A 56099-nucleotide genomic window follows, 5' to 3' on the forward strand; every position below is an offset into this window, starting at 1 on the left:
TGCCGGGACTTTCTCCGATCATGTTCTACACACTGGTTGTAAATATTATCCAGGCATTTCAGTCCTTTGGACAGATCAAGATCCTGACCGAAGGAGGCCCGGACGAGGCGACAAATGTTATCGTGTATTCCATTTACCGTGACGCTTTCTTTAACTACCGTTTCGGAAGTGCCGCAGCTCAGTCCGTGATCCTGTTTATTATTATCATGATCATTACACTGATTATGTTCAGACTTGAAAAGAAAGGAGTAAGCTACTAATGAGTCAGTCTAGTAATGCAGCTACCATCAGCGGCCAGAAAACTATCAGCAGAGAGCAGCTTCTGGCTTTAAAAAAGGAAATGAATGCCAAGGCACTGACTAAGAGAAGAATCCGTACAGGGGGCCTTCTGGCAGGAAACATTATATTTGCACTTTTGATCCTGCTTCCTTTGCTTTATGCAGTCAGCATTGCATTTATGCCTTCAGGAGAACTGTTTACCACTGAGCTGAATCTTCTTCCGAAGCATCCTACTTTGCAGAACTTTCAAGATGCATTTGTAAATGTACCTTTGCTGAGATTTATTGTTAACTCCTTTGTTATGGCAGGTTCCATTACTATCGGGCAGATCATTACCTGTTCTCTTGCAGCTTTTGCTTTCTCCTTTTTGGAGTTTAAGGGAAGGAATGTACTGTTTATGATCGTTTTGGCGACTATGATGGTTCCCGGGGAAGCAACAATAGTATCAAACTATCTGACTGTAGGTAATCTGGGAATGCTGGATACTTATCCTGTATTGATCGTGCCTTACCTGACATCAGCAATGGGAATTTTCCTGTTCCGTCAGTTTTATATGTCCTTCCCGATTTCTCTGTATGAATCAGCGAAACTGGACGGATGCAGCAATTTGAAATTTATTGTGCGGATCCTGATCCCGCTGACAAAATCTGCTATCGGAGCAATGGCTGTATATACCTTTATCAATGCATGGAATATGTATATGTGGCCTTTGCTGGTAACCGGTTCTAATGAGATGAGAACAGTGCAGATCGGTATCAGTATGCTGAACAGTGTGGATTCCCAGTCACTGACTATGATGGTGGCAGGTGTGGTAATTGTTATTATTCCCTCAATTTCTATCTTTATTGTGGGACAGAAACAGCTGATCCGGGGTATGTTCTCCGGTGCGGTAAAAGGTTAATTGAAAAAAGGAGAGTAAGAATGAAGAAAAAAATCGTATCTTTATTATTGACAGGCGTTATGGCAGCAGGCGCACTGGCTGGCTGCGGCGGACAGAGCATTGCTGATCAGCAGGCGGCAGGTGATACCACTGCAGATTCTGCAGAGGGCGAAGCCGCTGAAGAAACAGTGACAATGGCGGCAGCCGATGAGGTAGACGGTACAGAGATCACCTTCTGGCATTCTATGGGCGGCGTAAACGGCCAGGCTATTGATGAGCTGGTAAACCGGTTCAATGAAGAGAATGAACTGGGAATCACCGTTGTATCTGAGTATCAGGGGGAATATGATGACGCCCTGAACAAGCTGAGAAGTGCCCAGATCGGAAACATGGGTGCAGATCTGGTACAGGTATATGAGATCGGTACAAGATTCATGATCGATTCCGGCTGGATCATTCCCATGCAGGAGATGATCGACCAGGATAATTATGATGTTTCCCAGATCGAGCCAAACCTGGCAGCTTACTATACTATTGACGATCAGCTTTATTCCATGCCTTTTAACTCCTCTACTCCTCTTATGTATTATAATGTAGATATGTTTGAGCAGGCAGGGATTACAGAGATTCCTACCAGCCTGGAAGGAATTCTGGAGATCGGTGATCAGCTGCTGAATGAAGGCGGCGCCGGAGAAGTTATGTCTCTGTCTATCTATGGATGGTTCTTTGAACAGTTCCTTGGAAAACAGGGCCTTGATTATGCAAACAACGGTAACGGAAGAGAAGAGGCTGCTACAGCAGTTGCTTTTGATGAGAACGGCGGAGCTGCAAATATCCTGAACGCATGGAAAGATCTTTCTGACGCAGGATATGCGCCTATCGTTGGTAAAGGTGGAGATGCAGGTCTTGCAGATTTCTCCGCAGGAAAATCTGCCATTACTCTGGCATCTACAGCTTCTCTGAAACAGATCCTTCAGGATGTAAACGGAAAATTTGAAGTAGGTACCGCTTACTTCCCATCTATTACAGATGAAGACCAGGGCGGCGTATCTATCGGCGGCGCTTCTCTGTGGGCACTGAACAACAACGATCCTAAGAAATTAAGAGCTACCTGGGAGTTTGTGAAATTTATGATCTCTCCGGAGTCTCAGGCTTACTGGAATGCACAGACCGGATATTTCCCTGTAACTGTTGCAGCTCAGGAAGAGCAGGTATTCAAAGATAACATTGCTCAGTATCCTCAGTTCCAGACAGCTATCGACCAGCTCCATGATTCTTCACCGGAGTATGTAGGAGCACTGTTAAGCGTCTTCTCTGAGGCAAGGGCAACTGTGGAGTCAGAGATTGAGAGTATGCTGAACGGTGAAGTGAATGTAGATGAAGCTGTATCCAATATGGCCGATACCATTAACAAGTCCATTGAGGAATACAATCTGGTAAATGGCTGAGACAGAGAAACCGCTGGGCAGTGACGGGGGATCTTTATAAAGAATTTCCCAACCTTGCACATTGGAAACATCATGTTATAATAGCCGTAGACAGGTAAATGAGGGCCGCCCCTTTACGGGCGGTCTTCTTTGTACCTCAGACTTGGAAGGATAAGCAGTCAGACAAAATATCGGAAAGAAGGAAAAGAAATTATGACAAAAGTATTTGCACACAGAGGCGCCAGCGGATATGCGCCGGAAAATACGCTTCAGGCTTTTCATCTGGCCCAGGAGCAGGGAGCAGACGGGATCGAACTGGATGTCCAGCTTACAAAAGACGGGGAAGTGGTGGTGATCCACGATGAGACCATTGACCGGACCAGCACGGGCAAAGGCTATGTAAGAGACTATACCCTGGCAGAACTGAAAAAATTTTCTTTCCATAATCATATGGAAAAATATAAAGGGGTAAAGATCCCTACTTTAAGGGAAGTGCTGGAACTGGTAAAGCCGGGAAAGATGGAAGTGAATATTGAACTGAAGACCGGAATCTTCTGGTATCCGGATATTGAAGAAAAGACTATGAAGATCGTAAAGGAAGCAGGCATGGAAGACCGGGTGATCTATTCTTCTTTTAACCACTACAGCGTGCAGAAGGTACGGAGCCTGGACGAGAAAGCGGAAACCGCTTATTTATACAGCGATGTGATGCTGGATGTGGAAAAGTATGCTCAGAATACAGGGGTATGTGGATTGCACCCGGCAGTTTTTCATCTGTATATGGCGGACTTTCTGGAAAAATATAAGGCAAGCGGCCTGAAAGTCCGGGTATGGACGGTAAACCGTGAAAAGGATATGAAAAAATTCATAGAGGAAGATCTGGAAGCCGTGATCACCAATTATCCGGATACTGCCCTTACTGTGAGAAGGCAGGTGGAAAATGCTGCAGGATAATGGATTTATAAAAGATAAGCGCCTCTTCCTCCTGGATATTGACGGCACGGTGTGCATTGGACAGCGGCTGATCGACGGCACCAGAGAATTTCTGAAGGCAGTGAAGAACAGCGGCGGACAGTTTGCCTTTATTACCAATAATTCTACAAGAAGTATAGAAGATTATATCCTGTCTTTCCAGAAACTGGGAGTGATGACAGACTATACCAATTTTGTCACCGCCTCTTTTGCCACGGTCCAGTATCTGAAAAAGCACTATGACGGAAAGCTGATCTATGTGATGGGAACCAAATCTTTGATCCGGGAGTTGAAAAAGAATAAGATCCATGTAACAACAGACTGTATGGATGAGGATATTGCCTGTGTCCTGGTTTCCTATGACAACCAGCTGACCTATGAAAAGATACAGGACACCTGTCAGGTCCTGAGCACCTGTAAGGTAGATTACCTGGCTACTAATCTGGACTATGTGTGCCCTATCGAATTCGGCTATGTGCCGGACTGCGGGGCCATCTGCCAGATGCTGGAACATGCGGTGAAGAGAAAACCAATCTATCTTGGAAAACCGGGCACTGCCATGGTAGATTATGCCCTGAAGCTGAACCATTTCTCCAGAGAGGAAACCCTGGTAGTGGGGGACCGGCTTTACACAGATATCCTCTGCGGCCATAACGCCGGTGTGGAAACCGCTCTGGTCCTTACAGGAGAGGCCACAAGAGAGGAAGGAGAAGCCTGTGAATACGGGCCGGATTATATATTCCGCTCCATTGAAGAATTGTATAAAGCGTGGCTGTAATGCGACATCCCCGTTTTTTTTTCACTGTTTCGAGAAAGAATTCAATTGAAGCCTTGCTGCTGGGATAGTATAATAAAAGAACATCAGGATATCAGGGCGAAAAAGCTGGAAAGCCGACCCAGGATCACCTGCAAAAGCAGATACGGCTCTGGGACCCGTTAAAATATGAAGAAAGCAGCGAGGTAATGAAAATGAGCGAGATATTGAAAAAATATCAGATTGACACAGAAGAAAACAAAAAATTTCAGGATGAGATCCGGGAAAACCTTTTGAACTTCGGACACAGATTTCCGTCTCCCAAGGGCAGTTCCTATTATCTGGGAGATGACGGAACCCCTTGGAAGGAAAGAAACCGTGAGACCTGGATCACTTCCAGGATGACCCATGTATATAGTATCGGCACTTTTCTGGGACACCCGGGCAGCGAGGAGCTGGCGGATGCAGGGCTGAAAGGTCTTCGTGAAGAACTTCACGATACCGAAAACGGAGGCTGGTATGCAGGCCTTACAGCAGAGGACCAGATCCTTCCAAATAAACAGTGTTACGCCCATGCCTTTGTGATCCTGGCAGCAACATCGGCACTTCTGGCAGGAAGACCGGGAGCAGAGGAACTTTTAAAGGATGCCCTGAAGCTCTATGATCTTCGGTTCTGGAATGAGGAAGAAGGACTTTCCTGTGATACTTGGAATACAGAATTCACGGTATTGGATGACTATCGGGGACTGAACGCCAATATGCATACAGTAGAGGCTTTTCTGGCGGTAGCTGATGCTGCCGGAAAGGAAGAATACAGAGTGAGATCGGGCAGGATCATTGACCATGTACTGGGATGGGCTTCAGATAACCAGTGGAGGATTCCGGAGCATTTCACCAAAGACTGGACACCGGATCTGGAATGTAATAAGGATCAGCCGGCAGATCAGTTTAAGCCATACGGGGCTACTCCGGGACACGGTATTGAATGGGCAAGATTGATCACACAGTGGGCTCTGTCTACATATAAGGAAGACACTCAGGGAGCTGCCAGGTACATAGAAGCAGCAGAAAATCTCTTTAACCGTGCAGTGAAAGACGCATGGAACGCAGATGGAGCTCCCGGTATTGTTTATACTACAGATTGGGAAGGCAAACCGGTAGTCCATGACCGTATGCACTGGACTCTGGCAGAGGCGATCAATACCTCCTCTGTGCTGTACCACGTTACAGGAAAAGCGGAGTATGGCCAGTATTACGCAGAGTTTATGAAGTATCTGGACGAGACGGTCATGGATCATTTCAATGGTTCCTGGTTCCATCAGCTGGACGAACACAACCAGGTGATCGGTACTGTATGGCCGGGAAAATCAGATTTGTATCATGCTTTTCAGTCTACGCTGATTCCATTTTATTCTCCAGCATTGTCCATTGCGGCAGCAGTGGCTTCCTTCCGCCGCCTTGGAGACTGAAAGATCCATCCAGCGTCATTAGTTTGAAAATGATCGTGTCAGTACACTAGTGTACCAGGACTCAGGAAAAATAAATTACAGATTACGGAGCTATTGCATTAATATTCCCGGTTTTCATTAATGCAATAGCTCCGTTTTATTCTATAGGAGCTGCTGCACACAAAGTCCTCAAGCTCCTTGAGATTGAGAAGAGGTAAAGATTGACATGGATTTAATTGAGACATACAATAGTTGTATATACAATAATTGGAGGTGCAACTATGCTTCGAAGGCTTTTTTCCTATATGCATCAGTATAAAAAATATGCGCTGCTGGCTCTTATCTGTATCAGTGCAGAGTCTGTTTTTGAGCTGATCGTTCCCCTTATTATGGCGGACCTGGTAGATATTGGAGTGGCTGCAGGGGACAAAGAGTATATTTTCAGAAAAGGTCTGGAGATGGTTATCTGCGGTATCATTGCCCTGATCCTGGGTGTGGGAAGCGCCAGGTTTGCGGCCCTGGCAGGACAGGGATTGGGTGCGGAGCTCCGCCGGGCAGAATATGAGAAGCTTCAGAAATATTCCTTTTCCAATATTGACCATTTTCGGGTATCTTCCCTTGTCACCAGGCTGACAAGCGATGTGACTAATATTCAGAATACCGTTTCCACAGGAATGCGGCCTTTCTGCAGAGGGCCGGTGATGTTGGTGGCGGCTACAGCCGTGGCCTTTTCCATCAACCGGGAACTGGCGGTGGTGTTTCTGGTAGCCCTTCCTGTTCTGGCCTGTCTGCTGTTTTGTATCACTATGAAGGTCCGCCCTCTTTATGGTGTCATGCAGGAGGCCATTGATAATGTGAACCGGATCATACAGGAAAACCTGGCGGCAGTTCGTGTGGTAAAGGCTTATGTAAGAGGAGATTACGAAAATGCCAAGTTTGAGGAAGGAAATGAGAACCTGAAGGAACAGTCGGAAAGGGCCTTCCGGCTGGCGGCTTTGAATATGCCTGCCATGCAGTTCGTCATGTACGGGACGATCCTGAGTATCCTCTGGTTTGGCGGAGGACTGATCAACACAGGAAAAATGGAAGTAGGGGAGCTGACAGGATTTCTCAGCTATGTACTCCAGATTTTGAATTCTCTGATGATGATTTCAAATGTATTTCTGATGATGACCCGCTCTATTGCTTCAGGAGTCCGGATTATGGAAGTGATTGATGAGAAAGTAGACATTACAGATGAAAAGGCCAGAGACATTCAGGTAGAACGGGGAGAAATCGACTTTGACCATGTATGGTTTAAATATAAAAAGGATGCTGAAGAGTATGTTCTTTCCGATATTTCCTTCCATATAGAGCCGGGACAGACTCTGGGGATCATCGGGCAGACAGGCTCTGCCAAGACAACTCTGGTCCAGCTGATCCCCAGGCTTTATGAGGCAGAGAGGGGAATTGTCCGGGTAGATGGAATACCGGTGGAGGAGTATCCTATGGAACATTTAAGAGATGCCATTGCCATGGTGCTCCAGAAAAATACCCTGTTTTCCGGAAGCCTTCTTTCAAATCTGAAATGGGGAAATGAAAATGCATCTCAGGAGGAAGTGGAACTGGCCTGCAGGATTGCCTGTGCAGATGAATTTATTTCCAGGCTGCCCCAGGGTTACGAAACAGAAATGGGGCAGGGCGGAGTAAATGTATCCGGAGGGCAGAAGCAGAGACTATGTATTGCCAGAGCTCTGCTGAAGCGTCCCAGAGTGCTGATACTGGACGACTCCACCAGTGCCGTTGACACGGCTACAGAGGGGAAGATCCGTGAGAGATTGAAAACATACCTGCCGGATATGACAAAGATCATCATTGCGCAGAGGATTTCTTCTGTACGCCATGCAGACCAGATCCTTATCCTGGATGATGGAAAGGTAAATGATATAGGAACCCATGAAGCCCTGCTGGAGAGAAATGAGATCTACCGGCAGATCTATGATTCACAGAAGGAAGGAGTGGAGCTGTAATGGCAAAATATGTAGGATATAAAAGACCGAAGAATACAAAGAAAACACTTCTCCACCTTATGAAATATCTGGGACTGCATAAGTGGATGTTCATGCTGGTGGCTCTTCTGGTGTTTGTCAGCGCGGGAGCGAATATTATGGGAACTTATCTTTTGAAGCCAGTGATCAACAAATTTATCCTCCCTGGTAACAGAGAGGGGCTTCTTCTGGCAGTGGCCGGAATGGCAGTGATGTATATCTGCGGAGCCCTTGCCACGCTGGGATACAATCAGCTGATGATACGCTCTGCTCAAAAGGTAGTAAAGGAAATACGGTCAGATCTTTTTGCTCATGTACAGAAACTTCCGCTGAAGTATTTTGACGCCCATACCCATGGGGAACTTATGAGCCGCTTTACCAACGATGTGGATACGGTACAGGAGGCAATGAACAATAGTTTTGCCATGATCATACAGAGCTTTATGATGCTGTTCGGTACAGTGGTCATGATGATGGTATTAAGCCTTCAGCTGTCCCTGATCGTAGTGGCGTTTCTCCTTATTATGTTTGCATTTATTAAGTTTAACGGCCAGAGAAGCAAGAAATACTTCCAAAGGCAGCAGGCAGAACTGGGGAAGATTAATGGATTTGTGGAAGAAATGACTGCAGGGCTGAAGGTAGAGAAAGTGTTCAACCATGAGAAAAAGGATTTTGAGGCCTTCTGCGAGATGAACGAGAACCTTAGAAAGGAGTCTACCAATGCCCTGACCTTTTCTGGCATGATGGTTCCTACCATTGTGAGCTTGTCTTATGTAGACTACGCGGTTTCTGCCTGTGTGGGCGGGCTCTTTACTCTTATGGGACTGCTGGACATCGGGAGTCTGGCCTCTTATCTGGTCTACGTGCGCCAGAGCGCCATGCCTCTGAACCAGTTTACCCAGCAGGTGAATTTCCTCCTGGCAGCTCTTTCCGGGGCAGAGCGGATTTTTGAGATGATGGAGGAAGAACCGGAAGAAGACATGGGAAAGGTAACTCTCTGCAGAGTCAGGGAGGAAGATGGAACTCTGAAAGAGACAGAGGAGTATACAGGCAGGTTTGCATGGAAACTGCCGGATACAAAACAACTGGTGCCGTTAAAGGGAGATGTGCGGTTTCATGATGTGGTTTTTGGTTATGTGCCGGAAAGGAAGATTTTAAATGGTATTTCTCTGTACGCAAAACCAGGGCAGAAAATAGCCTTCGTAGGTTCTACAGGAGCGGGAAAGACCACCATTATCAATCTCATTAACCGTTTTTATGAAATCCAGTCAGGAACTATCACCTATGACGGCATAGATATACGGGATATAAAAAAAGATGACCTTCGCCGCTCCCTGGCTATGGTCATCCAGGAGACCCACCTGTTCACCGGGACCATTGCAGACAATATCCGTTATGGAAGGCTGGACGCTTCACTGGAAGAAGTAAAAGAAGCAGCCAGGATTGCTAATGCGGATTCTTTTATCCGGCGGCTTCCAAAGGGATATGATACTATGCTGTACAGCGATGGGAGCAATCTTTCCCAGGGCCAGAGACAGCTGCTGGCTATTGCCAGGGCAGCAGTGGCAAAACCGCCGGTGCTGATCCTGGATGAAGCCACCAGCTCTGTTGACACCCGGACAGAAAGGCTCATAGAGAAAGGAATGGATGCCATTATGGAGGGAAGAACGGTGTTTGTGATTGCCCACAGGCTATCCACAGTACGTAATTCTAAAGCGATCATGGTCCTGGAAAAGGGGGAGATCATTGAGAGAGGCAGCCATGAAGAGCTTCTGGACCTGAAAGGACGTTATTATCAGTTATATACCGGACAATTTGAACTGGAGTGAGGAATATGGAAAAAAACAGTGTGAGAAAGATACTTCACAGATTAGATCTGGAAAGAAGACAGCTGATGCGGCCCAGATTTCTGGAACTGGGGCTGACTGTGGGAGAGGGGCAGCCCAGAATCCTGAACTGCCTTCTGGAGCAGGGAGAGATGAGCCAGAGAGAGCTGGCAGACGCCTGTATGTTTGATGTGACTACTATGTCCCGGACCCTGGATAAAATGGAGAAGGCAGGACTTATAGAGAGGAAGGTAAATCCATCCAGCAGAAGAGCTCACCTGATACATCTGACTTTGGAGGGAAAAGAAAAGGCAGCACAGGTGCAGAAACAATTTGCCTGGCTGGACCAGGTCCTCTGGGGAGAGCTTGAAGAGGAAGAGATGGAGAACTTGTATAAGACTTTGGAAAAAATAGAGAAAAATGTGAAAAATATGCTTTGAGAAAGAAGACAGATTTTCTGATATACTTCCGGCTTTTCCGTTGGCCTTTTTCCAGTAATAAATTGGTTTCCACCATATATTTCAGAAAACGTTTAGTTGTGGAATCTGCTAATCCCAAAATTTCCCGTGCCTCCTTGTTTGTAATGAAGCCGTTTTCTTCAATATAATCTAAGATAAGCCGCTGCCGAAGAAAGATTTTATCGGCTTTTTTACCGGTTTTTATTGGCTTTTTATCGGCTTTTTTATCGGCTTTTTTAAATAAATTTACTCGGAAGGTATCTCCGATTTCCATAAACTCAGGTTCAGGAAGGCCATATTCTTATGCGCGATGAAGAATCCTCCGGATTCCTGTCCCCCATTCCTCTATGATCTCCATACGGCTGAATATATCCGCAATAATCCGATTCCGTATTTTAGAACGGCCACTGACGGCCTCTTCCAGTGTAAGTCCGCCATAAAGCATACCGGGAGAGGTAACCTCTATCCGGTCATCGTAGACAGCGACCTGTATGCAGGAATTATCCATATAGTTACGATGACATACGGCATTGACGCTCATTTCCCGGATAGCAGTTACGGGAAGTTCATAGGTGTCTTTCCGGACCAGACCGTTGATTTCAGCCCCCAAATTAATATGACGGAGAACAAATTGATAGGCATTTTCTATCTGTTCATACAGACAGCCATCATATTCTTTCTTATCTATAAAGAAATCCCTTTCTGTTCCTTTAAATAAAGCACATTGAATTTTGGCAAAGGGAAAATATTTTCCGGTCAGTAATGCAAATGCATTGGTAGCCAAAAGATCAGAGCCGTTTTTCTTTAAAACTTTCCAACTTAAAAGCTGCTGCCCTCGATTTCCAATTCTCGGATTTTGGTGCTGTCCGCCGGGCGGGATGTAGCGCCGAGGCGGATGTAAGTTCCATGCTGCTTTCCCTGATTCTTGAGATAATAAGGACGGTGCATTCCTGGATAGATAGTGACGACCACAATACATTTATCATTGATACTTTGAAAAGAAATATCAGGTATAATCTGAGGCTCACAGCTGTCAGCGACAGCATCGGCAATACTGTCCATAATCTGGAAAACAGATTTTTCATCTACACCTGTAACTTCTCCTGTTTTATCGTCTACACCTATGATCAGATTACCGCCGCTGGTATTTGCGAAGGCAATAACAGTTTTCATGTATTTTTCGCTTTTCTTTGGAAGTTCAACCTTGTATTCAATATTTTTAGATTCTCCGCTAAGAATTTCGTCCAGGGTCATAGAACAGATACCCTCCTTTATCATGATATTATCAGTATAGCATAGAAGAGAAATAAGAAGCTATAAACATAAAATAAAAATATGAAACTGCCTTGACATAGCCAGATATGAGTGTTATATTACAAATAGAACAAAAAACAGTCTGTCAGAGAGGCTTTTCAAAACAGCAACATTTTAATTTTGCGCTTCCCTTTTGGACTTCTGCTCAAAGGGGAGGCGTTTCTTATAACAGAGGGTGGTTATAATGGATAAAAAGAGAGATTATTATGAGGTTTTAGGCATTAGCAGAAGTGCAGACGCTAATGAGATAAAAAAGGCTTACCGGAAACTGGCAAAAAAATATCATCCTGATACAAATGCCGGAAATCCCAAAGCCGAAGAGAAGTTTAAGGAGATTACAGAGGCATACAATGTGTTAAGCGATGACAAAAAGAGAAAACTATATGACCAGTTTGGCCATGCTGCTTTTGACGGAGGGGCATCAGGAAATGGACCGGGAGCCTCAGGGGCCTACAGTTATGGCGGACCAGATGGAAACTACCGGGAATATCATTTTCAGGGAGACCCCAAAGATATGGATGACATTCTCAAAAATATTTTCGGCGATATGTTCCAGGGCGGAAGCAGTGGCTTTTCCGGAAATGGTTATGGCGGCGGCTTCGGAGGCTTCAGCAGTCATGATTTCGGCGGAGATTTTGGCAGCAGAGGCTTCAGAGGAAGTTATGGTGGCGGCTTCAGCGGACAGCGTTCTCAGAAGGGGGCGGATATGACCGCTTCTGTGAATATCAGCTTTGAGGAAGCCGCTTTCGGGTGCAAAAAGGTCCTCAGCCTGCAGGAACCATCTACAGGCCGTACCCATTCACTGGAAGTCCGGATTCCGGCAGGCATAGAAACCGGCAAGAGTATCCGGCTTAGAGGAAAGGGAATGTCTGGTTCCAACGGGGGAGAAGCAGGGGATCTGCTCCTTAAGGTAACAGTAGAAGAAAAACCGGGATATGAGAGAAAAGGCCTGGATATCTACACCACAGTAAAAATCCCCTTCAGCACTGCTGTGCTGGGCGGTGAGGCAATTGTGCCTACTATTTATGGAAATGTAGTGTGTAAGATTCAGGAGGGTACTCAGTCAGGAACCAAGATCCGCCTGAAGGGCAAAGGAATCGTTTCTATGAAGAATCCGTCCATAAAAGGAGACCAATATGCCCGGATAGAAATCCAGGTGCCTCAGCATGTGAGCCGGACGGCAAAAGAAAAACTGAAAGAATTTGAACGGGCCTGCGGGAGGAAGAACTCCGGGAGTGGGAGCGCAGCGTAAATTATGATATAATTCTATTAACATTCTTGATCTGGAGGGGACGTTATGGGAACAAAAGAAAAGCTTCTGGCACTTTTTGAGGCAGACAAAGGTAAGTTTTTTTCCGGAGAGGAGCTTGCCGCCAGGCTTGCTGTTTCCAGGACTGCAGTGTGGAAAGCTGTAAACAGTCTGAGAAAAGAAGGCTATGAAATCCAGGCAGTCCAGAATAAAGGCTACAGTCTTTCTGTATCTACGGATATTCTTTCAATTCAGGGCGTAGAAAAATATTTAAATCCCGAACATTCCTATATAGAGCTGGAAATACTGCCAGATATAGGTTCAACCAATGATTATCTGAGGGAAAAGGTAGCCCAGGGAAAAGGGGAAGGATATGCGGTGGTAGCAGGAGCCCAGACCAGGGGAAAAGGAAGAACAGGGCGCAGCTTTTATTCTCCGGCGGATACGGGAATCTATCTGAGTCTCCTTCTCAGACCGAAAGACTGCGGGCCCGCTCAGGCAGTGAAGTTTACTACAATGGCTGCAGTGGCAGCCTGTGAGGCTATAGAAAAAGTTTCTCACAGAAGTCCTCAGATTAAATGGGTCAATGATATTTATATAGACGGAAAGAAAGTCAGCGGTATTCTTACCGAGGCCTCAGTCAGTCTGGAAAATGGCAGCCTGGAATATGTGCTCTTGGGAATCGGCATTAATGTCTATCCGCCGGAAAAAGGATTTCCACAGGAACTTAGAGAGACTGCGGGATCGGTATTCCAGGAGAGAAAAAGTGATGGGAAGAATCAGTTGGCGGCAGGCTTCTTAAACCGGCTGATGGATATATATACAAAAGAAGAAATTGGGGAATATGCTGAGGAGTACAGGAAGCGGAGCATGGTTTTGGGAAAGCGGATACAGATCCTGACTCCTGAGGGAGAGAAAGGGGCCAGAGCCCTGGAGATTGATAAAGACTGTCGGCTGCTGGTAGAATATGAGGACGGAAACAGAGAATTGCTCAGAGCAGGAGAAATCCGCATTAGACCGGAAAAATAAAAATTTAATCTTGACAGATCAAAAAAACAGGGGTAGACTATAACCCATAAAAGCAAAGGCGCGTCGGAAATTTTTCCGAGGCGCTTTTCTTTTACTATCATAAATTTAAAAGGTACAAAGATGTGCATTGCAGATAAAATCTGTGATGCATTTTTTTGTGCGGTGGAGGTCATTGTAGGAAACATTCCTGTCAGCAAGGTGATCGAGACTGCCAAGAAAACTCTTTACACCGGTCATGTGGGAGATGGAAAGATCTTTGTATATAATGTGCAGCAGGTAGTAAAAGTGCGGACAGGAGAAGAAAACCTGGAAGCACTGAAAGATGTAGAATGATTTGATTGTATAGTTTATAGAAGGTGCCCCGATTGGCGCAGCCGGGAGAGGAATTTTGCTCCCGGCTGCGTAATGGGGGGCTTTTTTAATGATGTTTCATAGCTTTGATAAGATTCAGCAGGGCATCGATTTCTTCCGCAGACAGACCGGACAGATCGATTTCCTGCTTATTTTCTATTCCCAAAAGATAATAGGCACAAAACTACGGAGAGAAGATGGGGCAGAATTCTTTGCAAGATATATAACAGAGGAGGCAGCCATTGTTTTTTTGATATCCTTTCGCTATAATGTCACTATATACAGCAAAAGAAAAATGTGTGAGGGTGTGCGCAATGTCTGGAAATATAAAAAATATGACCTCGGGCTCCCCGGGGAAGCTGATTCTTTTTTTTGCCCTGCCTTTGATGGCGGCGAATATTTTTCAACAGTTTTACACCACGGTAGACGCCATGGTAGTGGGACAGATCGTAGGGGTAAGAGCTCTGGCGGCAGTGGGAGCGGCAGACTGGATCATCTGGATGGTCCAGGGGATCGTTACTGGAAGCGCCCAGGGCTTTTCTATACTGGTGTCGCAGAATTACGGGGCGGGGAATGGAAAACGGCTGAAAGAAACCGTGGCTGCCAGCTATACCATGATGGCGGTGATCGCTGTGGCTGTTCTGGCAGTCAGCCAGGCAGGCGCTTATCCTCTTCTGCGTTTTCTCAATACCCCTGCAGATGTCATGGATATGTCTGTAACTTATATACGAATTATTTTCTGCGGAATTCCGGTGATTGCAGCTTATAATACTTTCGCCTCAATCTTACGCGCTCTCGGAAACGGACGTTCTCCCCTGATCGCCATGATCGTTGCGGCAACGATCAATGTGGGGCTGGATCTTCTTTTTGTAGGAGGTTTCCGCTGGGGAGTGGCGGGGGCGGCAGGAGCCACGGTGATCGCTCAGGGTTTTTCGGCTCTCTATTGTTTTATAGTGCTCAGAAAGATTGATATAGTAAAGGTTTCCAGGGAAGACTTTAGGCCGGAACAGGCTATTTTCAGGCAGCTGGCCGGTTTGGGCGCACCCCTGGCTTTTCAGAATACTATTATATCTGTGGGAGGTATGGTGGTACAGTATGTGGTAAACGGCTATGGTTTTCTTTTTGTGGCAGGATTTACCGCAGCTAATAAGCTTTATGGAGTTCTGGAACTGGCAGCTATCTCCTACGGTTATGCGATCACTACCTATGTGGGGCAGAACCTGGGAGCGGGAAACATTGCCAGGATCAAGTCTGGAGTGAAAAGCGGAGGCATAATGGCGGTATTTACGGCCCTGGCTGTGGGGGCGGTGATGGTCGCCGGAGGAAGGAAGATACTTTCTCTGTTTGTCTCCGGAAGCCCGGAGGAGACGGCACAGGTGCTGGATATTGCCTACCATTATCTGTTCCTTATGGCAGTATTCCTGGTGGTCCTGTATATGCTTTATGTTTTCCGTTCCGCCATCCAGGGATTGGGAAATACGGTTGTTCCTATGGCCAGCGGGATCGTAGAATTTTTTATGCGCGTAGGCGCAGCGCTGCTCCTGCCTCTCTTTATCGGCCAGAACGGGATCTTTTATGCGGAGATCAGTGCGTGGACAGGCGCAGCGGTACTCCTGGCGGCGAGTTATTTCTGGCTGATCAGAAAATATTCCTGAATTTTTCACAGAATCCTGGAAAACTTATGCTATACTACGGTTGTTACCATAAAACTCATTTGCAGTATAAGGGGAGGTTCTAATGAACTTAAACCAGCACTATGGGGAAAAAAGTGTACTTCAGAAACTGGACCAGCTTCCAAAGGAGCCTGGCCTTAAGAGAAGGAAAAAAATAGTTTTTGCTGTAAAAACGGTTTTTCTCAGCCTTCTGGCAGCGGGCTTTATTGGGATATGCCTGGGACTGGGAGTTTACGGAAAGATTGTGGCAGATACCCCCGATGTTTCAGAGATAAATATAGGGCCGACAAAATATGCATCTTTTGTTTATGATGCAGATGGAGACCAGATACAGCAGCTCAACGAGGCCCAGAGCAATCGAATACATGTATCTATTGAGGATATACCGGAGGATATGCAGCATGCCATTGTAGCTATTGAGGATTCCAGATTCTATGAGCACCATGGAATCGACCCTCAGGGAATCCTCCGGGCAGCAGTGGTAACTCTGACTTCTGGATTTCAGGAGACAGAAGGAGCCAGCACCATTACCCAGCAGCTTATTAAAAACAATGTGTTTACAGACTGGACAGACGAGACTTTTTTCCAGTCAGTACGGCGTAAGATCCAGGAACAGCAGCTTGCTGTGGACCTGGAAGAATATCTTACGGACCAGGGGCTGGACGCCAAAAGCGTTATTCTGGAGGAATATCTGAATACGGTCAACTTTGGTTCAGGGGCTTATGGGATACAGACAGCAGCCCAGACCTATTTTGGCAAGGACAGCAATGACCTGACTCTGTCAGAATGTGCAGTGCTGGCGGCAACCCCCCAGAATCCTACCAGATGGGACCCCAGACAGAACCCGGAGGGAAATGCCCAGCGCAGGGAGACAGTGCTGAATTATATGCTGGAGCAGGGATGGATTACCAAGGAGGAACAGGAAGAAGCTTTGGGGGATGATGTTTATGCCAGAATTGCCCAGAACAGTGAAAATCAGCCCCAGGGAAGCACCTATTCCTATTTCATCGACGAGCTGATCAGCCAGGTACAGGAAGATCTGGTAGAAGAGAAAGGTTATACGGAGACCCAGGCTGCCAATGCCATATACAGCGGCGGTCTCCGGATATACAGCACCCAGGACACGGAAATCCAGGATATCATGGAAGAAGAATTTGAGGACGAAGATAATTACCCCGACTATGTACGGTTTGGATTGGACTGGGCTTTGACAGTGGAACATTCAGACGGCAGCAAGGAAAACTACAGTAGGGAAATGCTGACAGCTTATTTTGAGAATGGAGGAGAGGTTGTCCCGGATCTTTTCGACACACAGGAGGAAGCACAGAGATACATTGACCGGTATAAGGAAGCCGTACTGGAAGAAGGAGACAAGATCGCAGCAGAAAGAACAGAGTTTGTTCCTCAGCCTCAGGCTGCTATGACAGTTATAGACCAGAGTACCGGATATGTAAGAGGAATTGTAGGAGGCCGGGGAGAAAAGAAGGCCAGCCTGACTTTGAACCGGGCATCTGATACTTACCGTCAGCCCGGCTCTGCTTTTAAAATACTGGCGGCTTATGGGCCGGCACTGGATTTGGGGGAGATTACCCTGGCTGCACATATTGAGGATGAGGAATATTCCTATGAAGACGGCACGCCTATTCGGAATTCAGACAATCGGTATCACGGCTCTGTGTCTGTCCGTCAGGCTATCCGCAGTTCTTACAATATACCTGCGGTAAAGGTCCTTACGGATATTACCCCGGAGAAAGGATTTGAATATCTGCAGCAGCTTGGATTTTCTAATCTGGACGAAGAATTGGACGTGATCCAGCCTCTGGCACTGGGAGGCATCACCAATGGTGTCAGCAACCTGGAACTGACTGCAGCATATGGGGCCATTGCCAACGGAGGCACCTATATGGAGCCGGTTTTCTATACTGAGGTTACGGACCAGGAAGGAAATGTACTTCTGAGTAATAAGCCTCAGGGACAGCGCGTGTTTAAGGAAAGCACAGCCTTTCTGCTTACCAGCGCTATGGAAGATGTGGTCTCTGAAGGTACAGGTACAGGGTTCCAGCTGGAAGACATGCATGTGGCAGGGAAAACAGGGACTGCCAATGACTACCGGGATCTGACGTTTGCCGGATATACGCCTTATTATACAGCAGCTATCTGGGCAGGATATGACGAACCCCAGGAACTGGCGGAATCCCACCGGACATTCCATCGCACTTTGTGGCGAAACGTAATGAACCGTATACATGAGGACCTTCCGAATAAGGATTTTGAACAGCCATCCACAGTTGAAAGAGCTGCAGTCTGTGCAGACTCAGGCCTTTTGGCAGGCAGGGGCTGTACCCGTGTGTACGAATACTTTGACCAGGACAATATGCCGCAGGAAACCTGCACAGAGCATAGACGCTCCCTGTTCCCAGGCTGGAACAGCGGACAGGAAGAGGAGGACGACAGCAGCGGAGACAGCAGTGGAAACAGCAGCAGTGGTTCTTCCTGGTGGGACTATTGGTCCAGATGGTGGAGATAAATATAGAAAGAAGGATAAAGAAAAATGGAAAAGACACAGAAAGAAAAAATATTTGAGGATTATCCTATAAAAAAGGCAGTAGCCACTTTGGCAGTGCCCACCATATTAAGTTCTTTGGTCATGGTATTGTACAACTTGGCAGATACTTTTTTTGTGGGAATGCTCAATGACCCAATTGAAAACGCAGCAGTGGCTCTGGCAGGGCCGCTGCTTCTTGCCTTCAATGCAGTCAATAATCTTTTCGGGGTAGGAAGCTCCAGCCTGATGAGCCGGTCCCTGGGGAAAAAAGATTATGAAACTGTAGGGAAAGCCTCTGCTTTTGGGTTTTACGGGGCTTTATTTTTCGGACTTGTATTTTCTATCCTCTGTACAGTTTTCAGAGGACCGCTGCTGCAGCTTTTGGGAGCGGACAGCACAACGATAAATGCTACCAATGGATATATTAACTGGACGGTAAGCCTGGGAGCGGCTCCGGCAATCCTGAACGTTGTAATGGCTTATCTGGTGCGCTCAGAAGGGGCGGCTATGCATGCCAGCATCGGTACCATGAGCGGCTGCTTTCTGAATATTATCCTGGATCCGATTTTCATACTTCCATGGGGACTGGATATGGGAGCGGAAGGGGCCGGATGTGCAACTTTTCTTTCTAACTGTGCGGCCTGCATTTACTTTTTTGTTTTTCTGGCTGTTAAGAAGAAGGAAACATTTATCAGTATCTCTCCCAGAAAGTTCACCCTGGAAAGGAGAGTGGTCTCTAATGTGTTTATCGTAGGGATTCCTGCTTCTATACAGAATCTTCTGAATGTTACGGGTATGACGATCCTGAATAATTTTACTGCCTCTTATGGAGCAGATGCCATAGCGGCTATGGGAATCAGCCAGAAAGTCAATACAGTTCCTATGAATATTTCCATGGGGCTTTCCCAGGGGATCATGCCGCTGGTAAGCTATAACTACGCCAGCGGAGACAGCAAACGAATGAAGGATACTATTAAGTTTTCTATGAAAACAGCTCTTATATTCCTCGTCCTGGTGGCTGCCCTGTTCTTTATAGGCTCCGAGACAGTAGTGGGGATGTTTATCGGAGATGAAAATGTAATTGCCTATGGCAGCAGATTCCTCAGAGGATTTTGTCTGGGCCTGCCTTTCCTGGCAGTAGACTTTATGGCAGTAGGCGTTTTTCAGGCTGTGGGAATGGGAAAAGAAGCTCTTCTTTTTGCAATCCTCAGGAAGATCGCCCTGGAAATCCCGGCTCTGTTTATTCTGAACTGGCTGATGCCTTTGTACGGTCTGGCCTATGCCCAGTTTACCGCAGAAGTGATCCTGGCTATTGCAGCTGTGGTGGTGCTGAAAAGACTGTTCAAAAAAGTAGAAAAGAGGACACAGACTTTTTAGTCAGTGTCCCCGTGGGATCTGGTCCAGCCGTCCTTTTTCCTTTACCAGATCTGCATAGAGCAGGTCTGCCAGGGCAATAGCGAGAGGTATAAGAGAAAACCAGATGGCCTTTCCCAGAAAGAAACGGCAGAGAAAAGTAGAGGCTACACCTCCCAGGACAAAGGAAACCAGCATTACGGTGTGAGTCCGCAGCCTTCGCAGATGGGAAAGCCGTTCCTGGGGATGACGTATAGATTTTGTAATAGCGATACCCACCTGCCTTATGTGATTGGTGCAGAAGGTGGTGGCCATTGGGATACCTTCCGCCTGGCGGAAGGTATTGTACTGCATAGAGCAGATGAAGTTGATCAGAATCTGGGTAATCTGTACTGGAGCGCTTTCCGGCAGAAAACCCAGGAAGATCACTACAGCGATTTCTATAACTACCAGCAGGGTATCCCATCGTATCAGCCGGCTTTTCTTTACATAGCCAGGCAGAACTTCAGAGAGCATGGTTCCCACACAGTATGCAGTAATGGGAATAAAGAAATATAAGGCGTGGAGCCACTGACCGTTTCCCAGGGCCATTGCCAGGAGCACGAAGTTTCCTGTCTGTGCGTTACAGAATACGCCCCCTCGTATAGAATAGGTAAAGGCTCCGAAATATCCGGCAGTCAGCATCATCAAAATAAAAACAATGTCACGTTCACATTCAAGGAACGTATTTTGTGGAGCAGGAGTCTTTTGTGTCTTTTGTTCTTCCATGGATATCTTCCTCCTATCTTTTTAGCGTCAGTGTACACCGACGCTGCCATTCCTCATTATAAGTCTTTCATTTTAGCGGTTCAATAAGGTTTTTCAATAAAAAACAGGAGACGGCGGCCAAAGATTCCGTCATATGCCACAGAAAAAGCAAAGATTGTGCTATAATAAAAGACAGGATTCCCCTGCTTCCAGGAAAGAAAAGCGTTCATCTGGATAGGGGAAAAGTGAGGTGTATGAAATGGAACAGATGTCATTATTTGACGACAGAGGGCAATCTGCGCCCCTTGCCACCAGGCTGCGTCCCGATTCCCTGGAAGATTTTGCAGGGCAGGAGCACCTGCTGGGAAAAGGGAAGATCCTCCGGCAGCTGATTGAAAAGGACCAGATTTCTTCCATGATCTTCTGGGGGCCTCCGGGGGTGGGAAAAACTACTCTGGCCAGCATTATTGCGGGAAGGACAAAGGCCCAGTTTATTAATTTCAGTGCAGTGACCAGCGGTATCAAGGAAATCCGGGAGGTTATGAACCAGGCGGAGCTTGCCAGAAGGATGGGGCAGCGGACGGTGCTTTTTGTAGACGAGATCCATCGTTTTAATAAAGCCCAGCAGGATGCTTTTCTCCCGTTTGTGGAAAAAGGAAGCATTATCCTCATCGGAGCTACCACAGAGAATCCTTCTTTTGAGGTGAATTCTGCGCTTCTTTCCAGGTGCAAGGTTTTTGTGCTGAAGGCCCTGGAGGTAAAGGACCTGTTGAAACTTTTAAACCATGCCCTGGAGAGCCCTAAAGGATTTGGAAATCAGAATGTACAGATCAGCGAAGACCAGCTTAGGGCTATAGCGGAATTTGCCAACGGAGATGCCAGGACGGCTTTGAATACATTAGAAATGGCAGTGTTAAACGGTGAGCTCAGTCCTGAAGGAATCCGGGTTACAGATGAAGGCCTGGAACAGTGCGTCAGCCGCAGGTCCCTTCTTTATGATAAGACTGGGGAAGAACATTATAATATGATTTCCGCTCTTCATAAATCAATGAGAAACAGCGACCCGGATGCGGCGGTTTACTGGATGTGCCGGATGCTGGAAGGTGGAGAGAATCCTCTGTATATTGCCAGACGCCTGATCCGCTTTGCCAGCGAAGACATTGGAATGGCAGACAGCCACGCCCTGCCTTTGGCAGTGTCTGTTTATCAGGCCTGTCATTTTCTGGGAATGCCGGAGTGTGACGTGCACCTGACCCATGCAGTGGTGTATCTGTCTATGGCGCCGAAATCCAACGCGCTGTATAAAGCCTGTGAAGCCTGTAAAACAGATGTGAAAAATAAGAAGGCGGAGCCGGTGCCTCTGATTCTTAGAAATGCGCCTACCAGACTGATGAAAGAGCTGGATTACGGAAAGGGATATGAATACGCCCATAATACAGAAGAAAAACTGACTCATATGCAGTGTATGCCGGACAGCCTGAAAGACAGAGTTTACTACCGGCCTACAACCCAGGGAGAAGAGAAGAAAGTAAAGGAGCGTCTGGAGGAGATCAAGGCATGGAAAGAGGAAAGGTGAATGGCGGAAAGAGGCTTACGCCTCTCCGCCTTCTGCCTCCTCGCCCGTATCTTCTTCAACTGCATTTCTGGATTCGGATACGGTAACAATAATGGTTTCAGGATCAATAAGCAGATCAACTTTTTCATTCTTGGCCATATCCAAGTCGCCGACTTTAATAGAATCGCCGACTTTCAGATTTCCCACATCTACCATAACCTTTTCTATCAGGTCTCCAGGCAGGGCTCTGTAAGGAACTTCTTCCAGAAGGAGCTGAAGGACTCCGCTGGCAACTTTGTCATGATTTTCCAGAATAACTTCAGCAACGGACTGTACTTTTTCGCCTTTTACCAGGGCCTGGAAATCAATTTCATCAACCTGCCCTTTCAGAGGGTTAAAGTTAATCTCTTTAAGCAGTACATCCATAGACTCACCGTCTACATCCAGCATTACCTGGCTTCCTCTCCGGTGGATCTTCAACAGCCGGTCTACTGCGGATTTCTCAAGTTTAATAGGGATAGAGCCTTTAATCTCTTTACCAAATACATTACCGGTAACGTATCCCTCTCTTCTTAATCTTTTGGCTTTGATGGACATGTCTCTTTTTTCAGCTTTTAAAGTATTCATTTGACTTTTCCTCCAAAAATCTGATTGCCCGACAGCCTTCAAATTTGCAATGGGTTATACAAATAGGTTTGTCAAGTACTGTTTTCTTGTTACAAGTATATTATAACACCTATAGCGAATAAAACAAGTGAAAATTCTGTGAACTTTCAGCTTAGAGAAGCTATTCCATTAGTTTTTGATAAGAAGTTCCGGTATTTTCCAGAATGTACTGTTCTTTTCCTGTATCTGCGGTCAGCTTTCTGGCATGGAGTTGCCGGTAGGACAGAGGGCCGGTCCCATAAAACTTTTCGAAAGTATGAGCAAAATGCTGCCGGCTGTTATAGCCTACGGAAAAGGCAATGTCCGTTATACTCATAGAACTGTTGGTCAGGAGAAAAGCAGCCTCTTCCATCCGCTTTTTGTTTACATATTCTATAATACTGCATCCGAGAATTTTGGAGAAAAGAGACTGGAGATAGGACTTGTTGATTCCTGTATAGGCAGCCAGCTCCGGAACCCGTATGGTTTCGTGGATGTTCTGGTCAATATAGCCGCAGGCTTTTTTCAGATAATAGAGCCCGGTGTTTTCTTTTCCATGAATTACGGAATAGGCCAATTCTGTCATTGTTCTGGAGTAAAGGAGATAGAGGAGATAGTCGTCAGAACTGTCAGGAGCCTTCTGGAGATGAGAGATCAGATCCTTTAGGGAATATCCCAGGTTCCGCATATCTCCGCCGCAGCAGTAAGACGGCATTTTCTTCCAAAACTCCTGAAAATCCCTGGATTTACCAAGGAGTTCCGATAACTGCAGACTTCCCCTTTCAGAGGAAAAACTGAATTCCAGATTTAGAATAGAGCAGGGGCGTTCCGGCAGGATTTCCAGCCTGTGCGGAAGCCTGGCGCCGATAAAGACAAAATGGTTGGGAGTTACCTGATATACTTCTTCCCCGCATAGGATGGTACAGCTGCCTGCGGTTACATACATAATCTCAAAACTGCTGTGAGAATGGGGAGACATATGGAATTCGGGGAGGGAAAGGGCATAGAAAGCGGTGATATCGCCAAAGAGAGCTTTAATTTCTGACATAATGAAAAACCTCCTGCTTACAGCTCCGGCAGCTTGAAACTTCAGGAGCCAGGCTGGGACTGATGTTTCTATCAGTGTAGCACAAAAAATTAAATGCGGCAATATATTGCATTTTAGAAGAAACAGGTCAATAGGTTGCACATAGAAAAAGACCAGAAGTTATAATGGACAAAACAAAAGAAACGGGAGGTTTATTATGAGCTTTAAAGTTGCATTTATCGGAGCAGGAAGCCTGGTTTTTGCCAGAACTTTATTTACGGATATTATGTCGGTTCCGGAATTCCACAATATTGAGGTGGCATTTACTGACATTAACGAAGACAATCTGGAAAAGACCAGAGCCCTGTGCCAGAGGGACCTGGATGCCAATGGAATTCCAGTGAAAATTTTCGCCACTACTGACAGAAGAGAGGCATTCCGAGACGCCAGGTATATCGTAAACTGCGTCCGTATCGGAGGACTGGAGGCCTTTGAGACGGATATTGAGATTCCTCTGAAATACGGTGTAGACCAGTGCGTGGGAGATACTCTGTGCACAGGAGGCATCATGTATGGACAGAGAGTTATCGCAGAAATGCTGAACTTCTGCAAAGATATCCGGGAAGTGGCAGAACCGGGAGCGATTATGCTGAACTATTCCAATCCTAACGCTATGGCTACCTGGGCCTGCAATAAATATGGCGGAGTAAAGACTATTGGTCTGTGCCATGGAGAAATCCATGGAGAAATGCAGATTGCCGAGGTCCTTGGAATTCCCAGAGAAGAGCTGGATATTATCTGTGCAGGCATCAACCATCAGACCTGGTATATTTCTGTGAAACATCATGGAGAAGATATGATTCCAAAACTTCTGGAAGGATTTGAAAACCATGAGAAATTCCGGGAAGAGGAAAAGGTAAGGATTGATATGCTGAAGCGTTTTGGCTATTATTCCACAGAATCTAACGGACACCTTTCTGAGTATGTAGCCTGGTATCGGAAACGTCCGGATGAAATTAAAGACTGGATCAATCTGGATAACTGGATTAACGGAGAAACAGGAGGATACCTGCGGGTTACCCGAGAGGAAAGAAACTGGTTTGAGACAGACTATCCAAGGATTTTGAAGGAAGAACCTAAGAAACTGGACGGTTCCGAGAGGGGCAAGGAGCACTGCTCTTACATTATAGAATCTCTGGAAACAGGAAGAATGTACCGTGGACATTTTAACATGATGAATGAAGGCTGCATTACCAACCTGCCTTATGAATCAGTAGTAGAAGTTCCCTGTTATGTAGATGGAAACGGAATCAGCGTGCCAAAGGTAGGCGACCTTCCACTAGGCTGTGCAGCAGTGTGCTCTCAGTCCATCTGGGTACAGAAACTGGCAGTAGAGGCTGCTGTCCATGGTGATGTAAAGCTTCTGAAACAGGCTGCTATGATGGATCCTCTCACAGGAGCAGTGTGCAATCCGCCGGAAATCTGGCAGATGATCGACGAGATGCTGGTAGCTCAGGAAAAATGGCTGCCCCAGTATACAGAGGCCATTAAAGAGGCAAAAGAAAATCTGGCAAAGGGAGACCTGATCCCTACAAAAGATTACCATGGAGCTGCAAGACTGAGAGAGAAGACCCCGGAAGAAGTTGCAGCAGAACATGAGGCTAGGAAAATAACGGTATAATCAAATGAAGCCCCCCGGATGGCAGTCCGAGGGGGTTTTTGTATTCCTGGTGGCAGTTTATCCTTAACTTATCCGAAGATAAATAGGCAGGTTTACTTTTGTATCCGGTAACTACCACCGGGAATCTAAGAATTGCAAGATGAGAGGTAGTCTAGAGGCAAATCCTGCGGCCAAAAATTCAAAAAACGCAAAATGAGCGGTACTCTGGAGTCTATTGTACAGTTGACATCTTAGCAATAGAATTCTTGTAAGTTTATGATGCTGGGCAAGCCAGTGAGCATGATTTGCCAGATATAATCGACTCCTCTGATTTCTGTGAAATTCCTTCCAGAAAACTTTTTTTGAATCCGGGAATGATAATGACCTCAGGAGAACATACTATTACCGATTATACATCGGAAAGGAATCACGCTATGTTCTTCGACTATTATTACATTCTCTGGGTACTGCCTGCAGTGATTTTTGCCATATGGGCCAGTGCAAGAGTCAGCAGTACATTTCAGAAATATTCTTCTCAGATTTCCAGGTCAGGGCTTTCCGGAAGTCAGGCGGCCAGGAGAGTTCTGGAAGCTGAGGAGGTGTATCAGGTACAGATAGAAAGGACAGGAGGAAGTCTTACCGACCACTATGACCCCAGGATCAATGTTATACGGCTTTCGGATAGTGTCTGTGACCAGACGTCCACGGCAGCTATCGGCGTGGCAGCCCATGAGGCGGGCCACGCCATTCAGTATGCCCGGGGATATCTGCCTATTAAGATCCGAAATGCCATTATACCAGTGACCAATATCGGCTCCCGCCTGGCCCTTCCTCTGATCCTCATAGGCCTGCTCTTTGCGGGACAGGGTTCAGAAATGGGAAAAATGGCTTATCTTGGAGTGTTCTGCTTTGGACTTTCAACTTTGTTCCAGGTGATCACTCTTCCGGTAGAGTTTGACGCCAGCAGGAGAGCACTCAGGGCTATTGAGAATGCCCATATTTTAACAGAAGAAGAGCTTTCAGGAGCCAGAAAAGTACTTACTGCTGCGGCCCTTACCTATGTGGCGGCTCTGGCGGTGTCTCTTACACAGCTTTTCCGTCTCCTGGCTATTGTTAATCGGAGAAACGGACGGGAATAGAATCTATTCAGTCATATCGACCAAATTCCCGGCATAAAATTTGTTAAACATTACCTACTTGCATCTTTTCGCAACCTGTGTTAGATTAACCATAGAAAGTATCGGAAACGTTACCGATACCGTTACCAGAAACCGGACCCACTCATATCTCATTGCGGTTTATCTGCAAATCTGTGGGTTCGCCAGATACGAAAAGGAGAGGGATCATGAGAGAAAGCGGTGTGCTGCTTCCAGTGGCCAGTCTTCCATCTAATTACGGGATTGGCTGTTTTTCCAGGGAAGCCTATGAATTTGTGGATCAGTTAAAAGCAGGGGGACAGAAGAACTGGCAGATTCTTCCATTAGGACCTACAGGATACGGGGATTCTCCTTATCAGTCTTTTTCTACCTTTGCAGGAAATCCGTATTTTATTGATTTAGAAACTCTTATTGAAGAGGGGCTGCTCGCAAAGCAGGAATGTGATGCCTGTGACTTTGGAGATAATGCAGAATTTATCGATTACGAGAAGATATATTTTTCCAGATTTAAGATTCTTCGGAAAGCTTTTGAACGCTTTGCGCCTGGAGAGGATTTTGAAAGATTTACAGAAGAAAACAAGGAGTGGCTGGAAGATTACGCCCTCTACATGGGGATTAAAAACAGCCTGGGCGGCATCAGCTGGAGTGAATGGCCTGACGGGCTGAAGAGAAGAGTTCCTGAGATCCTGGAAGAGAAGAGAGAAGAGCTGAAAGATGAGATCCAGTTTATCCGTTTTCAGCAGTATGAGTTCGCAAAACAGTGGACAAAACTGAAAAAATATGCCAATGACCAGGGAATCCGCATCATCGGAGATATTCCCATTTATGTAGCTTTTGACAGTGCCGATGCATGGGCAAATCCGGAACTTTTCCAGTTTGACGAGGAATGCACGCCTACAGCTGTGGCCGGCTGTCCCCCCGACGCTTTTGCAGCTACAGGACAGCTCTGGGGAAATCCTCTCTATGACTGGGAATACCATGAGAAAACAGGATTCGCCTGGTGGATACAGAGACTGGAATACTGCTATAAACTTTACGATGTGGTCCGGGTAGACCACTTCCGGGGATTTGACGAGTATTACGCCATCCCTTACGGTGATAAGACAGCAGAGTTTGGAGAATGGAAAAAAGGCCCTGGACTGAAACTGTTTAAGGCAGTGAAGGAAGCCATGGGTGATACGGCGATTATTGCAGAGGATCTGGGATACCTTACCGACAGTGTAAGACAGTTAGTAAAGGATACAGATTATCCGGGAATGAAGGTGCTGCAGTTTGCTTTTGACTCCAGAGAGGAAAGCGATTATCTGCCCCATAATTATGATCATAACTGTGTGGTATACACAGGTACTCATGATAATAACACGATCCTGGGATGGCTGGACGAGATGGCTCCTGAGGACAGGCTCCTGGCGGAGAGATATCTGAACAACCGGTATACCAGAAAAGAAGATATGCCCTGGGATTTCATCCGGATGTCTATGGCTTCTGTGGCTGACCTGGCAATTACCCCTATACAGGAATTCCTCTGCCTGGGAGGAGAAGCAAGGATCAATCGGCCTTCTACTCTGGGCATTAACTGGAAGTGGAGACTTTTAAAAGGCCAGATCACCCATGAGATCACAGGAAGAATGTATGATATGACAAAGCTTTACGGCAGGCTGTAAGATGAGTTTTTATAAAGGCGGGATTTTAAATGGCAGGAATGACCATCAAAGACATTGCAAAAAAATGCGGGGTAGGCGTAAGCACCGTATCCAGAGCCATGAATAACCACCCGGATATTAACCAGGAAACAAAGGACATGATCCTGCGGGTAATCGCAGAGTCCAATTATATTCCAAATAACAGCGCCAGAAATCTGAAGCGCTCGGATGCCAGAGCCATTGCGGTACTGGTAAAGGGTCTGGGAAATACTTTTTTTGGAGAACTGGTAAGCGGCCTGGAGCGGGAATGTGAGAAAAAAGGATACAGCTGTATCCTCCAGCATGTGGAGGAACAGGATAATGAGCTGGATGTGGCCCTGTATGTGGCAAAGGAGAAAAAACCCAGAGGCATGATCTTTCTGGGAGGTAATTTTTCACATCCCAGAGAAAAAATCCAACAGCTGGGAATTCCCTGCGTTCTCAGCACCATCTGTACATATGGCGATCAGGAGCAGAGCTTTGGAACTGTATCTGTAGATGACTTTCTGGAAAGCCGGAAGATGACAGAGTACCTTCTGGGCCTGGGGCACGAGAAGATTGCCCTTCTTACTGCACCAAGAGAAGATGAGAGTATCGGAAAACTGAGACTTATGGGCTATCAGAAGGCTCTTGAAGAACATGGAATCCCATTTCGGGAGGAGCTGGTGGCATATATGGATGCCACAGAAGACCGGTATTCTTTTGCTACAGGCTACCGCATGGCCAAGAAGCTTCTGGAGAAAAGAGACTTTACGGCTTTATATGCAACTTCGGATACTCTGGCAATAGGAGCCTGCAGGGCCCTGAAAGAAGCCGGACTGGATATTCCCGGAGACTGCTCTGTAGCGGGATTCGACGGTATGGACATGGGGGCTTATTATATTCCCAGCCTTACCACTATCCGCCAGCCGGTGGGAAAGATTGCCTCCGCTTCTGCGGATCTGCTTTTTAACATGATCAAAGGCAAAGAAAAGCCCAAAAAGCAGATTTTTGAAGGGGAGCTGCTCATAAGAGAGTCTACAGCAAAAAGAAACTGTAACCCCATATAAAAAGGGGCTGTCACATTAGTCATATGTCAGGAATATTTATACATTTTATGCGAATTTGTCGAGCATAGCTTTGAGACCGTAGGCTCAAAGCGGCGCAGACTGAGCAATAAAATGTATAAATGTTCTCGATTTTGATTAATGCGACAGCTTTGGAAAGATTTTCAGGAGGAAAATATCATGGAAAAAAGATTACAGACACTGTTAAATGAAAAATTCGGAAAAAATCTGGATAACTGCAGTCAGGCAGAGCTTTTTCAGGCTTTAATGAGCCTTACAAAAGAGGAGACACAGAAGCTTCCAAAAAATCAGGGAAATAAAAAACTCTATTACATTTCCGCAGAATTTCTTATCGGAAAACTGCTGTCCAACAATCTGATCAATCTGGGCCTCTATGAGGAAGTGGAAAAAGTTCTGGAAAAACACGGACAGAAACTGTGCGAGATCGAAGAACTGGAGCTGGAGCCTTCTTTAGGAAACGGCGGACTGGGCCGTCTGGCAGCCTGCTTCCTGGATTCCATTGCTACCCTGGGACTTCCGGGAGACGGCATCGGCCTGAACTACCACTTTGGCCTGTTCCAGCAGATGTTTAAAGACCATAAACAGAAAGAAGTGAAAAATCCATGGCTTACCCAGGAGAGCTGGCTGGTGCGTCAGCCTGAGACCTTCCAGGTGCCTTTTAAGGATTTCACCCTGAACTCTGTTTTATATGATATCGATGTTCCAGGTTATGAGTCCGGATGCAACCGTCTCCATCTTTTTGATGTGGACACCATTGACGAAAGCCTGGTACCCGAAGACAGCATTGACTTCGATAAAGAAAAGATCCAGAAGAACCTTACCCTGTTTCTCTATCCAGATGATTCTGACGATGCAGGCCGCAAACTGCGTATCTACCAGCAGTATTTCATGGTAAGCTGCGGGGCTCAGCTGATCCTGAAAGAGTGTGAGGACAAAGGCTATGACCTGCATAAACTGAACGAGCATGTAGTGATCCAGATTAACGACACCCATCCTTCTATGGTTATTCCTGAACTGATCCGTCTGCTTACTGGAAAAGGATTTACCATGGATGAAGCAGTGGAAGTTGTGAGCAAGACCTGCGCTTATACAAACCACACCATCCTGGCAGAAGCTCTGGAAAAATGGCCCATGGATTATCTGGAGGAAGTGGTTCCTCACCTTCTTCCTATCATCAAAGAGCTGGATGAGAGAGTAAGAGAGAAATATGCAGACGAGTCTGTGTACATTATTGATGAAGACGAGAGAGTCCATATGGCCCACATGGATATCCACTATGGATTTTCTGTAAACGGTGTGGCAGCTCTTCACACAGAGATTCTGAAAAATACAGAGCTGAACAACTTCTACAAAATCTATCCGGAGAAGTTTAACAACAAGACAAACGGCATTACTTTCCGCCGTTGGCTCCTCCACTGCAACAGAGAGCTGAGCGCCTATATTGAGTCTCTTATCGGACCTGGATTCAAGAAGAATGCAGATGAGCTGGAAAAATTGCTGGCTTACAAAGATGACGAGAAAGTATTAGAGAAACTGGCCCAGATCAAGGTAGGTAAAAAGCTGGAGTTTAAGAAATTTATGAAAGAGACCCAGGATATGGATCTGGACGAAAACTCTATCTTTGACGTTCAGGTAAAACGTCTCCATGAGTACAAACGTCAGCAGATGAACGCTCTGTATGCCATTTATAAATATCTGGATATCAAAGCTGGAAATAAGCCGAAAACTCCGATTACCATGATTTTTGGAGCTAAGGCTGCTCCTGCTTACGTGATCGCAAAGGATATCATCCACCTGATCCTCTGCCTCCACGACCTGATTGAAAATGATCCGGAGGTGAAACCATATTTCCGTGTGCTGATGATCGAGAATTACAATGTTTCTAAAGCTGCCAAGGTAATTCCTGCAGCAGACATTTCTGAGCAGATTTCTCTGGCATCTAAAGAAGCTTCCGGAACAGGAAATATGAAGTTCATGCTCAACGGCGCCCTGACTCTGGGAACTGAAGACGGAGCCAATGTAGAAATCCGGGACCTGGTAGGAGATGAGAATATCTATATCTTCGGAAAACGCCCACAGGAAGTCATCGATCTGTATGCAGAAGAAGCTTACTGTTCAGAGGATATTTACAAGAAAGATAAGCTGATCCATAAGCTGGTAGACTTTATCGTAGGAAAAGAACTGCTGGCTATCGGCGATAAGGAAAGCCTTACAAGACTTCACAAAGAACTGGTAGGCAAAGACTGGTTCATGACTCTTCTGGATACCAGAGAGTATATTGAGACCAAGGAAAAAATCTATGCAGACTATGAAGATCAGAAAGCATGGCAGAAAAAAGCTTTGATCAACATTGCAAAGGCAGGATTCTTCTCCTCAGACAGAACAATTAAACAGTACAATGAGGATATCTGGCATTTACAGTAAAAAAGCCGGAAAACGGAATCGTGCTTTTGAGAAGGAAGATGACTTAGGCCTTCGATAATATCTGAGAAAATAGAAAATTTCAGAGAAAGGCTGTCACATGCTGACGGACTCTTTGGGAGATGCTAGATGCAGAACAGAGCATCTGCCTGGAGGACGTTGGGGATGGGGCAGCCTTCGCTGTTATGCAAAAATGGAAACAAAATAATTTTTGGGAATTAACGATTTACTGTAAAAAATGGAAATGCTATAATCAAATCCAAGTTAAAGATTCTGCCGAAATAAAAGGAGTTGAAAATTTGCAATGCCCGAAAGCCAGAATATTGAATGGAAAGCTAAATGGAAAGATGAGTATCTGGAATGGATCTGCGGATTTGCTAATGCACAGGGTGGAAAGATTTACATCGGATGTGATGACTATGGGAATGTCGTCGGGCTGCCAAATGCCCATAAACTTTTGGAAGATATCCCGAATAAAATCAGAGATACTATGGGTATTATCGTAGGTGTCAATCTGTATGAAAGTGATGACAAAGAATACATTGAGATTGATGTCCCGACATATCCTATAGGTATTTCCTGCAAAGGAGTATATTATTATCGCAGTGGGAGTACGCGCCAGATATTATCTGGGCATGCACTAGAAGCATTTTTAATGCGAAAGCGTGGAGTGACATGGGACAATCAGCCGCTTCCGGCATTTACCATGAAGGATATAGACGAGGAGACTGTTAAGCATTTTAAACAATGGGCGACAAGAAAAGGGCGTATAGACAAAAGTGTGTTAGAAGAGCCAAAAGAGATGCTTTTAGAAAAATTACATCTTATAAACGGTTCTTATCTGACAAATGCAGCTATGCTGCTCTTTGGGAAAAATCCGGAGAGATGGCAGTTGGGCTCGTATATTAAAATAGGATATTTTGAGACAGATGCCGACCTGCTTTATCAGGATGAGATTCATGGCTCCATACTGGAGCAGATTGATAAGACTGTAGAATTGCTGTATTTAAAGTACATGAAAGCGAAAATCACATATGAAGGCATACAGAGAATTGAACGGTATTTTGTACCGGAAGAGGCCTTAAGAGAAGCACTGCTGAATGCTATATGCCATAAACAGTATCAATCTGGAATCCCCATTCAGATCAGCGTGTATGAAGACAAATTATATATTGCGAATTGCGGCTGCCTTCCTGAAAATTGGACATTGGAAAATTTAATGAGAAAGCATGCGTCCTGCCCATATAATCCTAATATTGCTCATGTGTTTTACTTAGCCGGGTTTATTGAGAGCTGGGGCAGGGGCATTGAAAAGATTTGTTCTGCCTGTGAGAATGATGGAGTACCTCAACCGGAATATACGATTAATCCTGGGGACATTATGATTAAATTTACTGCTCCTGAGGATAGGGTTGTTGGATCTGCGGTCAAAAAGGTGACTGAAAAGGTGACTGAAAAGGTGACTGAAAGGGTGACTGAAAAGGTGACTGAAAAAGAACGGGAACTTTTGGGACTGTTGCTGGAAGACCCAGGATATACAATGCTGCAGTTGGCTGAGAAAATGGAAATCAGCAGGAAAACGGTAGCTGCCCGCTTAAAAAGCCTGAAAGAAAAGGGCATTATTGAGCGTGTAGGATCAGACAGAAAAGGATATTGGAAAATATTGCATTAAAAATAACAGGACTGAAAGAGAATGAAGAAAAAAAAGAGACTTAAAAGAATTTTGCCTGTGGTTTTAGCGGTGCTGTTTCTTCTGTATATAGGTCTGGCTAATATCCTTGTAAGTGCGGCCCTGGTTCCTTCTTTTATGGAACGGCTGGAGGCTTTTTCCAGGATTACCGAGGATAGTGTAAATGCCCTGGTACATACCAGCGACATACAGCAGCAGTACCAAAAGTCCTGGGAAGAAACCAGGGAATGGGCGAAGAATGCTCATGGACAGAAATTGACGAAAGAAACAGAAGAAGGGTATAAGCTGGTGGCCCAGGAAGTGTATACAGAAGAAGAGAGCCATAAGTGGGTACTCCTCCTTCATGGGTATACGGGATGGAAAGAGGCTATGTATCCCTTTGCCATGTGGTATAACCAGCGAGGCCATCATGTGCTCGCTCCTGACATGCGGTGTCAGGGAGAAAGTGAAGGAGACTTCATCGGAATGGGCTGGACAGACAGGAGAGATAATATGCTCTGGCTGGACTACATACTGGAACAGGACCCTGAGGCAGAAATCGTTATCCACGGACAGTCTATGGGAGCGGCCTGTGCTTTGATGATGACAGGAGAAGAAGACCTGCCGGAAAATGTAAAGGCAGTTGTCTCAGACTGCGCCTATACAGATGCATATACTATGTTTCAGGAAAAAATCGTCCAGTGGTTTCACCTTCCGGCTTTTCCTATTCTGGACACTGCCAATCTCATGCTCCAGCTCAGAGGAGGCTATGACTTGAAGGATGCTTCTGCCCTGGAGGCGGTGAAGAAAAGCAGCATCCCTACACTATTTATACATGGAGATCAGGATCAGATGATTTCTGTGGAAATGTCCCGGGAACTTTACCAAGAGGCGGCCTGTCCGAAAGAGCTGCTCATTGTAGAAGGGGCGGGACACGCCCAATGCCAGGATAAGGATCCGGAAGGGTATTATGGAGCTGTGGAAAAACTTTTAGATACTTATGTTTCATAAAAACAGGACTCTTCACGAAACAAAGAATAGAATGTTTCATGAAGAGTCCTGTTTTATTTTGTATAAGAATCCTAAGCTATTCTACAATAATTTCCGCTTTCACTTTCAGCCTGTCTTCACTGCATACAATTCCCATTGCCGGAACAGAGAAATCCGGCATGCCGTTTTTATCCCAATAGATTTTTCCCACGGAAGCATTTCTTCCGGCATCATAAAGAGGCTGATAATCCTCTTCCACAAGATACCGCTCTTCCTGACGTCCATGGTAGATGATAAGATCCTGGGAATCGTCGTCAGACTTTGTAAAACTGTTGTGGCCAAGACCGTACTGTCCGGTTTCTTTGCTGCTCTGGAATACAGGATAAGGCAGTTTTGTCCAGGAGGAAGAGCTGAGCAGATCTGCGTCCTCATCTGCGTATAAAAGTCCTACACAGTACATGGCATCTGTACCGCTGGCAGAGAAAGTAATAAAGATACGTCCATCATGCTTTATTACTCCCGGACCTTCATCTACAGGGAAACCGTGGAGTTCCCAGTTATATTCCGGATGAGTCAGCCGGACAGCTGGTGTGCACAGAGTCCAGGGGTTGGAAAGCTGGGCGATGAAAATATCGGAAATATTGTTGGTTTTCTGGGCCCAGAGGATATAGTCTTTTCCCCTGTGATTAAAGTAAGTATGGTCCAGAGAGAAATCTGTAAATGCAATATCTCCTGCTACAGTAGATACAAGAGGTCCCTTCTCCTCCCATTTTCCGGTCAGGGGATCGGAATCTTTGCATTCCAGGCAGTGAGGACGGATCCTCCAGGAGGACTCGTCGGAAATGGTAGTCGTATAGTAAACATACCAGTTTCCATGGATATTGTGGATTTCAGGAGCCCAGATATGAGGACTCATAGTTCCATTGTTGATGGGCTTTCTCTCATATATGACTTTTTCTTCATAGGAATCGGAGCCGTCTGCAAGGCCTTCTAAAGTGTCTGCCCTTCGGAGAATAATATATAGGTACTGATATTTTCCATCCAGGTTATGTTCCATATCCGTATAGGAGGCGGTAAAATAATATTTTCCGTCTGTATGTTTGTAGATATAAGGATCAGCGCGATGGTAGATCAGAGGTTTTTCAAATAAGGTCTGATGGAGTTTCCCCTCTACAGTATATCTGCCCGGAGTCTGGAGCAGTCCTTCCGGGATTGCTTCCCACTCTACAGGAAGCTCTTCAGTTCCGCCGTTGGAATATTCCACAGAAATCTTCTCGGGAAGAGAAGGAATCTTTCCAGGCTCTGCTTTAAGAGAAAGAGATTCTGTCTTTGTCAGAAGTACAGGCTCCGGTTTTCCATATACAGGAAACAAAGTTTCCAGGAGAGAGACAGGAATCTCCAGACGGTTTTCCAGGTCAGGATAGAGGGAAATTTCTTTCTCATTTTTGAAGTCCCAGTCTATACCGGTATAACCGGCTCCAGTAAAGGAAAGGAAATCTTTTGTCTCTGCGAAATACATATGAGAGGAATCTTTGGCGTCTCTGGCAGTAATAAGATAGCTGCCATTTTTCAGACTGTAAATAGAAGGCTCAGACAGCTGCTTAGAACCATAATCAGGAAACCAGATTCCGTTGTTTCCATTGAGGCTATACCAGTTTCTGCCGTTATAACTGTACTCCAGATGGAGACTGTCTGATTCTGGATTGTTCCAGTTTTTCGTATAGGGGCGCAGAAATGCCCTGGTCTGCCCGTCTCTGCACAGGATGTCTTCCTGGGGAAGAGTATACATCTTTTTCATTTTTTCTCCTTTCAGCGATATATGGAAATAGGCGTTTCGCAAACGCCTACCAATTAAATGGCTGAAGGGAGAGTGGACTGGATATGCAGTTTTGTTGATCGTAGCCTGCTGGAGATGGACCGGAGTTAATATTCTGTACTTCCTGGCAGGACTTCAGAGCATCGATACGGAACTTTATGAAGCAGCCTCTATTGACGGGGCCAACAAATGGCAGCAGTTTGTTAAGATTTCTGTTCCGCTGCTGAAACCGACAAGCGTATATGTTCTGACTATCAGTATTTACGCTGGTCTATCCATGTTCCTGGAGTCCTTCATGTTGTGGAAAGGAAACAACTCACCTCAGAACATCGGTCTGACTATCGTAGGATATCTGTACAGACAGGGTATTGAAAAGAGAGCTATGGGCTACGCCTGCGCCGCAGGCCTGGTACTGCTGTTTACTGGAGATCATGATTACTGGATCTGGTTTGGAAACAGTTTATTACTGACAGTGATCACAGTTGTGCTTACTCTTTTGGTCAGCTCATTTGTAGCTTATGGATTTGCAGCCTATGATTTTAAAGGAAAGAATTTCTTCTTTGTGATCGTGCCGATTATTCTGTCTATTCCTTTCGAAGTTATCATGCTGCCTCTGTACAGCCAGATCTCTAAGTGGGGAATGATGGACAGCTATGTATCAATCATACTGCCTTTCCTGGCTCATGCATCTACAATATTCTTCTTCCGCCAGTATCTGCTGGGATTGCCTAAATCCCTGATTGAAGCAGGACGTATTGACGGATGTACAGAATATGGTATTTTCTTTAAACTGATTGCCCCAATTATGAAGCCTGCATTTTCAGCTATGGCGATCTTAAACGGTATGAACGCATAGAATAACTACATGTGGCCGCTGCTGGTAATCCGTTCTTCAGAGAAGTACACACTGACGATTGGTCTGAATACACTGATCAATCCATATGGAGATAACTACAGCCTTCTGGTTGTAGGATCGGTATTCTCTATCATCCCGATCTTTATCTTGTTTATCTGCTTCCAGAGATACTTTATCGAAGGTATGACAGCAGGAGCTGTTAAGGGATAATACATAGACAAAAGACCATCCTGTGAGCAGCAGAAACTGCCGGGTCTCACAGGATGGTCCTTTTTATTCCTGCCGCAAGGGTCAAATATCCCGATGCTTGCAGCAGGGTATTTCAGTCCGGTGAATAGGAAACTACCACATGGATGTCCTGGTTGTAGTTTCCAAAGCCTTTACCGAATAAGGTAAGGCCTCCTGTGTTAGGGCTGGTGTCAGATACCATAAACTTAAATCGGAGAGGGCTTTTGTGATCTAGGGCGAACTGCTCAATGGTGACATCGGAAATCTTCAGACCATCTATAAAGGTGCCGTTTTTATTAACGATCAGGGTCTTTAGAAGGCCGTACTGGTTCCAGGCAGGAAGCCACCAGCTGGGGGTAAAAAGTCCGTGAACATCTCCGAAATCTCCGGGACTGGTCCAGGTGCCGATGGGAATTTCATTGAGGAAAAAAGCAATGTCTGAGGGCCAGTCATTGTTGGTTCCGGGAGCTTCTGAGGCTATTTCCACAGAGAGGATGAGCTGCTCTACCTGACAGTGGGGCGGGAGAAAGTTTGGGATAAGATATTCTACATATCCCTTGGAGAACCAGAGGATTCCAGCATGGGTCCGCTGGGGATGGGCAAAATATCTGGGGTCGTCCACTTCTCCGATGAGACTTTTCCGGGAGGCAATGCCGCAGGTGGGAGACACCTGATAATCGGTATACTGGCCTACTGGAATGTCTACGGAGTAAAGATTTTTGTTCTCTTCCGGAACCTGGGGCATAACATCAATGAGGATCCTGTCTGTGTGGACCCGGCAGAGTTTCTGATTGCCGTGGCCTTCGTGCTCAGAAAGAACGCTGACCAGTCCGCATTCTTCCAGTTTTTTGATATGGCTGGTAAGAGCTCCATTGGTAATTCCCAGACTTCCGGCAATCTCGTTCATATTCATTTCGCCCTTTTCCAGCAGCAGCTTAATGATCTGGATACGAAGATCAGATCCCAGGGCTTTATAAAGGTCTATACCATCTTCAATTTTTTTAATATGCAGCATAGGCGGACTCCTTTATTAGGGTGTGTTATAGATAGAATAAGATTTAAACTTTGGTACTATTATAAGTGAAAATCCGGACTTAGGCAACAAAAGTATTTTACTTAGAACTAAATATACATAAAAAATTTTACAAAACCTCTGTTGACACATGGGCACTATAACAATATAATATAGATAAAGGTAAAATAATTAAGAAAAATTTAAATATATAAGGAGGAAACACAAATGAGCAGAAGAGCAAAAATGGTTCTGGATAAAGAGTTCCAGATCTCCAAAGTTGACGAGAGGATTTACGGCTCTTTTATCGAACATTTGGGAAGGGCCGTATATGAGGGCATCTATCAGCCGGGACATCCTGCGGCGGATGCCGACGGATTCCGTCAGGATGTAGTACAGCTGGTAAAAGAGCTGAATGTGCCTATCATCCGTTATCCGGGAGGAAACTTTGTGTCTAATTTCTACTGGGAAGATTCTGTTGGACCAGTGGAAGAAAGACCTCACAGACTGGAACTGGCCTGGAGAAGCCTGGAGAAAAATGAGATCGGTTTAAATGAATTTTCCAAATGGGCAAAACAGGTAAACTCTCAGGTGATGATGGCTGTAAACCTGGGCACCAGAGGGATCTCAGACGCCTGCAATCTGCTGGAATACTGCAATCATCCGTCAGGAACTAAATACAGTGACCTGCGTATTAAACACGGTGTAAAAGACCCTCATAACATCAAAGTATGGTGCCTGGGAAATGAGATGGACGGTCCATGGCAGATCGGCCATAAGACTATGGAAGAGTACGGACGTCTGGCAGAGGAAACTGCAAAGGCTATGCGTCTCATCGATCCTACGATCGAACTGGTTTCCTGCGGAAGCTCCAACAGAGATATGCCTACTTTCCCGGATTGGGAAGCAGTTACACTGTCCCATACCTATGACTATGTAGATTACATTTCCATGCATCAGTACTATGGAAACAGAGATAACGACAGCAACGATTATCTGGCTCAGTCTGATGATATGGACGACTTTATCCGCACCATTATCGCTACCTGCGATTATGTAAAAGCGAAAAAACGCAGCAAAAAGACCATGAACTTAAGCTTTGACGAGTGGAATGTATGGTTCCATTCCAACGCAGCAGATGATGACATCACAGAGAATCATCCATGGCAGGTAGCTCCGCCCATGCTGGAGGATATCTACAATTTTGAGGATGCGCTTCTGGTAGGACTTATGCTGATCACTCTGCTGAAACATGCAGACCGTGTAAAGATGGCCTGCCTGGCACAGCTGGTAAATGTTATTGCTCCTATTATGACAGACGCTGCAGGCGGCGCATGGAAGCAGACGATCTTCTATCCGTTTATGCATGCTTCCAAATACGGAAGAGGCATTGCGCTTCAGCCGGTAGTTTCCGGAACAAAGCATGCTACAGCAAAACATGATGAGATCACAGACGTAGAATCTATCGCTGTATACAACGAAGAAAAAGATGAAGTGACCATTTTTGCTGTAAACCGTAATCTGGAGGAAGATGTAGAGCTGACAACAGATGTGAGAAGCTTTGAAGGATACAGAGTATTAGAACACATTGTTATGGAGAACGAAGACCTGAAGGCAGTGAACAGCCTGACTGAGCAGAAGGTTTACCCTGTAAACGCTGACGACAGAACAAAACTGGACGGCGGTATTGCCACAAGCGTTCTGAAGAAAGCTTCCTGGAACGTGATCCGTCTGGGAAAATAAACAGATAGGCAGAAATACGGAATATTATATGGGCAGTCATTTTGGATTGTCTTATGAAAGAGGAGAAAATATATGACAAAATTTGTGATCAATCCAAATGTAAAGAAAAGTAAGATCCACAAGGAAATCTACGGACATTTTTCCGAACACCTGGGAAGATGTATCTATGAGGGAATGTATGTAGGAGAAGACTCTCCGATCCCTAATGTAAACGGTATGCGTACCGACGTAGTGGAAGCTTTAAAGGAAATGAAGATCCCTGTACTTCGCTGGCCGGGCGGCTGCTTCGCTGATGAGTACCACTGGAAAGACGGAGTAGGCCCAAAAGAAAACAGAAAGAAGATCATCAATACCCACTGGGGCGGCGTTGTAGAAGACAACAGCTTTGGTACCCATGAGTTCTTTGAACTGTGCCGTCAGTTAGGCTGCGAGGCATATGTAAATGGAAACGTAGGCAGCGGAACTGTACAGGAAATGTCAGAGTGGGTAGAATATATGACCTTTGACGGAGTATCCCCCATGGCAGACTGGAGAAAAGAAAACGGTCAGGAAAATTCCTGGGATGTGGCTTTCTTTGGTGTAGGCAATGAGAACTGGGGATGCGGCGGAAATATGACGCCGGAATTTTATGCCAACGAGTACCGGAGATATCAGACCTATGTGAGAGACTATAAAGCAGATAAGAAAATTTACAAGATCGCCTGCGGTCCAAACGTAGATGACTATGAGTGGACAGAAGGAGTTATGTCAACTTGCTTCCGCCACAGCCAGCCTTTCCAGCACGGATTTATGGATGGCCTTTCTCTTCATTATTACACCCATCCAGAAGGCTGGGAGATCAAGGGAAGCGCCACTGACTTTGATGATAAGGTATGGTATAAGACTCTCAGCAAGACTCTCTATATGGATGAGCTGATCCGCCGTCATGGAGCTATCATGGACAAGTATGATCCTAAAAAAGAAATCGGCCTGATCGTTGACGAGTGGGGAACATGGTTCACCGTAGAGCCGGGAACCAATCCAGGATTCCTTTATCAGCAGAACACTATGAGAGACGCTCTGGTGGCTGGTATTAACCTGAACATCTTTAACAAACACAGCGACCGTGTACGGATGGCCAATATCGCTCAGATCGTCAATGTACTTCAGTCTGTAATCCTTACAGAAGGAGAAAAGATGATCAAGACTCCTACCTATCATGTATTTAATATGTTCAAATACCATCAGGACGCTATGCTGGTGGACAGCTATATAGATACAGAAACCATAGGCGTGGAAGAAGAATATCAGGTACCGAATCTTACCGAGTCTGTTTCTGTAGACGAAAATGGCGTTCTGCATATTACAGTTACCAACCTTTCTCTTACAGAGGACTATGAGATTGATACTACGATTCTGGAAAAGAATATTTCTGAAGTAAAGGGTGAGATCCTTACAGAAGAAATGCATGCCATGAATACTTTTGAGGAACCGGAAACTGTCTGCACAAAAGAATTTACAGACGTGAAGATCACAGATAAAGGCCTGGCCTTTACCATTCCGGCCTGCAGTGTCCTGCATTTATCTGTAAAGTAAAAAAGATAAGAAAGGAAGTATAAGATGAGAGTAACAAATCCGATCATGGAGATCGATATGCCGGATATTGATATTATACGTGTAAATGATATGTACTATATGGTGTCTACAACTATGTTTGTGACGCCAGGAGCGCCTGTTTTAAGATCCGGGGATTTGGTACACTGGGAAATTACTTCTTATATCTTTAACGTCATCGAAGATAATCCCGGTTATAGGCTGGAAGAGGGAAAAAATGCCTATGGGCAGGGACAGTGGGCCACCAGTCTGAAATACTATGAAGGTAAATTCTACGCCTGTTTTGCATGTAATGATCTGCAGAAAACATATATATACAGCACAGATGATATAGAAAAAACAGGCTGGGAACGTATAACCCTAGATGGTATTTATCATGATATGTCCTTTGTCTTTGAGGACGGACATGTTTATCTGGTTTACGGCAATGGGGAAATAAGAATTGTGGAACTGGAGAGTGATCTGTCGGGGATAAAGTGCGGAGGCGTACAGCGTCTTTTGTTTTCTACCCCAAAAGAGGGGATAGGATTGAGATGTGAAGGCTGCCGCTGGATTGCAAAGGATAATTTCCATTATTTTTTCTTTATTGACTGGCCGACTGTCGGCAGGAAGAGGAGACGGGTGATCTGTTATCGTTCTGCCCAGCTTTTAGGGGATTATGAGTGTAAAGTGCTGGTTGATGATGATATGGGATTCTTCAACAATGGAATCGCTCAGGGAACTCTTATTGATACAAAAGAGGGAGAGTGGTATGCCATGCTGTTCCAGGATCATGGAGCAGTAGGAAGGATTCCATATCTGATGCCTGTTACATGGGAGGAGAACTGGCCGGTACTGGCGCCGGGAGGAAAGATCCCCCGAAGTTTTGAAACGTCTTTTGAAGAGTATAAGGCAGAACCCCTTATTATCAGCGATAGCTTTTCCTATGAGAAAGATTGTTTAAAGCCTCAGTGGGAATGGAACCATAATCCTGTACCCGGCGGCTGGTCCCTCACGAAAAGAACCGGATACCTGAGACTGTTTTCCAAAGTTCCGGCAGCAAATCTTATGGAAGCTCGTGGAACACTGACTCAAAAAACAGAGAGTCCATATTCTTCTTTTACGATAGAAATAGACGCTTCAGGTATGAAGCCTCAGGAGTTTGCCGGCCTTACGGCGTTTCAGGGAACTTATGGGTCTGTGGGAATAAGAGCACAGGAGAAAGGCGCTTTTGCGGTAGAAGTAGTCAAGGGAAAACTGGGGCAGGGAGAAACGGTAGAAATTTCTGTTCCTATAAAGTCCGGTCAGTGTTTTCTTAGAATTGATTTCGATTATTGCGAACTTAAGGATAGGGCAGCTTTCTACTGGTCGTATGATGGAGAAAACTGGGAGACGATCGGAACACAGCTTCAGATGAAATATACTCTGGATTTATTTATCGGCTACAGAATCGGTATCTTTTGCTATGGGAATAAGACGGGAGGATACGCAGATTTCAGAAATTTTATTTTTCAAAATAAGATATCCGGGAAGGGGGCGCTTTCCGACAGCGCTTCAGGTGTGAAATAGACCATGGATCAGCCCAAAAGATTTTGTAAAAAATGTCTTCTGGAAGATATCGCAGAAGAAGATTTTCTGAGGAACATGAGACAGTATATCCAGGGATTGGATGAGGAGATAAAAACAGAAAGCCAGGAATATCAAAGACGCCTGGCTTTCTGCAAAGAATGTGATAATCTTATAAATGGGATGTGCCGTATATGTGGCTGCTTTGTGGAGTACCGGGCGGCGGTAGAGAAAAATCACTGTCCGGGAACAGAAAAAAAGTGGTGAAGTATAAATATGTATAAACCAGAAAATTTATTGTATACAGGAGAAACAGATATGGGAGCATATCCTAAATTTACCATGTCCTTTAGTATTGGACCATCTAATAAAGAGCGGATCGAGGCTTTTGAATTGTATCAAAGAGCTTTTAAAGCAAAAAAATTATTGGAAGCACACCGCCGGATAACGATGATATTCATATTATGATGGAAATTTATGGACAAGAGATTTTGAACGGCCCAGGAAAAAGTATGGGTACTGGATTTCAGGGAGTTCTATGCTGTGAGGTCCGTTATGATAAGAAAGAAGATTTTTGGGAAGCTTACAATGAAATAGGCAAAGAAGCCCAAAGTTATCATACGGAAGGTCCATATCCTTGGGCAGCAATACTGGGACTTGTAGTTGATAAATTCGGGATAGGATGGGCTTTATACTATAACGAATAAATTTATTTCATCTGGAAAAGAACCGCACGGAGATGAAAAGAATGAGCAAAGAATAACCTCGTTGTAGAAAAAACTTGACAAAGACCTGCTTCTATGATACGCTTGTGTAGCGACACTGGAAGTAGGTCTTTTTTTTGTGCCTAAATTTACAGTGAAAACTGAAGTTTATAATAAGGAAAAGATCTTTGTCGCAGTAGCAAGATGTTGCGTAGACGGCAGTAACGTGAGCTGCCGGCGATAAAAGACACATGGAGGTGGAGAAGTCGTGCGCGTAAAGATCACATTGGCATGTACGGAATGCAAACAGCGTAACTACAACATGACAAAGGAAAAAAAGAATCATCCAGAACGTTTGGAGACAAAGAAGTACTGTAAATTCTGCAGAACTCATACATTGCACAAAGAAACCAAGTAATCAGGTTTAAGAGGGTGAAATATATGAAGGCAGAAAAGAAGCAGAAATCTTCAAAAGCCAGCCAATGGATACAGGGACTTCAGGCTGAATTTAAGAAGATCGTCTGGCCTGATAAGCCGACACTGGTTAAGCAGACCATTGCAGTTGTATGTATCACTGCAGTTTTAGGCGTTATCATTGCTGTTATCGACAGCGGAGTACTGCAGCTGCTGAACCTGATCATTAAGTAAGGACAAGGTGAGTAAAATGTCAGAAGCAAATTGGTATGTTGTTCACACCTATTCCGGGTATGAGAACAAGGTAAAAGCCAACATTGACAAGACAATTGAAAACAGACACCTGGAGGACCAGATCTTAGAAGTTCGTGTACCCATGGAAGACGTAGTGGAACTGAAGAACGGCGAGAAAAAGCAAGTTCAGAGAAAGATGTTCCCGGGATACGTTCTGATCCATATGGTGATGAATGACGACACCTGGTATGTTGTAAGAAATACCAGAGGTGTTACAGGCTTTGTTGGTCCGGGTTCCAAGGCGGTTCCCCTTACCGAGCAGGAGATCGATGCATTGGGCATCGCTTCTGTAAGAGACGTGGAAGTAGACTTTGGAGTGGGCGACAGTGTTGTTGTCACAGGAGGCGTGTGGAAGGATACTGTAGGCGTTGTTCAGAGTATCAATGAAGCAAAGCAGATCGTGACCATCAATGTTGAGCTGTTCGGCCGCGAAACGCCGGTAGAGATAAGTTTCGCAGAAGTTAAGAGTCTTTCATAAGACGAAAAAGTAACAGTGAGAAAGGGCCATAATGTCACATGGCTCGTGGGAGGGACATCCCCGCAATTACCACATTATAGGAGGTGCCGAAAATGGCAAAGAAAGTTACAGGTTATATTAAATTACAGATTCCTGCTGGAAAGGCTACACCAGCTCCACCAGTTGGTCCTGCATTAGGACAGCATGGTGTAAACATCGTACAGTTTACAAAGGAATTTAACGCAAGAACAGCAGATAAGGGTGATCTGATCATCCCAGTTGTTATTACAGTATATGCGGACAGAAGCTTCAGCTTCATCACAAAAACTCCGCCGGCTGCAGTTTTATTAAAGAAAGCTTGCAACATTAAATCAGGTTCAGGCGTTCCAAATAAAAACAAAGTCGCTACAATTTCCAAAGCTAAGATCCAGGAAATCGCAGAGATGAAGATGCCAGACTTAAATGCAGCAACCTTAGAGGCAGCTATGAGCATGATCGCCGGTACTGCAAGAAGTATGGGTATCACTGTAGAAGAGTAATTTATCAACAAACGTGGGAGGGACATTCCCGCAATTACCACTAGGAGGTTATTTTATATGAAACGCGGAAAGAAATACACAGAAGCTGCGAAAGCAGTAAATCGTGGAAACTTATATGACCCGGAAGAGGCCATTTCTTTAGTAAAGAAAACAGCTGTAGCAAAATTTGACGAGACCATCGAAGCTCATATCAGAACAGGCTGTGACGGACGTCACGCAGAGCAGCAGATCCGTGGTGCCGTTGTACTTCCTCACGGAACAGGTAAGACTGTACGTGTACTGGTATTCGCTAAGAATGCTAAGGCAGATGAGGCACAGGCAGCAGGCGCTGACTACGTAGGAGCAGAAGAACTGATCCCGAAGATCCAGAACGAAGGATGGCTGGATTTTGACGTAGTAGTTGCAACTCCGGATATGATGGGTGTTGTTGGTCGTCTGGGACGTGTTCTCGGACCTAAAGGCTTAATGCCAAACCCAAAAGCTGGTACAGTAACCATGGACGTGGCAAAAGCCGTTCAGGATATCAAAGCTGGTAAGATTGAGTATCGTCTTGACAAAACAAACATCATTCACGTGCCAATCGGAAAAGCTTCTTTCACAGAGGAGCAGTTAGCGGACAACTTCCAGACGCTTATGGGAGCTATCATCAAGGCTAGACCAAGCGCATTAAAGGGTGTGTTCTTAAAGAGCGTATCCCTGGCTTCCACTATGGGACCAAGCGTAAAGGTTAACCCGGTTAAGTTAGCTCAGTAATAGATGAAAAATAACAGGCGGCTCGCTTTGCGGGCCGCCTGTTGTCATGAATGGAGACCCTTATACGGAGCATTTAATCTTGCTTTGCATAAGGGCCTTTTTTGACAATTACCTTACTAAATCCATCCGTCCCCATACCGGCGGCGAAATAGCAGAAATGCCTTTTACGGGGACATCTCCGGTATTTTTGCAGATATGGGGAAAATCCTTTTCAATCACTGTGCTGTCTCCGGGATTCAAAACTACTTCTGTCTCCCCTATCTGCACAGTGAGGGTTCCTTCCGTGACATAGATGGATTCTTCCGAGTGGTGCCGGATAGGCACAGCCACGTCCTGGGCATGGGGAGCTACCTCAAAGTGTATGAGAAGAGTTTGGGGAGAAAATTCCGGAGAGGGAAGAGGACTTAGGAAACGGTATAGTACCTTGCCGTCCTCTGAGCAGCGGATAAGCTGCTGCTCCTTTCGCAGGGTGAGGTTTCCCCGGATTTCCATATCATCTAAAAGCAGATATAAAGGAACCTGAAGCACGGAAGCAATTTTTCTCAGACTTGACAGAGAAGGGTCGATTTCCCCTCGTTCTACCTGAGAAATATAACTGATGGACATACCTGCCTCCTGGGCCAGTTCCTTCATAGTCAGATTCTGTTGTTTTCGGTATTCTCTTATCTTTAACATAATAAAACCTCCGTACAGGTATTATAAATCATCAAAAAAGAAAAAACAATAAAATTTCATTGCTTTAGATTGACAAAGAGTTTTATAAATAGTAAAATCTTATGCAATATATGCGATAAAATACAGTATTTATAAAATTATAAGGAGGAAAACATGAAAATTACAGATGTGAAGATGGAGAAGTTTTCCATTGAGCTGACAGAGCCTTTTAAGGTGGCTTTCGCAGAAGTAAGCCACACGGCAAGCATTATTGTAAAGGTAGAGACAGATGAAGGTTACGTGGGTTACGGGGAGGCGGCTCCTTTCGCTCCGGTTACCGGAGAAACCACAGAAGGGTGCCTGGAGGTGCTGCAGATGTTTCGCCAGGGACTTATCGGCATGAACCCTCTGGATATTGAGAAAGCCCATGCTATGATGGATGGACTGGTCCATGGAAACGGCTCTGCCAAATGCGCCATTGATATTGCTCTCTATGACCTGAAGGGCAAGGTTATGAATCAGCCCTTGTACCGGGTACTGGGAGGATATCAGAGTGAAGTCCAGAATGACATTACCATAGGAATCAGTGATCCGGAGAAAATGGCTGCTGCAGCGGAGCATTTTGTAAAGGATTTAGGCTACCGGATCCTGAAGATCAAAGCCGGAATCTGTCCTCAGGAGGACTTGCAGACCCTGGAGCTTATCCGCAGGGCTGTAGGACCGGATATTCGTCTGAGAGTAGATGCAAACCAGGGCTATAATTTCACCCAGGCTTCTTCTATGCTCATAGAAATGAAGAAATACGGGGTTGAAGCTATTGAACAATGCCTTCCTGACTGGGATCTGGACGGTGCGGCCAGACTTAGAAGGCAGGGTGGGGGAATCCAGCTGATGCTGGACGAATCTGTACATACCACGAGAGATGCTGCCAGGATCTGTAAGGCAGAGGCTGCAGATATTATGAATATTAAGCTGATGAAATGCGGCGGACTTTACAGAGGCGCCCAGATCAGTGCCATTGGAGAAAGCTTCGGAGTAACCTGTATGGTAGGATGTATGATGGAGACCAAGATCGCCATTACCGCCGGACTGAGCCTGGTGGCAGCAAAGAAGAATATTACGGAAGCAGACTGTGACAGTTTTCTGTATTATAAGGACGGCGATACAGGAATGCCGGGAGGCTTTGAAAGAGACCAGGATATGTTCCGTCTGCTGGACAGACCTGGACTGGGGCTTGATATTACATTTTAAGGACAGGAGGAGAGAGACATGTTTCCAATATTTCAATCAACAGATGCCGTGCTGGCGGTGATTTTATGCCTGGTGGCTTTTGCCTTCTGGGCCCAGAGATTTAAACCCTGTAAAATGATAGGTCCTGCCCTTATTGTGATTATTCTGGGAATCTTATTGGTAAACCTGAAGATCGTGCCGGAGAGCAGCGAAGTATACGGTACTTTGTCAACCTATTGTATTCCTATTTCTATGTCCCTTTATCTGATGAATGTGGATCTCAAAAGTATTATAAAGATGTCGAAACAGCCTTTGATTGCTATTTTCTGCGCAATCTTCAGTGTGAGCATTGTAGCTTTTATCTTCGGCTGTATTTTTGCAGATTCTATAGATGAAGGCTGGAAGGTAGCAGGTATGTTCGTAGGAACTTATACCGGCGGAAGTTCCAACCTGACGGCCATTGCCACAGGATTAAATGCTTCGGCCTCAACTATTGCGGCAGCCAATGCAGCGGACTATGTAGTGGGAATGCCTACTTTAGTGCTGATGTTCCTGGCTCCTGCCTTGATGAAAAATTCTAAGAAATTTCAGAAGTTCTGGCCTTATTCCTTTACAGACGAGGAACTGGAAGGAGACGGCAGCCAGAAGGAGCTTATGGCCTCAGAGGAATGGAGTATTAAAGAGATTGCCATTTTGCTGGCGATTGCCGTTTCAGTGGTAGCAGTTTCCACAAAGCTTTCCAGCTTTATGAGTGCAGATTTTGCCAGTGCAGGAAGGATCCTTTTGATCTCTACTATTTCCATTATTGTGGCCCAGGTGCCGGCTGTACGGCAGCTCCGGGGAGCGATGAACCTTGGATTGTTCTTTGGAATGATGTATCTTGTTATTGTGGGATTCTCTGTAAATATTAAGGGATTCCTGACCTCAGCAGCTACGATTACTCTGTTCTGCCTCTGCGTTATTGCAGGAAGTCTGCTCCTGCATGTGCTCATTACCAGACTTTTAAAGATCCGATATGAGTATGTGCTTCTGGGAATTGTGGGAGCTATCGCTGACGGTACCACTTCCTCCCTGGTAGCTTCAGGAGCAAGGTGGAAAAGCCTGGTAAGCGTGGGGATGCTCATGGGCGTTATCGGCGGCGTATGCGGAAATTATGTAGGAATCGCAGTTGCGTATCTGATCCGTATGATCACGGGGGCATAAAATATGAAAACACAGTGGAATTTTTATCTTTCCGGTATTTTATATGGAAAGATTTATGAAGAACAAGAAACAAAGACTGTTTCTCTTTTAGACGTATATACAGGAAAATGGGGGCAGGAGAAGCCCTTTACTCAGGAAGAAAGTCTCTTTTTCCAGAAGCTGTGCAGCAGGGATCTGCTGGAGTTTTTTGAGGAAAAAAGTGAGTATGAAGAAAATATTAGAAAAACCCCGGCAGAATTTGTTACGGATAAAGGGGAAGAGTTTACCTGCCGCAGGGGAGAAAGTTATTTCCAGCGGCACAGGAAGTTCCCCAAGGACCTTTTCTTTGACAGGGAAGGGATCTATGCTGTGCTCATGAGCGCCAGAGACGCAGTAGGAGTGCTGGTGAAAAAAGGCTGGGAGGAAAAGACAGTGCTGAGGGAGTGGAAAAAGGTATATCCCCGGCAGAATCCGGAATGGGAGGAATTCCAGCCTGGGCAGGTATGGCCGGTGTCACAGCCCAAAACCTTTTATGTGACTACCAGAGACGGGGAAAGGCTGGCTACAGATGTGTACCTGCCCCTGGGAATCCAGGAAAAGTGCTCTGCTGTCCTGGTGCGGACTCCCTATGGAAAGTCCAAGGGCATAGAAGTGTACTGGCGCTTTGTCCAAAGAGGATATGCCGTTGTGATCCAGGATACAAGAGGACGGGAGGACAGTACAGGAGAATGGCTGCCCCAGCATTATGAGGTGGAGGATGGGGACGATACCCTGAACTGGATCGCAGCCCAGCCCTGGAGCGACGGCCAGGTGAGTATGACGGGAGGCTCCTATCTGGGCTATGTACAGTGGGCGGCAGCTGCCAGTGGAAATCCTCATCTGAAAGCTATGTTAAGCAGTGCCTGTGCCGGCAGCGCTTTTGTGGACATTCCCAGAAGGGGAGGGTGCTTTAATTCCGGTATGCTGGCCTGGGGATTTGCCATGTCAGAGCGTCAGATGAGGCCGGAACTTATGGCTCAGGAGAACTGGGATGAGATCCTGAAAATCCGGCCTCTGAAAGACATTCCTAAAATCGCTTTAGGTCATGAGGTGGACTTCCTCACAAAATGGCTGGAGCACAGAGATATGGACCAATTCTGGGAGAAGAATAACTGGAAGGCCCGGTATCAGGGAAATCCGGTGCCGGCCCTGATCCTTTCCGGCTGGTTCGATGATAACGGCATGGGAACCACAGAGGCACTGGAGCTTGTAAAAACCTGGCCTAAGGGAACCTGGAAGGCAGTTCTGGGACCATGGAAGCACAGCGGCAATGCGGATTATGACATTCATAATGTATATATGGGTGAAGATGCCCTTCGATATGATGTGGATATGTTTTGTATGATGTGGCTGGAACACTTCTTAAAAGGCGCGGAAAATGGTATTGAGAAGACTCCGGCTGTGGAATATTACACTCTGGGAGAAGGCTGCTGGAAAAGTGCTGAGAACTGGCCTCCCGAAAACACGGTATCAGAGAAGCTGCATCTGGCAGGGGGACAAGCTCCTGCAAAAGGAGACGGGGAGAACTGCGGCAAGGGAAGGCTGACGGCTGCCCTTGGTGAGGAAAAGGGCGCAGAGGAATACACCTACGATCCGGAAAATCCTGCAGTACATCTGGTGGATATGTCGGAAAATGAGCTGGAAGTACCGGAGGATTATACCCAGGAAGAGAAGAGAGAGGATATCCTTTCTTTTACTACAGAGAAACTGTCTATCCCTGTGACCATAACCGGAGAACTGTCCGTGCTGCTTTATGTATCCTGCGACTGTCCGGACACAGATTTCTTCGTGAGGATCACCGATGTGGACGAGCAGGGAAGATCTGTGAAACTGGCGGATGGAGTCCTGGGAGCCAAATACAGAAATGGCTTTGAACATCCTCAGTATATGGAAGAGGGAAAAATTTATCCTATAAGAATCCGAACGACTAAAATTTCCAACACCTTCCAGGAAGGCCATAGGATTCGACTTACCGTAACATCCAGCGGAGAGAATTTTATCTTCCCCAACAGCAATACCGAAGAAGGGTTTGACAGTGATAAAGTTCAGAAAGCCAAAATCAAAATCCTCTGGGGAGGGGATACTCCTTCCAGAATAGAATTTTTCAGGGAGAGGCAGTGCAGAAATCAGGTTTTATAGCTGTTCCTGGGCAATTTTGATAAAATCCTGGGCGTAGGAGGGAAGATAGGCGCCTTTTCTGCTGGCAATGGTGAGGGTGCTGAAGACGCCCTTCTCTCCCACGGAAAAACAGGCGGGAGGGGTGTCAAAGCGCATATTTTTAATATAAGTTTCCGGCACAAAACATAATCCCATACCTTCCATGCAAAGCCGGACGCTGGTTTCTGTATTTCTGGTGCGGACAGAGACTTGAGGTTTTATACCCCAGGTTTCAAAAAGCTCCAGAGCAAGCTGACCAGTGGTCTGATCAGGAAAATGAAGGATAAATTCTTCTTTTTCCAGAAGTCTCAGGTCCATCCAGAGATGCTTCATTTCAGATCTTTTCATACCCCGGCCCGCCATAGGGTGATCTGGAGGCATTACCAGGAGTATTTCTTCCCTAAGCAGTGTTTCATAAGAAAGTTTGGGGTGAGGCCTTGTCTCGTTGAAGATTCCAAAATCCAGTTCATCATTTAAAAGAAGCTTCTCCTGAATGGCATGGGCCTCCTCCATAAAATTCACCCGGACACCGGGATATTTTTTATGAAACACCTTCATAATAGAAGGTACCATACAGGAACTGCGCATCAGAGGAAAAGCGATATTCAATTCTCCATCCATACAGGCATTCATATCTTTGAGCTCCCGTTCCCAATCCTGATTCAGCGCCAGTACCTTTCTGGCGTATTCCAGATATCTGCGTCCCAGATAAGTCGGGACGTAGGTATTTCCGCTGCGGCTAAAAAGCTTGCCGCCCATTTCCCGTTCCAGCTTCTGCAGACATTTGCTCAGAGTGGGCTGAGAGATATACAACTCTTCTGCGGCTTTTGTAAGATTCTGGTATCTGGCAATACTCAACGCATAATTCAATTCCTGAAAATTCATTTGGCCTCCCCCTTCTATATTCCATTTTGGCATAATTTTTCTGAAAAATATGAATTGGACACATTTCTTTCTCCTATTTTACAATAGAAGAAGTTTAGGGTCAAAGGGGTTTTCCTGCTTTGTCCTGACAATATAAAGAAGAAGGAGTGTACTACTAATGAAAAAATGGCTTGAAAAACAATTTCAGCTGTCTTCCTACGGCACAAATGTAAAAACAGAGCTGCTGGCAGGACTTACTACTTTTGTAACTATGGCTTATGTACTGGCAACGGTTCCCAGTCTCCTGGGAAATGCAGGATTGGATCGGAACGTAATGTTCACGGCTATGATCCTTCTGATCATTCTTACTACCTGTGCTATGGCTTTTTATACCAACCGTCCTTTCGCTCTTGCTCCGGGACTTGGAAGTGTTGGTATTGTGGCTTCTATGATTTCTAATGAGGGTATCAGTGCGCCTGTAGCTGCCGGGGTCATATTCTGGAGCGGAGTTCTTTTTATCCTTATTTCTTTCCTGGGGCTGCGGGAAGCAGTGGTGCGGACGATTCCGGTGAGCTTAAAGCAGGCTGTCAGTGCCGGCATAGGACTCTTTATTGCTCTTCTTGGAGCTAAGAACTGCGGACTGATTGTGGCAGATGCCGATAAGAACAACATGGCTTTCGGGGATCTGGCTTCCCCATCTGTTATTGTAGCTGTTATCGGCTTTATCATTCTTCTGGTGATCCGGACGAGAAATGTTCCCGGAGGCATGATCCTTGCTATTTTAATTACCACAGTGATCGGAATTCCTTTCGGAGTTACAGAACTGCCTTCTTCGCCATTTTCCCTTCCGGCAGGCATTGGCAGCCAATTTATGAATATTGATTTTATCGGGGCATTGGATTTTGCCTATATTCCGTTCCTTATTGCCTTATTTATACCAGACTTTTTTTCTACTTTCGGTACAGTGCTTGGCGTAGGAGCCAAAGCTGGATATCTGGATGAAGACGGCAATCTTCCGGGGATTGATAAGTGCTTTAAAGTAGATGCCATTGCTACCAGTTTCGGGGCGCTTTTTGGCATGCCCAGTATGACTACCTATCTGGAATCCTCTGCAGCTACAGGCCCCATCCTTATCTTTATCGGGATTAACATGCTGAGCAGCATGAGCAAGATCCATTATGAAGATCTGACAGAAGCAGTTCCGGCCTTTATCTGCATTGCATTTACAATTTTTGCCAATAATATTGCAAATGGTATCTGTGCCGCAATTCCGGCCTACTTTAGTATGAAGATCGCTGCCGGAAAGGTCAAAGAACTGTCTCCAGTGATGTATATCATGGTAGCAGTCTGTCTTCTGTATTTTTACACACTTATTTAGGAAAGGATCCTTATGAAAATGGAAAAGGTTTCTCTTCTCATTAAGAATGCTCAGGTGTTTAATACATACCTGAAAAAATTTGTCCCGGCAGATGTATCTGTCCTGCAGGGAAAATTTTATTACATCGACCGGGAAAAATCCCAGGACTTTCAGGCAGAGGAAGTTCTGGACGCCCGGGGCATGTATATGATACCTGGATTTATTGACATACATATGCATATTGAAAGCTCGATGATGACTCCGGGACCATTTGGTAACTTCCTGGCAGGATGCGGCGTGACTACGATAGTTTCAGAACCCCATGAGATTGCTAATGTAAAGGGCATGCGGGGAATACTGGAGATGATTGCAGCTGCCGAAGATACTCCCATTGATATTTATTACGGGATACCCAGCAGTGTTCCATCTACCAGCCGGGAGCTGGAGACTACCGGCGGAGTGATCGACTTCCAGGCCATGAAGCATCTGCTGGAGGAAAAGGATGTGGTATGTGTAGGCGAGATTATGAATTACCGGCAGATTATAAAAGAAAATGAGCTGGAAATTACCCGTTTTCTGGACTACCTGCGCACAGAAAAGCCAGGCTATGTGATCGAGGGACACTGTCCCTCTCTAACAGGGCTGGATCTGGCGAAGTTTCTTTATCTGGGGATTAATGGGGATCATACAGAGCACACCTTGGAAGAGGTACGTCAGCGGATTGAAAACGGTATGTTCTTTGAACTTCAGGAGAAAATGCTCCGTGAGGAAATCATTGCCTATATTCGAGAGAATAATCTCTTTGAATATGTAAGTTTTGTTACAGACGATACAATGGCAGATACGCTTTATGAGACCGGCCACCTTAATGCGGTAGCGGAGAATGCAGTGAAAAAAGGCTTTCCTCTGGAGCAGGCAATTTATTGTGCTACCTATACGCCCAGCCGCCGTATGCATTTATATGACCGGGGCGCTATTGCTCCGGGGCTTGTAGCAGATTTTCAACTGCTTCGGGATCCGGCCCATTTTCAGCCGGAGTACGTTTTTAAGAACGGAGCATTGATTTTTTCCGGAAGGAAAGGATCTGTCTCACGGACAGCCCATAGATTCCCTGAGGATTTTTATAATAGTGTGATTCTGCCGCCTTTGTCAGAGAGAAATTTTGAGATTCCGGCGCCGGCTGGGGCCACTTCTGTTATGGTCCGTGCCATGGAAGTATCAGGAGACCGGACCCAGACCAGGGAGAAGCTGATACCTATGGCGGTAAAAAACGGGAAACTTGACTGGCAGGGCAGCGGCTGTCTGCTGGCTATGGCGATAGAACGTCATGGAAAAAACGGAAATATCGGCTATGGCTTTGTGACCGGGAACTGTATGAAACATGGGACAGTGGCAACTACCTACTGTCATGATCACCACAATCTTCTTGTTGCAGGGGATTCTCCGGAGGATATGCTTCTGGCGGTCTGCAGGCTTCAGGAACTCCAGGGTGGTTTCCTTACAGCAGATAAGGGGAAAATCCTTGCAGAGCTGGCCCTCCCTGTGGCAGGTCTGCTTTCAGAAAAACCATTAAAAGAGACTGCACAGAGCTTGAAGGCTGTACGGCAGAGTATGGAGAATCTGGGGTATGCCCATTATAATCCGATCATGTCTTTCGCAACCCTGGGACTTCCGGTAAGTCCGGCTTTAAAGCTGACAGATAAGGGCTTGATAGATGTAAAAAGAGGGAAAATAGTTCCTCTTATCCTATTATAAAGACAGGCTGTCCGAACTCAGGAGGCTTATATGCCATGAGAAGGACAGCCTTCTCATTAAAGCAGCCAGAGAAACAGCTTTTAAGTTGATAAAAAGTCTGCAGTTAAGCAATTACAATTATCAGAATATTCTAAATTAAATATAAAACATATAATTTTTAACAAATTCAAAAAACTTGTTGACAAAGAGAAAACACTGTGGTATTCTAACATAGCTGTCGGCGAGAGCGGTGCTCTCAGGAACTTCTGAAAATCTTGAAAAAAGAAATTTTCAAGAAAATGAAAAAAAGTTCTTGACAAGCCAGAAAAGATGTGATAATCTAATATGGCTGTCGCAAGACAGGGACCTTGATAACTGAACAGTGAAACACATGAACTGAAAATTCTTTTACATTCATTTTTAAAAACGGTTCAACGAACCAAAACAGTAAAAGGTTTGGATAAGCGAGAGTTTATCATGACCTGGAACAGACACTTTATCAGAGAGTTTGATCCTGGCTCAGGATGAACGCTGGCGGCGTGCCTAACACATGCAAGTCGAGCGAAGCGCCTGCTTTTGATTTTTTCGGGATGAAGAAGCTTGTGACTGAGCGGCGGACGGGTGAGTAACACGTAGGCAACCTGCCTCACACAGGGGGATAACAGTTAGAAATGACTGCTAATACCGCATAAGCGCACAGGGCCGCATGGCCCGGTGTGAAAA

49 protein-coding genes, 1 rRNA gene and 3 pseudogenes (1 of these 53 only partly in view) are annotated in these 56099 nt (G+C 45.6%); 43 read left to right on the plus strand and 10 right to left on the minus strand.

What is annotated here, in order from left to right; translation table 11 throughout:
- From B5G33_RS08995 to B5G33_RS09035, 9 genes are all read left to right on the plus strand, one after another.
- On the plus strand, nucleotides 1-260 hold the final stretch of the coding sequence (locus tag B5G33_RS08995; protein WP_087417410.1) for a carbohydrate ABC transporter permease. 610 nt of this gene lie to the left of the window's left edge; only the last 260 of its 870 coding nucleotides appear in the window; the start codon falls outside the window, past its left edge; it ends in the stop codon at nucleotides 258-260.
- Nucleotides 261-340: 80 nt separating this feature from the next.
- Nucleotides 341-1180 carry a carbohydrate ABC transporter permease gene (locus B5G33_RS09000; RefSeq protein ID WP_442856321.1) on the plus strand — a complete coding sequence of 280 codons (840 nt, stop codon included), beginning with the start codon at nucleotides 341-343 and terminating at the stop codon, nucleotides 1178-1180.
- Between the two features lie 20 nt (nucleotides 1181-1200).
- A complete protein-coding gene (locus B5G33_RS09005; RefSeq protein ID WP_087417411.1) occupies nucleotides 1201-2607 on the plus strand; it encodes an ABC transporter substrate-binding protein in 1407 nt (468 codons plus the stop codon).
- A 192-nt stretch (nucleotides 2608-2799) separates the two neighbouring features.
- Nucleotides 2800-3540: a glycerophosphodiester phosphodiesterase gene (locus B5G33_RS09010; protein ID WP_087271003.1), complete on the plus strand. Its 741-nt coding sequence runs from the start codon at nucleotides 2800-2802 to the stop codon at nucleotides 3538-3540.
- The gene (locus B5G33_RS09015) at nucleotides 3527-4336 is read left to right on the plus strand and encodes an HAD-IIA family hydrolase (protein WP_087417412.1); all 810 of its coding nucleotides are present in this window, start codon (nucleotides 3527-3529) and stop codon (nucleotides 4334-4336) included. Before B5G33_RS09010 ends, B5G33_RS09015 begins: the two co-directional genes overlap by 14 nt.
- A 191-nt stretch (nucleotides 4337-4527) precedes the next feature.
- Nucleotides 4528-5781: an AGE family epimerase/isomerase gene (locus B5G33_RS09020; protein WP_087417444.1), complete on the plus strand. Its 1254-nt coding sequence runs from the start codon at nucleotides 4528-4530 to the stop codon at nucleotides 5779-5781.
- A gap of 260 nt (nucleotides 5782-6041) precedes the next feature.
- Nucleotides 6042-7769: an ABC transporter ATP-binding protein gene (locus B5G33_RS09025; protein WP_087417413.1), complete on the plus strand. Its 1728-nt coding sequence runs from the start codon at nucleotides 6042-6044 to the stop codon at nucleotides 7767-7769.
- Nucleotides 7769-9616 (plus strand): ABC transporter ATP-binding protein, encoded by a 1848-nt coding sequence (locus B5G33_RS09030; protein ID WP_087417414.1) that lies wholly within the window; start codon nucleotides 7769-7771, stop codon nucleotides 9614-9616. Before B5G33_RS09025 ends, B5G33_RS09030 begins: the two co-directional genes overlap by 1 nt.
- A 5-nt stretch (nucleotides 9617-9621) precedes the next feature.
- Nucleotides 9622-10053 (plus strand): MarR family winged helix-turn-helix transcriptional regulator, encoded by a 432-nt coding sequence (locus tag B5G33_RS09035; protein ID WP_087270898.1) that lies wholly within the window; start codon nucleotides 9622-9624, stop codon nucleotides 10051-10053.
- Between the two features lie 121 nt (nucleotides 10054-10174).
- On the opposite strand, the pseudogene B5G33_RS22740 reads toward B5G33_RS09035, so the two are convergent.
- The 3 genes and pseudogenes from B5G33_RS22740 to B5G33_RS09045 form a co-directional block, all read right to left on the minus strand.
- Nucleotides 10175-10345: pseudogene (locus tag B5G33_RS22740) on the minus strand (hypothetical protein); the annotation flags it as partial.
- 27 nt (nucleotides 10346-10372) lie between these two features.
- Nucleotides 10373-10855, minus strand: coding sequence for an ATP-binding protein (locus B5G33_RS21900; protein ID WP_242974616.1), 483 nt, complete (start codon nucleotides 10853-10855; stop codon nucleotides 10373-10375).
- A 35-nt stretch (nucleotides 10856-10890) separates the two neighbouring features.
- Nucleotides 10891-11325 (minus strand): AlbA family DNA-binding domain-containing protein, encoded by a 435-nt coding sequence (locus B5G33_RS09045; RefSeq protein ID WP_087270901.1) that lies wholly within the window; start codon nucleotides 11323-11325, stop codon nucleotides 10891-10893.
- Nucleotides 11326-11569: 244 nt separating this feature from the next.
- On the opposite strand from B5G33_RS09045, the gene B5G33_RS09050 reads away from it, so the two are divergent.
- From B5G33_RS09050 to B5G33_RS09075, 6 genes and pseudogenes are all read left to right on the plus strand, one after another.
- Nucleotides 11570-12637 (plus strand): DnaJ C-terminal domain-containing protein, encoded by a 1068-nt coding sequence (locus B5G33_RS09050; RefSeq protein WP_087417415.1) that lies wholly within the window; start codon nucleotides 11570-11572, stop codon nucleotides 12635-12637.
- Nucleotides 12638-12682: 45 nt separating this feature from the next.
- A complete protein-coding gene (locus tag B5G33_RS09055; RefSeq protein WP_087417416.1) occupies nucleotides 12683-13663 on the plus strand; it encodes a biotin--[acetyl-CoA-carboxylase] ligase in 981 nt (326 codons plus the stop codon).
- A gap of 162 nt (nucleotides 13664-13825) precedes the next feature.
- Nucleotides 13826-13996 (plus strand): annotated as a pseudogene (locus B5G33_RS09060) (P-II family nitrogen regulator); the annotation flags it as partial.
- 332 nt (nucleotides 13997-14328) lie between these two features.
- Entirely contained in the window at nucleotides 14329-15669 is a 1341-nt protein-coding gene (locus B5G33_RS09065; protein ID WP_087271008.1) for an MATE family efflux transporter, read from the plus strand.
- Between the two features lie 82 nt (nucleotides 15670-15751).
- Entirely contained in the window at nucleotides 15752-18214 is a 2463-nt protein-coding gene (locus B5G33_RS09070; RefSeq protein ID WP_087417418.1) for a transglycosylase domain-containing protein, read from the plus strand.
- A 24-nt stretch (nucleotides 18215-18238) separates the two neighbouring features.
- Nucleotides 18239-19609: an MATE family efflux transporter gene (locus tag B5G33_RS09075; protein ID WP_087417419.1), complete on the plus strand. Its 1371-nt coding sequence runs from the start codon at nucleotides 18239-18241 to the stop codon at nucleotides 19607-19609.
- Here B5G33_RS09075 and B5G33_RS09080 read toward each other — a convergent pair whose 3' ends face one another.
- Nucleotides 19610-20353 (minus strand): YoaK family protein, encoded by a 744-nt coding sequence (locus tag B5G33_RS09080; protein ID WP_087270917.1) that lies wholly within the window; start codon nucleotides 20351-20353, stop codon nucleotides 19610-19612.
- Nucleotides 20354-20591: 238 nt separating this feature from the next.
- Here B5G33_RS09080 and B5G33_RS09085 point away from each other — a divergent pair, with 238 nt between their 5' ends.
- Complete coding sequence (locus B5G33_RS09085; RefSeq protein ID WP_087417445.1) at nucleotides 20592-21908, plus strand: replication-associated recombination protein A; 1317 nt, start codon at nucleotides 20592-20594, stop codon at nucleotides 21906-21908.
- A 15-nt stretch (nucleotides 21909-21923) separates the two neighbouring features.
- Here the strand turns inward: B5G33_RS09085 and B5G33_RS09090 are convergent, their stop codons facing one another.
- Nucleotides 21924-22514 carry a 50S ribosomal protein L25 gene (locus B5G33_RS09090; RefSeq protein WP_087270920.1) on the minus strand — a complete coding sequence of 197 codons (591 nt, stop codon included), beginning with the start codon at nucleotides 22512-22514 and terminating at the stop codon, nucleotides 21924-21926.
- Nucleotides 22515-22674: 160 nt separating this feature from the next.
- Complete coding sequence (locus B5G33_RS09095; RefSeq protein ID WP_087270923.1) at nucleotides 22675-23580, minus strand: AraC family transcriptional regulator; 906 nt, start codon at nucleotides 23578-23580, stop codon at nucleotides 22675-22677.
- A gap of 196 nt (nucleotides 23581-23776) precedes the next feature.
- On the opposite strand from B5G33_RS09095, the gene B5G33_RS09100 reads away from it, so the two are divergent.
- The 7 genes from B5G33_RS09100 to B5G33_RS09130 all read left to right on the plus strand — a co-directional run bounded on the left by B5G33_RS09100 (nucleotide 23777) and on the right by B5G33_RS09130 (nucleotide 34226).
- Nucleotides 23777-25240: an alpha-glucosidase/alpha-galactosidase gene (locus B5G33_RS09100; protein ID WP_087417420.1), complete on the plus strand. Its 1464-nt coding sequence runs from the start codon at nucleotides 23777-23779 to the stop codon at nucleotides 25238-25240.
- A gap of 359 nt (nucleotides 25241-25599) precedes the next feature.
- On the plus strand, nucleotides 25600-26358 hold the full coding sequence (locus B5G33_RS09105) for a zinc metallopeptidase (protein ID WP_242971314.1): 759 nt from the start codon (nucleotides 25600-25602) through the stop codon (nucleotides 26356-26358).
- A gap of 206 nt (nucleotides 26359-26564) precedes the next feature.
- The gene (gene malQ, locus B5G33_RS09110; RefSeq protein ID WP_087417421.1) at nucleotides 26565-28040 is read left to right on the plus strand and encodes a 4-alpha-glucanotransferase; all 1476 of its coding nucleotides are present in this window, start codon (nucleotides 26565-26567) and stop codon (nucleotides 28038-28040) included.
- 29 nt (nucleotides 28041-28069) lie between these two features.
- Nucleotides 28070-29107 (plus strand): LacI family DNA-binding transcriptional regulator, encoded by a 1038-nt coding sequence (locus tag B5G33_RS09115; RefSeq protein ID WP_087417422.1) that lies wholly within the window; start codon nucleotides 28070-28072, stop codon nucleotides 29105-29107.
- Nucleotides 29108-29284: 177 nt separating this feature from the next.
- Entirely contained in the window at nucleotides 29285-31549 is a 2265-nt protein-coding gene (locus tag B5G33_RS09120) for a glycogen/starch/alpha-glucan phosphorylase (RefSeq protein ID WP_087270935.1), read from the plus strand.
- A gap of 301 nt (nucleotides 31550-31850) precedes the next feature.
- On the plus strand, nucleotides 31851-33218 hold the full coding sequence (locus tag B5G33_RS09125; RefSeq protein WP_087417423.1) for an ATP-binding protein: 1368 nt from the start codon (nucleotides 31851-31853) through the stop codon (nucleotides 33216-33218).
- A gap of 21 nt (nucleotides 33219-33239) precedes the next feature.
- Nucleotides 33240-34226, plus strand: coding sequence for an alpha/beta hydrolase (locus B5G33_RS09130; RefSeq protein ID WP_087417424.1), 987 nt, complete (start codon nucleotides 33240-33242; stop codon nucleotides 34224-34226).
- 76 nt (nucleotides 34227-34302) lie between these two features.
- On the opposite strand, the gene B5G33_RS09135 is transcribed toward B5G33_RS09130, so the two are convergent.
- The gene (locus B5G33_RS09135) at nucleotides 34303-36003 is read right to left on the minus strand and encodes a family 43 glycosylhydrolase (RefSeq protein WP_087417425.1); all 1701 of its coding nucleotides are present in this window, start codon (nucleotides 36001-36003) and stop codon (nucleotides 34303-34305) included.
- A gap of 52 nt (nucleotides 36004-36055) precedes the next feature.
- Between B5G33_RS09135 and B5G33_RS22590 the strand changes: the two are divergent.
- The 3 genes and pseudogenes from B5G33_RS22590 to B5G33_RS09145 all read left to right on the plus strand — a co-directional run.
- Nucleotides 36056-36526: pseudogene (locus B5G33_RS22590) on the plus strand (carbohydrate ABC transporter permease); the annotation flags it as partial.
- Nucleotides 36506-36877: a carbohydrate ABC transporter permease gene (locus tag B5G33_RS22595; RefSeq protein ID WP_275532798.1), complete on the plus strand. Its 372-nt coding sequence runs from the start codon at nucleotides 36506-36508 to the stop codon at nucleotides 36875-36877. The pseudogene B5G33_RS22590 and the gene B5G33_RS22595, both read left to right, overlap by 21 nt.
- A 9-nt stretch (nucleotides 36878-36886) precedes the next feature.
- Complete coding sequence (locus B5G33_RS09145) at nucleotides 36887-37087, plus strand: hypothetical protein (protein ID WP_087417426.1); 201 nt, start codon at nucleotides 36887-36889, stop codon at nucleotides 37085-37087.
- Nucleotides 37088-37199: 112 nt separating this feature from the next.
- On the opposite strand, the gene B5G33_RS09150 is transcribed toward B5G33_RS09145, so the two are convergent.
- The gene (locus tag B5G33_RS09150; protein ID WP_087417427.1) at nucleotides 37200-38120 is read right to left on the minus strand and encodes an ArsR/SmtB family transcription factor; all 921 of its coding nucleotides are present in this window, start codon (nucleotides 38118-38120) and stop codon (nucleotides 37200-37202) included.
- A gap of 225 nt (nucleotides 38121-38345) precedes the next feature.
- On the opposite strand from B5G33_RS09150, the gene arfA reads away from it, so the two are divergent.
- From arfA to rplA, 11 genes are all read left to right on the plus strand, one after another.
- The gene (arfA, locus tag B5G33_RS09155; RefSeq protein WP_087417428.1) at nucleotides 38346-39860 is read left to right on the plus strand and encodes an arabinosylfuranosidase ArfA; all 1515 of its coding nucleotides are present in this window, start codon (nucleotides 38346-38348) and stop codon (nucleotides 39858-39860) included.
- 72 nt (nucleotides 39861-39932) lie between these two features.
- Entirely contained in the window at nucleotides 39933-41435 is a 1503-nt protein-coding gene (locus B5G33_RS09160) for an alpha-N-arabinofuranosidase (RefSeq protein WP_087417429.1), read from the plus strand.
- Between the two features lie 24 nt (nucleotides 41436-41459).
- Complete coding sequence (locus B5G33_RS09165) at nucleotides 41460-43001, plus strand: glycoside hydrolase family 43 protein (RefSeq protein WP_087417430.1); 1542 nt, start codon at nucleotides 41460-41462, stop codon at nucleotides 42999-43001.
- Between the two features lie 3 nt (nucleotides 43002-43004).
- On the plus strand, nucleotides 43005-43265 hold the full coding sequence (locus B5G33_RS09170; protein ID WP_087270961.1) for a DUF6171 family protein: 261 nt from the start codon (nucleotides 43005-43007) through the stop codon (nucleotides 43263-43265).
- A gap of 9 nt (nucleotides 43266-43274) precedes the next feature.
- Nucleotides 43275-43466 carry a hypothetical protein gene (locus tag B5G33_RS21640; RefSeq protein ID WP_204247359.1) on the plus strand — a complete coding sequence of 64 codons (192 nt, stop codon included), beginning with the start codon at nucleotides 43275-43277 and terminating at the stop codon, nucleotides 43464-43466.
- Nucleotides 43463-43705: a hypothetical protein gene (locus B5G33_RS09175; RefSeq protein ID WP_087417431.1), complete on the plus strand. Its 243-nt coding sequence runs from the start codon at nucleotides 43463-43465 to the stop codon at nucleotides 43703-43705. Before B5G33_RS21640 ends, B5G33_RS09175 begins: the two co-directional genes overlap by 4 nt.
- A gap of 265 nt (nucleotides 43706-43970) precedes the next feature.
- Entirely contained in the window at nucleotides 43971-44120 is a 150-nt protein-coding gene (gene rpmG, locus B5G33_RS09180; RefSeq protein ID WP_044925727.1) for a 50S ribosomal protein L33, read from the plus strand.
- Between the two features lie 23 nt (nucleotides 44121-44143).
- On the plus strand, nucleotides 44144-44350 hold the full coding sequence (secE, locus tag B5G33_RS09185; protein ID WP_087270966.1) for a preprotein translocase subunit SecE: 207 nt from the start codon (nucleotides 44144-44146) through the stop codon (nucleotides 44348-44350).
- Between the two features lie 16 nt (nucleotides 44351-44366).
- Complete coding sequence (gene nusG, locus B5G33_RS09190; protein WP_087417432.1) at nucleotides 44367-44888, plus strand: transcription termination/antitermination protein NusG; 522 nt, start codon at nucleotides 44367-44369, stop codon at nucleotides 44886-44888.
- A 92-nt stretch (nucleotides 44889-44980) separates the two neighbouring features.
- Nucleotides 44981-45406 carry a 50S ribosomal protein L11 gene (rplK, locus tag B5G33_RS09195; RefSeq protein WP_087417433.1) on the plus strand — a complete coding sequence of 142 codons (426 nt, stop codon included), beginning with the start codon at nucleotides 44981-44983 and terminating at the stop codon, nucleotides 45404-45406.
- A 57-nt stretch (nucleotides 45407-45463) separates the two neighbouring features.
- The gene (gene rplA / locus B5G33_RS09200; RefSeq protein WP_087270974.1) at nucleotides 45464-46159 is read left to right on the plus strand and encodes a 50S ribosomal protein L1; all 696 of its coding nucleotides are present in this window, start codon (nucleotides 45464-45466) and stop codon (nucleotides 46157-46159) included.
- Between the two features lie 108 nt (nucleotides 46160-46267).
- Here rplA and B5G33_RS09205 read toward each other — a convergent pair whose 3' ends face one another.
- Nucleotides 46268-46834: a helix-turn-helix domain-containing protein gene (locus B5G33_RS09205; RefSeq protein ID WP_087270977.1), complete on the minus strand. Its 567-nt coding sequence runs from the start codon at nucleotides 46832-46834 to the stop codon at nucleotides 46268-46270.
- Nucleotides 46835-46987: 153 nt separating this feature from the next.
- On the opposite strand from B5G33_RS09205, the gene B5G33_RS09210 reads away from it, so the two are divergent.
- From B5G33_RS09210 to B5G33_RS09220, 3 genes are read left to right on the plus strand one after another with little or no spacing between them, the layout of a single operon-like run.
- Complete coding sequence (locus tag B5G33_RS09210) at nucleotides 46988-48064, plus strand: mandelate racemase/muconate lactonizing enzyme family protein (RefSeq protein WP_087417434.1); 1077 nt, start codon at nucleotides 46988-46990, stop codon at nucleotides 48062-48064.
- 18 nt (nucleotides 48065-48082) lie between these two features.
- On the plus strand, nucleotides 48083-49246 hold the full coding sequence (locus B5G33_RS09215; protein WP_087417435.1) for a DUF819 family protein: 1164 nt from the start codon (nucleotides 48083-48085) through the stop codon (nucleotides 49244-49246).
- A 3-nt stretch (nucleotides 49247-49249) separates the two neighbouring features.
- Entirely contained in the window at nucleotides 49250-51403 is a 2154-nt protein-coding gene (locus B5G33_RS09220; RefSeq protein WP_087417436.1) for a CocE/NonD family hydrolase, read from the plus strand.
- Here B5G33_RS09220 and B5G33_RS09225 read toward each other — a convergent pair.
- On the minus strand, nucleotides 51398-52306 hold the full coding sequence (locus tag B5G33_RS09225) for a LysR family transcriptional regulator (RefSeq protein ID WP_087417437.1): 909 nt from the start codon (nucleotides 52304-52306) through the stop codon (nucleotides 51398-51400). The genes B5G33_RS09220 and B5G33_RS09225 overlap by 6 nt on opposite strands.
- Nucleotides 52307-52463: 157 nt before the next feature.
- On the opposite strand from B5G33_RS09225, the gene B5G33_RS09230 reads away from it, so the two are divergent.
- The 3 genes from B5G33_RS09230 to B5G33_RS09240 form a co-directional block, all read left to right on the plus strand.
- Nucleotides 52464-53663, plus strand: coding sequence for an NCS2 family permease (locus B5G33_RS09230; protein ID WP_087417438.1), 1200 nt, complete (start codon nucleotides 52464-52466; stop codon nucleotides 53661-53663).
- A gap of 18 nt (nucleotides 53664-53681) precedes the next feature.
- Nucleotides 53682-55397, plus strand: coding sequence for an adenine deaminase C-terminal domain-containing protein (locus B5G33_RS09235; protein ID WP_087271017.1), 1716 nt, complete (start codon nucleotides 53682-53684; stop codon nucleotides 55395-55397).
- A gap of 475 nt (nucleotides 55398-55872) precedes the next feature.
- Nucleotides 55873-56099: ribosomal RNA gene (locus tag B5G33_RS09240) — 16S ribosomal RNA — on the plus strand; the annotation flags it as partial.

This window comes from Blautia sp. An81 (genome assembly GCF_002161285.1).
GTDB classification, from domain to species: domain Bacteria; phylum Bacillota; class Clostridia; order Lachnospirales; family Lachnospiraceae; genus Blautia; species Blautia ornithocaccae.

Excerpts from the sequence above, each read along its gene's own strand:
- B5G33_RS21640 (WP_204247359.1), top strand. The coding sequence starts at position 43,275 with ATGTATAAACCAGAAAATTTATTGTATACAGGAGAAACAGATATGGGA.
- B5G33_RS09020 (WP_087417444.1), top strand. The coding sequence starts at position 4,528 with ATGAGCGAGATATTGAAAAAATATCAGATTGACACAGAAGAAAACAAA.
- B5G33_RS09160 (WP_087417429.1), top strand. The coding sequence starts at position 39,933 with ATGACAAAATTTGTGATCAATCCAAATGTAAAGAAAAGTAAGATCCAC.
- B5G33_RS09220 (WP_087417436.1), top strand. The coding sequence starts at position 49,250 with ATGAAAACACAGTGGAATTTTTATCTTTCCGGTATTTTATATGGAAAG.
- B5G33_RS09055 (WP_087417416.1), top strand. The coding sequence starts at position 12,683 with ATGGGAACAAAAGAAAAGCTTCTGGCACTTTTTGAGGCAGACAAAGGT.
- B5G33_RS09215 (WP_087417435.1), top strand. The coding sequence starts at position 48,083 with ATGTTTCCAATATTTCAATCAACAGATGCCGTGCTGGCGGTGATTTTA.
- B5G33_RS09165 (WP_087417430.1), top strand. The coding sequence starts at position 41,460 with ATGAGAGTAACAAATCCGATCATGGAGATCGATATGCCGGATATTGAT.
- arfA (WP_087417428.1), top strand. The coding sequence starts at position 38,346 with ATGAGCAGAAGAGCAAAAATGGTTCTGGATAAAGAGTTCCAGATCTCC.
- B5G33_RS09085 (WP_087417445.1), top strand. The coding sequence starts at position 20,592 with ATGGAACAGATGTCATTATTTGACGACAGAGGGCAATCTGCGCCCCTT.
- B5G33_RS09230 (WP_087417438.1), top strand. The coding sequence starts at position 52,464 with ATGAAAAAATGGCTTGAAAAACAATTTCAGCTGTCTTCCTACGGCACA.
- B5G33_RS09090 (WP_087270920.1), bottom strand. The coding sequence starts at position 22,514 with ATGAATACTTTAAAAGCTGAAAAAAGAGACATGTCCATCAAAGCCAAA.
- B5G33_RS09135 (WP_087417425.1), bottom strand. The coding sequence starts at position 36,003 with ATGAAAAAGATGTATACTCTTCCCCAGGAAGACATCCTGTGCAGAGAC.
- B5G33_RS09145 (WP_087417426.1), top strand. The coding sequence starts at position 36,887 with ATGTGGCCGCTGCTGGTAATCCGTTCTTCAGAGAAGTACACACTGACG.
- B5G33_RS09130 (WP_087417424.1), top strand. The coding sequence starts at position 33,240 with ATGAAGAAAAAAAAGAGACTTAAAAGAATTTTGCCTGTGGTTTTAGCG.
- B5G33_RS09005 (WP_087417411.1), top strand. The coding sequence starts at position 1,201 with ATGAAGAAAAAAATCGTATCTTTATTATTGACAGGCGTTATGGCAGCA.
- B5G33_RS09100 (WP_087417420.1), top strand. The coding sequence starts at position 23,777 with ATGAGCTTTAAAGTTGCATTTATCGGAGCAGGAAGCCTGGTTTTTGCC.
- B5G33_RS09045 (WP_087270901.1), bottom strand. The coding sequence starts at position 11,325 with ATGACCCTGGACGAAATTCTTAGCGGAGAATCTAAAAATATTGAATAC.
- rplA (WP_087270974.1), top strand. The coding sequence starts at position 45,464 with ATGAAACGCGGAAAGAAATACACAGAAGCTGCGAAAGCAGTAAATCGT.
- B5G33_RS09025 (WP_087417413.1), top strand. The coding sequence starts at position 6,042 with ATGCTTCGAAGGCTTTTTTCCTATATGCATCAGTATAAAAAATATGCG.
- B5G33_RS09075 (WP_087417419.1), top strand. The coding sequence starts at position 18,239 with ATGGAAAAGACACAGAAAGAAAAAATATTTGAGGATTATCCTATAAAA.
- B5G33_RS09235 (WP_087271017.1), top strand. The coding sequence starts at position 53,682 with ATGGAAAAGGTTTCTCTTCTCATTAAGAATGCTCAGGTGTTTAATACA.
- B5G33_RS09105 (WP_242971314.1), top strand. The coding sequence starts at position 25,600 with ATGACCTCAGGAGAACATACTATTACCGATTATACATCGGAAAGGAAT.
- B5G33_RS09010 (WP_087271003.1), top strand. The coding sequence starts at position 2,800 with ATGACAAAAGTATTTGCACACAGAGGCGCCAGCGGATATGCGCCGGAA.
- secE (WP_087270966.1), top strand. The coding sequence starts at position 44,144 with ATGAAGGCAGAAAAGAAGCAGAAATCTTCAAAAGCCAGCCAATGGATA.
- B5G33_RS09000 (WP_442856321.1), top strand. The coding sequence starts at position 341 with ATGAATGCCAAGGCACTGACTAAGAGAAGAATCCGTACAGGGGGCCTT.
- B5G33_RS09170 (WP_087270961.1), top strand. The coding sequence starts at position 43,005 with ATGGATCAGCCCAAAAGATTTTGTAAAAAATGTCTTCTGGAAGATATC.
- B5G33_RS09125 (WP_087417423.1), top strand. The coding sequence starts at position 31,851 with ATGCCCGAAAGCCAGAATATTGAATGGAAAGCTAAATGGAAAGATGAG.
- B5G33_RS09205 (WP_087270977.1), bottom strand. The coding sequence starts at position 46,834 with ATGTTAAAGATAAGAGAATACCGAAAACAACAGAATCTGACTATGAAG.
- B5G33_RS09065 (WP_087271008.1), top strand. The coding sequence starts at position 14,329 with ATGTCTGGAAATATAAAAAATATGACCTCGGGCTCCCCGGGGAAGCTG.
- B5G33_RS09080 (WP_087270917.1), bottom strand. The coding sequence starts at position 20,353 with ATGGAAGAACAAAAGACACAAAAGACTCCTGCTCCACAAAATACGTTC.
- B5G33_RS09175 (WP_087417431.1), top strand. The coding sequence starts at position 43,463 with ATGATGGAAATTTATGGACAAGAGATTTTGAACGGCCCAGGAAAAAGT.
- B5G33_RS09035 (WP_087270898.1), top strand. The coding sequence starts at position 9,622 with ATGGAAAAAAACAGTGTGAGAAAGATACTTCACAGATTAGATCTGGAA.
- B5G33_RS09095 (WP_087270923.1), bottom strand. The coding sequence starts at position 23,580 with ATGTCAGAAATTAAAGCTCTCTTTGGCGATATCACCGCTTTCTATGCC.
- malQ (WP_087417421.1), top strand. The coding sequence starts at position 26,565 with ATGAGAGAAAGCGGTGTGCTGCTTCCAGTGGCCAGTCTTCCATCTAAT.
- B5G33_RS09120 (WP_087270935.1), top strand. The coding sequence starts at position 29,285 with ATGGAAAAAAGATTACAGACACTGTTAAATGAAAAATTCGGAAAAAAT.
- B5G33_RS09030 (WP_087417414.1), top strand. The coding sequence starts at position 7,769 with ATGGCAAAATATGTAGGATATAAAAGACCGAAGAATACAAAGAAAACA.
- B5G33_RS09070 (WP_087417418.1), top strand. The coding sequence starts at position 15,752 with ATGAACTTAAACCAGCACTATGGGGAAAAAAGTGTACTTCAGAAACTG.
- B5G33_RS09150 (WP_087417427.1), bottom strand. The coding sequence starts at position 38,120 with ATGCTGCATATTAAAAAAATTGAAGATGGTATAGACCTTTATAAAGCC.
- nusG (WP_087417432.1), top strand. The coding sequence starts at position 44,367 with ATGTCAGAAGCAAATTGGTATGTTGTTCACACCTATTCCGGGTATGAG.
- B5G33_RS09210 (WP_087417434.1), top strand. The coding sequence starts at position 46,988 with ATGAAAATTACAGATGTGAAGATGGAGAAGTTTTCCATTGAGCTGACA.
- B5G33_RS09115 (WP_087417422.1), top strand. The coding sequence starts at position 28,070 with ATGGCAGGAATGACCATCAAAGACATTGCAAAAAAATGCGGGGTAGGC.
- B5G33_RS09015 (WP_087417412.1), top strand. The coding sequence starts at position 3,527 with ATGCTGCAGGATAATGGATTTATAAAAGATAAGCGCCTCTTCCTCCTG.
- rplK (WP_087417433.1), top strand. The coding sequence starts at position 44,981 with ATGGCAAAGAAAGTTACAGGTTATATTAAATTACAGATTCCTGCTGGA.
- B5G33_RS09050 (WP_087417415.1), top strand. The coding sequence starts at position 11,570 with ATGGATAAAAAGAGAGATTATTATGAGGTTTTAGGCATTAGCAGAAGT.
- B5G33_RS09225 (WP_087417437.1), bottom strand. The coding sequence starts at position 52,306 with ATGAATTTTCAGGAATTGAATTATGCGTTGAGTATTGCCAGATACCAG.